We start from the raw sequence: 57,671 nt of genomic DNA, 5'->3' as shown, positions 1-57,671 counted from the left end.
GGCGAACGAATTACCGCATGCCACCAACGCCAACATGCTTTTTGACAATAGAACCCTGCAACCCACCTTTAAATTGGTAATGGGCGAGGCGGGCAGCTCATTTACCTTTGAGGTAGCACAAAAGAACGGTATTCCCTACTCGCTCATCAATAAGGCCAAGAAAAAAATTGAACGAGGTAAAGTTCGGTTTGATGCGACTATAGCCAAACTGCAGAAAGAGCGTTCAAAGATGGCCAAAACTGGCTCCAGGCTTCAAGACGAAGAAAGTAAGGCCCGTGAAGAAGCCAAAAAACTGGAAGCCTTAAATGCTAAAGTAAAATCGAAACTCGAAAACTACCAAGAGCAGTACGATCATAACCAACGTATGATCCATCTGGGAAATAAGCTCAATGATGCTGCCGAAAAATTCTTTTTAGACAATAAGAAACGCCCATTGGTTTCGGAGTTATTACGTATTGTAGAAACCGAAAATAGCAAACGCAAGAAAACTACTGCAAAACAGGCAAAAGCTAAAAAAGCTCAAAAAAAGCAGGTAGCTAACGAGTTGGAACAGAAAATCGTTGCAGTACGAAAAGAGAAGGTAGCCAAAAAGAAAAAGGCCGTCATTGAAGAAAAAACAAAGCCCAGACCCGTATTTAAAGTCGGTGACCGGGTACGTATGTTCGATGGCAAGGCCGTAGGCAGTATCGATAAACTTGAAAAAAACAAAGCTGTGGTAAATTATGGGATGTTCACCACCAGTGTTGGTGTGGAACAATTGGAATTAGTGGAAAAGAAAAAATGAAAAATAGCTATACCCTTTATGGAGACGGAAGTGTGAACAGCACCGACATTATGGTACATAGCGGAAAAGTGTGCATTCGTCAGAACAGTTCCGGAGGAGAGCATCTCACTTATGTTACTCGAACATCCGAGACGGCGCTCTTCGTTTTGCTCCAGTCCCAATCGCATCGATGGGATGAGTTTGCCAGAAATAGTGCGGGTAATAACGGTAGACGAAGTGGTATTCTCATGTTGTTGGCAGAGAAATTTACAAACATCAAAAAAGATCCCTATATTGACATCCAGCAGTTCTTTAAAGACAATGCAATTAAGTATACTTCGACCTATTGGCCCGATTCGGACCGGTTTTGATGTAACGGTGTCATTTCGAAAATGAGCGAAACGCTTGAGAAATCCAGTCTAATTCTAGGGATTTCTCACCCTTCGACTATGCTCAGGGTTCGAAATGACAAAAATGGATTTTAGAATATTCAAGAATGTTATACAAAAAAAGAGATTCCCGCTTTTGCGGGAATAAAATAACAGCCGGCATCAAGTTGTTGAACCCAACCTGAGCGGCCGACTGCATCTTTGATTACTTCTCCGTAATTTTATAATAAACAGTTATTCCGTCTTCAAAACTATGTCTATAATAATATTCTCCTGGCGATAGCTCTGTATCCGGATAAACTTCCTTATCATCACCAATTATACCAGCATCTTTAAGGTTCTTTTCGGTTAAGGCATTCTCACCAAGATTATCTAGGTAAGCCTTTTTTGATTTTGAGCCCAAATCATCGAACCCGATTAATTCATTATCGTATAGGTGACCTCTGTATTCAAAGTAGTCCGTACTTTTGTTTGGACGGTAAGGCTCAATATCATAAGTGAAAAATTCATTACCTATCTTACCTTCATCAAAATCATAAGGATCACTTTTTTTAACATTAACTCTTTCCTCACTACTATTTTCCCGACTCCACCAGGCATTATCAACACCAGGATTATCTGTGTTAGATCGCACAAAATCATTATTCGCATCAGACCACATCCTAATTTCCAGGTTACCGTATAGTTCTCTGGCAAATGTTGGGCCATCAATCCGAACTAATTTCAATTCATATTGTGGGTAAGCCAAATCACAGTTTCTAACTTGATATTCTGTTGCTAAAACTACTCTAGCTGCTGGAAAACCTTCTCTTACATAACTTAATTTATACGCTAAAGGCGCGCCTGGTGAGTCCTGGGAATAGTTTCCGCCTTCTGCAATAAAATCATATATTTTAGAAAGACTATCGCCACCTATTGTTTGTGCGGCACTCGCTCCAGAACCACCGATTATAATTGCTTTGATACTAGACTTTTCCAAAATTTCTTTTGAATCAACGTCAAGTTCAAAATCTCCTTCTCTTTTGCCAGCATCTATTGCAGCATCAAATGCAGATTTTATTTCTGATATACTAGATTCAGATTCTATAGTATACAAAACCATCCGACCATAAGTTACCGAAGAAACATATACTGGATTGGTAGCACCCAAACTTTCAACGCTCGGAAGGTTCGTAAAAAGGTCACTTGGCATTTTTCCAGGAGAATCAAGGTCTAGGGTAAAATATTTTTGAATAAATTTAAGAACATATTTCCTCTTAACGGTTGTGGAATTAAAATCAAAACTGCCAGAAATATCCTTGGTCTTATCTCGATAATTAGCACCAAGTGCTATGGCCAACTGTTGTTCCGAATATACTTCAGACTCCTCTATAACAAGTTGAGCTGGCGTGGCACCAGTAACCTCTCGGTTTAATAACTCATTAATGCCTTGTCGCACCTCACTAAGATTATTGGGGTTATCAATAGTTACACTTGGGCTTCCGTTAATATTGCTCAACGAAATAGACATAGTAATAGGCGCCCTATCTGCATTAATTCTTGAATATTCGCCGGTTGGTATGGTTTCTCCTTTTAACATGGCACCTGGATATATTACATCAGTAGTTGGATCAAGTGTAAACAGTTCATTAAACCCTGGAGCACCTTTGTATGTTTTTGTAAAACATTCCAAGGTTGTGTTTTCTGAGTCACGTTCAGGACCAGACGAGTTAGTCTCTGCTATAGGAGATTCATTAGGCTGATTAAAAGCGCTTAGATTAGCAACCGCAGCATTAAAATCTAATGCATCATTGTTAGAAAAATTAGGCTGTTCTGGTCCCGGTTCTACTTCATCTTTGCTACAGCTGCTAAATGCAACTAATAATAAACATAGAACAGACACATAAAGTGTAATTCTAAAAAATGATTGATTTGTTTTCATAATTTCTTGGTTTTTTAGATTCAACACTCCAAACCTAGACTAGAAAACAGCCCAACCCTAATTTTGAATATGGACAAAGTATGGACAGTACATGTAGATTTAGTACAAACTTGACATGGACGGCATCGCTAAAACAAAAACGCCAAAATCATTGCACCATCAATAAAACCAACTGTTTTTAACCATTTTCATTTTTAAAATCAAATAAAAAACTATGGACTTTTCATGGACAAGCTATTAAGTCGACGTTGATGACAATCGTATTCGATATTCATTATTTACTATATTCGGGCAAACCATTCAACCTCAAGAATATGAAATTCAAAATCTTATTTGTGGCATTTCTCTTTCTATCCTCCATAGATCTAAGTGCCCAAAATCAAAAGAAGGTGGATAGCTTAGCTTCTTTGCTCAAAACAGCTAACGATAAAGAAAAAGTTCTTATTTACGAATCACTTTTTCGGGAAACGCGGGGAAGGAAAATGGATGCTGCAAAGGCTTATCTAGATTCTATGGAAGTAATTTCAGAAAGAACAAAATCAAATCTTTCACGAGGAATCTATTATCGGGCAAAAGGAGTCTCTGAAGGTTATGGCAAAGATTATAAAGCATCGGAAAAATCATTTCGGAGATCCATAAGCTATTTAGAAAAAACAGATGATACACTTGAACTTAGCCATTCATTCAATAATTTAGGTATCAACCAAAGGATGCAGGGCAGATTGGACTCCGCAATGGTCTATCATATGAAATCAATTAAAATTCGGGAGAAGTTTGATGCAGACCCTAACATTTTGGGGCAGAACTATTTGTCTATCGGTACAGTACATGCTTTATTCTTCAAATATGAGAAGGCCAAAGAGTACTTTCAAAAGGCTGAGAATATTTATCTACAAAATGGCAATCAACGAATGCTAGCTTCAGCATGGAATAGAATTGCAGTTCTAGAAAATAAACAGGGGAACAGTTTGCAAGCAATATCCTTCTATAAGAAAGCGGACTCCCTTTATAAGCTAATGAAGTATACAAGGGGTCGATCTCTGCTTGTATCAAACTTGGGAAATGCCTATGCAAGTTTAGACAGTATTCAGCTTTCGAATAACTATTTCAAGGAAGCAATTGAACTCGCCAGAAAAACTGGGCAGAAACAGTCAGAGCTTTTGGCAATGTCCAGTCTCGGATACAACGCTCATAAAGTCAACCAGTACCAAAAGGCGCTAAACTACTACTATCCTGCACTAGAGATGGCTGAGCAAGGGGGTATGTACAAAAACCAATCACAACTATACCGAAAAATAGCGGAAACCTATGCTGCTATGGGTGAACACAAAAAAGCTTATGATTTTAGGGGTAGATATATGGTAGCATACGATTCAATTTTCAACAAGGATGTGCGATCTCAAATTGATGAACTAGAAAAGAAATATGAGACTGAAAAGAAAGAAGCTGCTCTTGCGCTACAGGATGAGGAAATCAAAACCCTAAATGAAAAAGCCAAAGTAGACAAACTCACCAAGGGACTTTATGGAGGAGGTATGGTCTCTGCCCTAGCCTTGTTTGGTCTTTCGGTTTTTGGTTATCGCCAACGTATTAAAAAGAATAAAATAGCTAGGGAAAAGCAAGAAGAAATCTACAAGCAGGAAATTGAACATAAAAAGAAAGAACTTACTAGCCAAACGCTACATTTAGTTCAAAAGAATACCTTTATTAAGGAACTCATGGAAAATTTGGAAAACATTAAAAAATCACCAGAAAAGTTTAAAACGGAGTTCAGGCGTATTGTAATGCTCTTAAAAAAGGAAAATGCTTCGGATAAGGACTGGGAAGTGTTTAAAACCTATTTTGCAGAGGTTCATAATGATTTTGACCAGAAATTGAAAACACTTGCAGCTGATATCTCCGAAAAGGAGATACGCTTGGCTGCTTTTCTGCGCATGAACCTTACCACCAAAGAAATTGCAGCAACTTTAAATGTACTACCTGATAGTATTCTGAAATCTAAATACCGCTTAAAAAAGAAACTCAATATAGACAAGGAAACCGATTTAACCAGTTTCTTAAATACATTATAAAGTTTAGGTCTTACCTAAGCCCTAGCGTATCTTTGTACAGCTCAACCGTCATTTCAACGTGAGATGAGATATGCCAATTGAGAAATCGAGATTTCTCGTTGCTATGCTCGCTCGAAATGACTACAAATTGCCAAAGTGGTAGAAGAAAACAAAAAAATTATTCTTTTTGATGGGGTTTGTAACCTTTGCAATGGGGTCGTACAATTTGTGATTAAACGCGACAAACAAGACACCTTTCGTTTCGCAGCACTGCAAAGTGAAATTGGTGAACAACTCACTAAGGAGCGTGGAATAGATACCAGTCAAATAGATTCCATTATATTAATTGAACCCGGTGTAGCCTATTACACAAAATCCGATGCCGCCCTAGAAATCGGTAAAGGACTTAAGGGATATCGTACCCTTTCTTCCTTACTTTATGTTTTTCCTAAGGGTATCCGCGATATAGTATATGACTTTGTCGCCCGTAATCGCTACAAATGGTATGGCAAGAAAGATGCCTGTATGATTCCTACCCCCGAGTTACAGGCCAAGTTTGTGGATTAATTCCTCAATTGATAATTCCTATCGCTTCTAGAAATGACAGGGAGTTCTTTTGTCATTCTGAGTGAAAAATTTGAGCTAAGAATCTTATTTTCCACTAGAACTCAGATTCTTCACTGCGTTCAGAATGACATTTTTAACTTGCCTAATTCAAAAAGCTACTTTACTTACAAATAAATTGGTTTTACTAATTATCGATTTTAATTAGTATGAACAAAAACTAGGTTTGGTGAAACTTTAAAGCCAATCTTATGAAAAAGCTCGTTCAAATTCTATTCCTACTCCCCTATTTTGTTTTTGCCAATGAGGTAAAAATACCATCCAAGATTAAAGAGGTAACCGTTTACCTATCTGGAGCGCAAATCACGAGAAATGCGAATTGCAAGCTAGAATCGGGTACTTCTGAGGTTATTTTTACAGGTCTTTCGCATAAGATTGAAGAAAGCAGTATTCAGGTTTCCGGTTTAGCAGTTGTTTCCATTTTGGCCATGTCTTACGACATTAATTATTTAGATAAATCTGAAAGCCATCCAAAAACTACACTATTGGAAAATGAAATTGAGCGAATAACTTCCGAAGTTACTTTTTTAAGGAATCAGATTGTTGGATTGGAGGAAGAAGAAAAAGTCATTACCACCAACCGATTGGTAAGTGCTGACAATCAAGCCTTAGACCTTCAAAAAATTAAAGAAATCAGTCAGTATTATCGTGAACGCATAACTGCAATTAAAAATGAAGTTTTTAAAATCAATTTAGAAATTAATCAACATAATAAGGACCTAAGGGATATTCAAAACCAATTGGCGGAAGCTAATAAATCCCCTGCACTACCTCAAGGAGAACTGAGGATAAAGTTTGACGCTCCCATAGCCACTACTTTAAACATTCAACTGGCCTATCAAGTACAAGATGCCGGTTGGATACCCAATTACGATATCAAATCCAAAGCACTCAATGCACCCTTGAATCTCGCTTATAAGGCCAATGTGTATCAAAACACGGGTAAAGATTGGAATAATGTCAATGTCACACTTTCGACAGGAAACCCAAGCTATAATGTGTCCAAGCCCAATTTAGATACCAAATATTTGAATTTTGTAAGCGCCTATTCAAGAAGACAAAAGCTAACCTCAAAAAAGAAGGGATATGCTTTTAACCCCACTGTAAAAAGAATAACTGGGACGGTTACCGACGAATCAGGTCAACCTTTACCAGGCGTTAACGTGCTTGTAAAAGGAACAACAAATGGTACGCAAACCGATTTTGACGGCAACTACACCTTGAATGTTACCACCGGCCAAGAACTGCAGTTTTCTTATATCGGCCAAAGAACAACGGAACTACCTATCTACTCCTCCATAATGAACATACGTATGGAAGAAGATGCTGAAGCATTGGAGGAAGTTGTGGTAACTGCTTATGGCTCCTCATCTAAAAATTATTCAGCCTCTGTTTCATCTATAGAAGCTGAACAACTAATACAAGGTAGAGCTGCTGGGGTCAATATAAACGGGGCTTCTGGTTCTACCCATAAAGCCCCGAAAATTAGGTATCAACAACCAGAGCCATTAGTCATTGTCGATGGTGTGCCAATAGAAGGTTTTTCTGAAAGCGATATAGACCAGAGTGAAATTCAACATATTGAGACACTTAAAGATGCCAATGCTACAGCAATTTATGGGAGTAGAGCTTCAAATGGAGTAATTGTTATCACTACAAAAAAGAGCAGGCTTCAAGATGATTTAACCAATGCCAAATTCATTATCAAAAAACCCTATTCCATTGCATCTGATGGTGATATTACTGCCATTGAAATCAATACGTTTCAAATGCCTGCGAGTTATGAATATTTTGCCGCTCCGATTATCAATGAAAATGTTTTCTTGACCGCTAGTTTTAAAGACTGGGAGAAATACCAGCTATTGCCTGGTGAAGCCAATATCTATTTTGAAGGTACTTATGCCGGTAAAACAGCATTAGACCCCTATACCGTTAAAAAGGAAATGGTACTGTCTTTAGGCATTGATGCAAATATTACCGTGACGAGAAAACAACAGCGCAACTTTAAAAGCAAATCGTTCACGGGGAGCAACCGTATTCTTGACCGCACCTATGACCTTGAGGTAAAAAACAATAAAAACACTGCCATTAGCCTAAAACTGATGGATAGAATACCAAAATCACAACATAAAGACATAAAAGTCGATGATGTTGAGACCTACAATGCTACTTACGATAAAAAAAATGGTCTATTAAGTTGGAATCTAGATTTAGCCCCCAAAGAAAATAAAAAGGAAAGCTTCTCTTTTCAGGTCAAATATCCAAGGGGAAAATATATATCCTTGTAACTATAAAAAGCGAAGACGAAATCAACTCGTCTTCGCTTTTAAATTTTAATCAAAAGTAATTTCTTCGGTCAACAATTTAATTACTTCCTCATCACCGCTGAACATTTCCTCAAAATTATAGGCAACTATTTTATATGGATTATAACCCAATTCAATAAGTTTCTTATTTCTAAAGGCTTCCATATAACGGTATATCTTGTACCGCCCTCTATCCGGGTTATCATCAACATAAGCTTTGAGCAAAGCACCCAAGGGTTCTCGCCAGGCCAGCGATGTAATTAGGTCTTCACGGGTTATCTCATTAAGCCCCGGTGCTTTTTTAAGTGCATTAAATCGGTCTTCGGTATAAAATCTTCTTGATTCCAGGTTTTTCCAATCAGGAACTCCGGCTTTTAATTTTTCTTCTAAAGCGCTAATGCTCTCAGCTTCTAGCGGTGCATTTATTTCGATGTATCCATTGGCTATATTGGCAGTTCGCTCCATTAATCCAAATCCTTTTCTAGACTTTTTTTCTATTACTAAAAATTTCTCATCAATTCGCTTAATAATATAAACCGTATCAAGGTTTGGTCTTTTATCATCACTGAGCTCACTGATGCTCTCAAGAACCAATTTATCTTCGTATTCAATAATATTCGTCAGCTCACCAGGGCTTATATAAGAAAACCATTTTGCAGGTGCTTTCCCCAAAGGTTTTTGTTGGGCGGTAAGTGCTATAGGTACAAAGAAAATCAGTAGAATAGTAGAAAGAAAAGATACTGGCCTTATCATGGTAATTCTATTTTAGGTTCTCTAAAATAAAATCCAAAGTGCTGTTTGTATTCAAATTTTGTGCAAATGAATGGCTTTTATGTGTTATTGGGCTCATTAAACCGATTCCACTCAAATAATTCATATGTTCTTGACTATCTAAGGTAACTTTTCCGGAAAGCAATGCATCAAGGCTTTCTTTCTTTTGGTATTTTTTATAAATCTTTCGAAGTCCGCTTAAATAAAGTCTGTCCTTCGTAAATCCGCCACCCCTGTGGGCCCTTAGGGTAATACTGTATGCTTCGTCACGGTTTAGTTTGTATTGGCCATGTATTAAATCAAAAGTATCGGCAAAACCATAGCCCTTGATCAAACTATCGGAAGCAATAACGCGATAAGCAAGTTCTTTTAGGCGTTTAAGCGTTAATGCCCCACCCATATATTCACTAAAAACCGCCAAACCTTCTTGGGTTTCGACATTTTTAGGCAAACCGTTAGAAAAAACCTTTAATGGTTGTTCTAAACCGTTGAAAGTTGTAACCAAATGAACCCCAATTTCATGGTTCGCCAAGGTTAAAAGCTGATTCTTACTAAATCTAGTATTCTTTTTGATAAAAAGCGTCTGCGAACTATTACTCACCATTGCATCTGCAGCAATGTTCGTTGAAAATTTTATGTTCAAGGGAAAGTCATATTGCTTCGCAAAATCTTCAAAATAGCTTTTGGCTTCTTGCGGAGAAAATACTTTTTCCATATCACCGCTAGCCGGTTCGTCTGCATAATGAAGAATAAATCTCGCATTCTGAACATCTTTCTCTGTTGGAGTTCCAAAAACACGTAAAGAATTGTAATAGAATCTTTTACCATGTCCTATCGTTTCAATACATTGAATCATATTGGCATAGTAATAAATCACCTCTTGATAAAAATTCCTAACCCTATCATCTTTGATTCTTTCCAATCGCTGTGAAAAAAAAAGACGGTGCAATTTGTAAGGGTTGAATTTTAATTTTGGATACTTAAATGCAGGTTCACAGGTGTATTTTGAAGCGAAAAAGCGCTGCTTCTCTTTCTCTATATTTAAAGGATTTACATAGCTCAACAGTTCGATACGCTTGACCAAACGGTCTAAATTGGCATCTATCTCAAACAAATGAGGGTATTCTTCTTGAATTTGGGTCAATGTTTCTACAGACTGAATCATAAGGCTTTTTGAAACGCTTCAGACTGCAAAGGTATCATTTCTTTTAGCTGTTCTTCAACCGATTTGACCACTTCAGGGTAAATAATACCTGAAAGCTCATCACAATAGACTTTAGCAATCTCTGTCGCAAATACCAAGGTATTGCTGAAATTTTCTGTAATGTACTTTAAAAAGTAACCGTTCCCCTGAAAGGTATCGTTTATTCGTGAAGTAGAAACAATTCCGTTCGGAAGTTGCATTCCGCCTAAGGTATTACTCCAATCCTGGGCGATAGCACCAAATCTTTCAATATCGATATTGGCTGTGCCTAAATTCCACGTAGGTACTTCCCTATCCCAACGTTTCCAATTGTAGCTATGCATATCAAAAACCAGTACTCGTTGGTATTTTTCTTCTAGCTTGGTCAATAGCGTATTCACTACCCGATAAAAATTATCATGCTTCTTAAGGCTATGTTGTTTTTCATTATCCTTTAAAGGAGATTTCCATAATTCCTTTCCCCAGGCATCTGTATATACCGCTGTTTCTGGTGCCCTGTTCAAGTCATATTCAAACCGACTATCACAACCCGCTATAACGATTGGGTGCGACTGCACCATCTGCTTCGTACAGGGGTCTTCTTCATACCAACGTTCGTATTCGGTGTGCCTACAATTATCCCATAAAGACTTTCTGAACTGATGTCCATCATGAACTGCACCGCAGACATAAGGAACGTAGGATTCAATTTTTAAAGTAAAGGAGTAATCTTCAGCAACTGCTTCAAAAATTTCCTCGGACTTAATGCTTTTAATTATGGCGTTAATAGAAAGCTTACGCATTGGCAACCTCATTTCTTAAACGTGACCTACGGTCAAAGGCTTCTAGAGTATCAATGACCTTACTTTCTACAAAATCGATAACCTTCGACTGAATTTTGGTTTTGTACACCTTGTTCATATACGTGATTCCACCTGGTGACATTACATTAACCTCAACCAATTTGCCCCCAATCACATCGATACCAACAAAGTAGAGTCCGTCTTTGACCAGTTTAGGGCCAATTTGTTTGCAAAGCGCTTTCTCTTCCTTGGTCATAGCATGCTTTGCTATAGATCCTCCGGCGGATACATTTGATCGGTGATCATCTGTTCCCGGAATACGTCTCATGGCTCCAATTGGCAGCCCGTTCAATAAAAGAATACGAACATCGCCTTGGTCCGCACCTTCAATGTATTCTTGAAGTATGACATAGTTAGATGTTCCATCTGAATTAGTTATATAAAAATCTAGTAGTGATTGAATACTACTCATCGCTGACTTTTCTATAAGAATAACACCGGAACCCCCAAAACCGTTTAAAGGCTTTAAAATCATTTTATCGGCCTTAGATTCCTTAATCTGACGGATAAGGTGACGCTTGTTTTTAGAAACATGCGTAGCAGGAATAATATTGCTATGGCTATCGCCAAATGCTGCCGTGTACAATTTATTATTGGCCTCTCTTAAACCCTGCAACGAATTCATAATAAAAACATCATCTTTTACCGAGTCCAAAAAATTGAGCATTATGGGGTCTAGAGGCGGATTTGCCCTCATGAATAACACATCAAATCCAGCTAAAGGAAGCATTTCCTCCCTAAGTGTTGCCTGCTTGTAGAAGGTTTTTAAACTACTTGAAACCTTATCCATTCTATTTATTACGGTGCAAAAAGCATTGGTAACACTATTGCGAATCGTAAGGTTCGCCGGGCTGCAAAGTGCAACGCCATGCCCTCTTTTAACGCATTCATGAATTAAGGATAAACTTGTATCGTTTTCTGGGTCTATTTCTTCCCACGGATACATCAAAAAACAAATATTCATTCTTTAAGGGTCTTGGTTGAAGTCTATAAGTTAGTCGCTATTTTTTGAACTGCAAAATAATCAGGAATCTGATTAGCTATTTTACCTCCTCTAAATGATCGTCCCAGTTTTTTACTTTGGGCTTACCGAGTTTGCCGACAGACTTGGCCACTATCATTGACACCGTTGCGTCTCCCGTCACATTCACAACAGTCCTGCACATATCCAAAGGCCTGTCTACCGCAAAAATCAGAGCCAAGCCTATGGCCAGCTTATCCGCAGGAAAGCCTATCGCTTCTAAAACGATGACCAACATCACCATTCCGGCTCCAGGCACGGCAGCACTACCAATAGAAGCCAAAAGTGCCGTGAGCACAATAGTAAGCTGATCACCAAGCGTTAAATCGAAGCCAAGGGCCTGCGCAATAAAAACTGCTGCTACGCCTTGATACAAACTGGTGCCATCCATATTAATGGTTGCCCCAACTGGAAGCACAAAACTGGAAACTTCTTTATCCACCCCAATATGTTCCTCAACGCGCTCCATAGTAACGGGTAAGGTTGCAGCACTTGAACTTGTAGAAAATGCCAATAATTGGGCAGGACTCATTTGCTTTAAAAACCAAAATGGATTCTTTTTTGTAAAACCAGAAACCACGATTAGATAAAATACAATCATGATTAACAACCCGGCAACAACAGTTGCAGCATATTTTAAAAGTGCCAATAATAGATCAGGGTCACTTGACGAAACCACAACACCGGCCAAAAGGGCAAATACTGCATAAGGTGCTGAAAGCATAATTAAATCTACCATCTTAAGCACCACTTCATTAAGAGAATCAAAGAAATCCTTCAAGGGCTTTGCTCGCTTTTCACCTATCAGCAGCATAGAAATACCTAAGAAAATGGTGAAAAATATGACTTGCAGCATCAAACTATTATCACTCATAGCCTTTAACGCATTATCGGGAACCATATCCACTAAAAACTGTAATGGACCACTGCCTTTTTGTTTCATGGCCTCATCCATCTTTTTGGTGACGCCTTCAGAATTCGCATAGGTCTCGGTGAGTTTTGCTACGGTTTCTTCAGAAATTCCATCCCCTGGTTGAACTATATTTACCAAAACCAAACCTATGGTTATTGCTACAATGGTCGTGACAATATAAATGCCAATGGTACGTAGACCGATATTTCTAAATTTTGAAATGTCTTTTAAATCAGAAATTCCCTTGACCAAAGAAGCAATAATCAGGGGTATCGCAATAAGCTTCAACAACTTGACAAAAATTGTTCCCAAAGGCTGAACCCAATTCGAAACAAAGGAAGCTCCCCAATCAACTTGGGTCATTACAAATCCAAAAACGATACCTAGAAGCATCCCAATAAGGATTTTCCAGTGCAATTCTAATTTACGCATAGTTGAAGTTTATGTCGGTAAGATACTATTTTGAAAGGAAATCAACCAAATGCCTTATACTTTGTTGACTCTTGCCAGCAAGTAGTAGTCCGCCAATATCAAAGCGGTCATTGCCTCTACGATAGGTACTGCTCTCGGCACTACACAAGGGTCATGACGACCCTTACCTTGGGTCTTTACTTTCTCCCCTTTTTTATTTATGGTTTCATAACCTTGTAATACCGTGGCTACCGGCTTAAACGCAACATTGAAGTAGATGTCCATACCATTACTAATACCCCCTTGTACGCCTCCGCTCAGGTTGGTTTTAGTGGTTCCATCTTTATTGAACTGGTCGTTGTGAGCACTACCCTTCATCAAAACTCCATCAAATCCGCTACCGTACTCAAAACCTTTTACAGCGTTTATACTAAGCATTGCTTTTCCGAGTTCGGCATGAAGTTTATCAAAAACCGGTTCCCCTAAACCAATCGGTACATTTTTTGCCACACAGGTAATCACCCCGCCAATCGTATCCCCTTCTTTTTTAATGGATTTGATATAATCTTCCATTTGCTTCGCCATTTCCGGGTCGGCACAACGGACAGGATTCTTTTCAATTTCTTTAAAGTCCAATTCTTGATACGGTCTTTGGACTTTTAATTCCCCTACTTGAGAAACAAAAGCATTGATTTCAATTCCTTTTAAAAACTGTTTCGCAATGGCACCTGCAACCACTCTACTTGCAGTTTCACGAGCCGAACTTCTACCCCCACCTCTGTAATCTCTAAATCCATACTTCTTATCATAGACGTAATCGGCATGAGAAGGTCGATATGAATCTTTTATATGTGAATAGTCTTTGGATTTCTGATTTGTATTATGAATCGCAAAACCAATAGGTGTACCTGTAGTCTTTCCTTCGAAGAGTCCAGAATATATTTCAACAGTATCTGGCTCCTTACGCTGGGTAACAATGGCGGATTGCCCTGGTTTTCTTCGGTTTAGTTCATTTTGAATTGCATTTAAATCTAAAACTATCCCTGCTGGGCAACCATCAATGACCCCACCTAAAGCACGCCCATGGGATTCGCCAAAAGTAGTTAGTCTAAAAAGAGTTCCAAACGAATTGCCTGCCATATCAGTGGTTTTGAAGATATCAAAGGTAATTTTTCCTTGTCTCTTAACAAAGTATATCGCGCAGTTAAAGATTTATAAACATTTGGGCCATACTGTAATGTTTAGTTAACAATTAGATTATAAACACTTGACTTCAAATTGATTGCCAATTTATTTCTTCACTGTTATTTTGCCTAAAATTTTGGTGTTGAAAAAAAGGAAGATAGAAGTAGTAGTTATTTCTGATGTTCACTTGGGGACACATGGTTGCCATGCTGAAGAATTGCTTGCATACCTGAATAGCATACATCCAAAGAAGCTGATTCTTAATGGTGATATTGTTGATATCTGGCAATTTAACAAACGGTATTTTCCTCCATCTCACTTGAAAGTGTTAAAGAAAATTATTGGAATGGCATCTCGAGGAACGGAAGTCCATTACATAACAGGCAACCACGATGAAATGCTGCGAAAGTTTTCGGCCACTTCTATAGGAAACTTCAGTATCGCCAATAAATTGGTTTTAAACCTTGATGGAAAAAAAGCGTGGATATTTCATGGGGATATATTTGATGTATCCATTCAAAATGCCAAATGGCTGGCAAAACTGGGTAGTTATGGATACAATCTACTTATCTTAATCAATAGGTTTATCAATTGGTGTTTGGCAAAGATGGGCAGAGAGAAGTACTCGCTATCAAAAAAAATAAAGAATAGCGTAAAAGGTGCCATAAAGCACATTAATGATTTCGAGAAAACCGCTGCCGACTTGGCCATTGAAAAAAATTATGAGTACGTGATTTGCGGACATATTCACGAACCCAAAAAAGAGCAATACGAGAACAAATATGGCAAAACCATGTATTTAAATTCTGGTGATTGGGTCGAAAATCTTACCGCTTTGGAGTATTCGTTCAAAAGATGGCGCGTTTATCACTACAATTATGATAAACTACTGCCTTTTTTTGTTGATGAGGATTTAAAGGAAATGGATATGAACGAACTCATAGCCTCAATTACCGAAGAAAGAAAAGTAAAGTCTAGTAACATTAATAAAAAATCATTAGGCAAGCAGGGCTTGACGCAAGATGGTGATGGGATGTAGCGCTTTTCTTCCCGTACCATCAAAGATTTGATGACGGCAACTGGTTCCATTTGCAGAAATAATAGTATTGACATCACTTTTACGTACGGCTGGAAATAATTTTAACTCCCCCACTGCCATGCTTGTTTCGTAATGTTCTTTTTCATAACCAAAAGAGCCGGCCATACCGCAACAGCCCGAAGCGATAATAGAAACCTTATAGTTTTTAGGAAGGTTCAAAACATCAAAAGTGACCTTTTGATTTGATAAGGCTTTTTGATGACAATGCCCATGAATTTTTACTGTTCGAGCCTCCGAGGTAAAACTATCGGCGGAAATGTTGCCAACTGCTATTTCTTGAGCTAAGAACTCTTCAATTAAAAAGCTTTGTTTAGCAAGTCTATCAACAAGAACCTTATCGTCATATAATCGCTTATACTCATCCCTAAAAGAGAGAATTGCAGACGGTTCAAGACCTACTATGGGCAAATCTTTCTCTAATATTGGTTTCAATGCTTCAATATTTTTTACCGCAAGCTTTTTGGCTTCTTTTAAAAAACCTTTCGACAAATAGGTTCGTCCGCTTTCAGCATAAAACAGCTCTACCTCATACCCTAGTTTTTGTAAAACATGAATAGCATCTTTGCCAACTTCAACATCCAAGTATTTGGTAAACTCATCTAAATATAATACTACCTTTTTACATGAATTAACCTTCTTACTATTAATGCTTTGAATGATATTATCAAAATTAAAACTATAAACTTTTGGCAAAGACCTTTCGACAGCAACACCAGAAACTTTTTTCAGAATTCCACCTAAGATTTTAGAATCATAAACCGCATTGGTCAGGCCAGAAAACTTACTGCCCAAGGCATTCGACCTTGTACTATTTGCAAATAGTTTGCTCCTAAAGGTATACCCATTTGTTTCTTGGTATTGATACAAAAACTCTGCTTTTAGAGTTGCAATATCAACATTACTGGGACACTCGCTTGCACAAGCCTTACAACTCAAACACAAATCGAAGACTTCTTTTAGTTCTTCATGGTCAAATTGATTCGGTTTATCTGAATTGGTTAAAAACTCTCGTAAGGTATTGGCCCGACCCCTAGTGGTGTCTTTTTCATTTGATGTGGCGTGATAACTGGGGCACATAGCCCCGGCCATATGTTGTGATTTTCTACAATCACCACTCCCATTACATTTCTCGGCCGCTTTTAGAATACCTTCACTATCCGAGAAGTCCATAAGGGTATTTATTTCAGGCTCTTTCCTATCAATCTCATATCGCAGGGATTCATCCATTGGATACGCATCAACAATCTTACCTGGATTAAGAATGCATGAAGGGTCAAACACTGATTTAAGACGCTTTAAAAGCTTATAGTTTGATTCCCCAATCATTAGGGGTATAAACTCTGCCCGCACAATACCGTCACCATGTTCACCACTAAAACTACCCTTGTATTTCTTTGTTAATTTTGCGACATCAGCTGTTATCGCTCTAAATATAGCCACATCGGAAGACTTTTTAAGATTGAGAATTGGTCTTAAATGCAACTCACCGGCCCCTGCATGGGCATAGTAAACAGCATTTTGCTTATAACCAGCCATGATTTCAGAAAACTCAAGAATAAAATCTTTTAAATCTTCAAGTGCCACAGCAGTATCTTCAATACAAGCTACGGCTTTTTTGTCGCCCACCATATTACCCAATAGCCCCAAACCGGCTTTTCGAAGTTCTATGGCTTTACGAATATCATCACCGTACAAAACGGGGCTCGCATAACTTAAGCCCGATTTTTGAATGGTCTTTTGCAGGTTTTCTATCTCTTGTTCCAATTTCTCCGTTGAAGTCGCTTTTACCTCCAACATCAAAATTGCAGCAGGGTCTCCTTCGACAAAAAAGCGATTCTTTAGCTGTTGCCTGTTATTTTTGGTACAATCTAAAATCACCTTATCCATCATTTCGCATAAATGCAAGCTATGGGTCATTACAGGTGCTACGTCACTCAAACAATCTTCTAAAGAAGAATAATGTGTGGCCACCATAGCAGCATATTCCGGCGGAAGTTCATCTAGCTGTAAAGTAATTTCTGTGGTAAAAGCTAGTGTACCTTCACTACCGCTCAACAACTTGCACAAATTGAAATTTGCATCATTACCATCAAAAACGCTACTGCGCAAAAGCTCATCAACCGCGTAACCCGTATTTCGACGGTGTATCGTTGGTTTAGGAAATTCGGAAAGAATTTCTTGTTGAATTTTGGGGTCAGAAAGTTCTTGATAGAGAAATTTATAGATTTTTCCTTCCAAAGAATCAACTTTCAACTTTTCTTCAAAGATTTTTTTTGTTATTTCCTCAAAAAAGGCATCGCTGCCGTCTGCTAAAATGGTCTTTAACGCAACCACTTTATCTCGAGTTACTCCGTATTGTATTGAAGTTGTTCCAGAAGAATTATTACCGACCATTCCACCTATCATACATCGGTTAGAAGTAGACGTATTCGGACCAAAAAAAAGACCATATGGTTTTAAATACCGGTTAAGCTCATCTCGCACAACACCTGGTTGTACGACAACTTGTCGCTTTTTCTCGTTAAGATGTATGATTTTAGTAAAATACCTAGAGGTATCTACAATAATACCATCCCCGACGCACTGACCGGCCAATGAAGTGCCAGCTGTTCTAGGTACCAGTCCGATGTCATGGTCAGTTGCAAATCTCAATAGCACTTTTAAGTCATTATCCGTTTTTGGAAAGGCAACGCCCAAGGGAATCTTACGATACACAGAAGCATCCGTAGCATACAGTGTTTTGGATAAATTATCGAATTTTAATTCCCCTTCAAGGTTGTCAGAAAGTTCTTTTAATACCGAAATTTGCAAGTTGGAACAATTTTTGACAACTAAAGTAAGTTTTATTACACTAAGTAGAAAAGAGACTTATTTTTTAATTTCATTAAATCGAGAAACTTATGAGAATCATCACATTTATTACAGCACTATTTGTATTTGCAACAATTTCTGTTCAGGCTCAGAGCATTTCAGACCATACTTTAGGCTTACGTTTAGGGGATAGCGACGGCTTTGGGGCAGAAATTTCATATCAAAAAGCCATCGGTCGACTAAACAGGGCCGAATTTAATCTGGGTTTTAGAGACAGTAGAGAGTTTGACGCCTTTAAACTTGCAGGTGTTTACCAATGGGTTCATCAAATTGACGGTGGATTTAATTGGTATTACGGTGTTGGTGGCGGACTTGGCAATGCTGATTTTGAACCTGTACCCAACAATAATAATGGGTTTAGCGATGATAACGACGGACTGTTTGTTTTTGCCGCCGGAAACTTAGGTCTGGAATATGATTTCGATATCCCTTTACTCATTTCTTTGGATATACGCCCAGAAATTGGAATCATAGGATTTGACGGATTCGATAATGATTTCCTTTTCGATATTGCCCTAGGCCTCCGTTATCAATTTTAAAAAGTAAAATTAAAAGGCTCCAAGTTGGAGCCTTTTTTTATGCCTGTTAATATCTTTACCTTTGGCAAAAATTAAAATCTTATGAAAAAATTCTTAGCCGTAGCAACAATAGCTATTTCTATTATAGCATGTGGAACTGGAACGGATGGATATACCATAAACGGTGAGATTACAGGAGGGATGAACGATAGCACTAAAGTTTATCTAAAAACAATGGATTCTACAAAAAAACTTGTTGATATTGATACGGCCCTCATAATCGCAGGAAAATTTAAATTTGAAGGCACCCAAGACGCACCTGCGTTACATTATATGGTATTCGAAGGTATTCGTGGTAACTGGCCTCTAATGTTGGAGAATGGTACAATCTCTTATAAAGGACAAAAGGATAGTCTAATTTTCACCAATGCCGAAGGTACGCCCCAAAATGAATTTTTCGCTAATTTCTTGAAAGAGCAACGAAAATTACGCCAAATGGCAGAATCTATTAATGGAGAAATGCGCATAGCAAATCAAACCAGAGACACTGCCACTCTTAGTTCATTACGAGAAGAGTACTTTGAACTGCAAGAGAGGTCTCAGAACTTCAATAAAGAATTTATTAAAAACAACCCTAGTGCTATTATTTCAGTTCTATTATTGGATAATCTATTAAAAACAAAAGCAATTCCGTCCAAGGAGGTAAGAGCTCTTTTTGATGGATTTACAGAAGATTTAAAAAAATCAAAACCAGGAAAAGAATTATCTGAACAACTAAACGCCATGGCGGCCACAGAAGTTGGTGCTTCGGCTCCAAAATTTTCTGGTCCGACCCCTGATGGTAAAATTTTAGCTTTAAATGATGTAAAGGGTAAATTGACCCTCGTTGATTTTTGGGCAGCTTGGTGCAGACCCTGCAGAGCTGAGAACCCTAATATAGTTTCTGTTTACCATAAGTATAAGGACAAGGGTTTTAACGTTGTCGGAGTTTCCTTAGATAGAAAATCGGAAGATTGGTTAAAGGCTATTGAAGCGGATAGCTTAGCATGGAACCATGTTTCGAATCTTCAATATTTTAATGACCCGATTGCTAAAATGTATAACATAAACGCAATACCTGCGGCATTTTTATTGGACGAAAATGGAGTTATTGTAGCCAAGGATTTACGTGGACCAGCACTTGAAGAAAAAGTAGCTGAGTTATTGCTCAACTAAATTCAAGTTATCTAAAACTAAAAAGCCCTGTGCAATTAGTTGCACAGGGCTTTTTTTATTCTTTATATCTTATTAAAAACTTCCTTCGGTGTCATCAAAATCGCCACTAATCGTAGCTGAACTGGACTGAATAACGCTACCATGCACAGTTACTGTATTCGTTCCAATAAATTCAAGTGAAGCATTATCTTCAAGAATCAAATCTCCCCAAATGGTTAAGTTACCGTCTTCTACCCTAAAGGTTGCTCCTTCGCCTACAGTAACATCTTGTCTTCTACTATTTCTAGCAACTGTCATCGAACCACTTAATTCGAACAGGGCATTAGTACCTATTTCTATACCATCTCTTACCGTCCATGAACCACATAGTAAAAGAGACCCGTTAATAGTAAGTTCTCTTAAACTTCTAGAACCACTATACGATAAATCTTCACCTATATTTACTGTTAGTCTATTTCTACCGTTATAACTTGGTGAAACAGCGCATCGTTCCTCTAACTCAGGTGATGGCTTATTCATTTTAATGACCTTGAATCCGCCAAGACCTGCCGCCGCAAATAAGTAGTCTCCTTTAGAAGCAACATAATTAATTGAACCAGCTAAGTCTATAACACCATAAGGATCAGCTGTAGAACCTGTTCCCTTAAATAATGCCAAACCAGCACCACCGTTAGCCATGAAGACCACATCTTCGTTTACGGAAACCGCATTGGTCACTTTATTTACGGCCTCGATTCCATCAGGGTCTAACAAAATAGGTAAGTGCTCTATAAATGCTCCAGTGGCAGCATTATAGACTCCTGCTCCATTCGAACCTTCGGCCACCAATACATTTTCTCCAAAATGGGTAATGGTACGCTTTTCATCCACACCGAAATCGGAAGATATTGCTATTTCATTTACCAAATTAAAATCTGGGTCCATAAACTTTACACCACTGCTAGCGTCTAAAACAGCAATGGTATTATCCTTTACAGAAAGCGAACGTATATCAGTAACAGGTGTATCGTACAATTTTGTCATTGTAGCCTTGTCATAGGCAATAAGCAAGCCGTTAGTACCACTACCGACAATGACCTTATCGTTTTGTATAGCTACATCGGGCACATTAAAACCGTCTTGTATACCATAGGTAATATTGTTAAAATCTATCGTATTTCCAGCAACCGGTATCTTTCCAATAAATGCATTGGTCAACGATTCGCCGGCGTCAAAACCACCTACTACATAAGCATGGCCTTCATTATAAACCACAGAATTTAAATCTGCATAATATAAAATACCAGAAAGTACAACGGGATTTTGCGGATCGGCTATATCGATAATATACATGGCACCTGCATAGCCAAGGCCAGCCGTATTATAGGTAACGTAGGCCACATCACCATTTATGGCGACATGCGTTGCTGCTAAATTATCAAAGCCATCAAAATTAGGCCTTGGTGCATCAAGTGTAGCTACCAAAGTTAATGGATAATCGCCTGCCAATTCATTTCCTTTGGCAGTTGAAAAGAATTTCCCGTTTGTCGATGCAGTGCTAGTTACTAAATCTACAACACCAGCTTCATCAAAATTAAGAACACTGTTCAATTCGGTTAAGTCTGTTACAGAAACTGAGTTTTGATCAATTTTTTCCTTAAAGGCTTCTTCAGCCTCTTGGTCAAAAAAAGTTGTCTCGTCCGAACATGAAATTGCGAATAAGAATACAAAAGAAAGTAGGGTGAACTTTTTAAATTGGGACATATAACACTATTTTAAAGTCCAAAATTAAGCTCAAGCCTTTTATAACGGTAATTTATGTTGTAAAAGAGGTCTAAAATGTTGACAGTCCGATGAAAGGTATTTTTTAACGTAGGAAAAAGACTACTTATTTTAATTTTCCTAGCTTTTCCAAGGCGAAGAGTGCCACAATGGGCAGTGCCAATAGAATCACCATAAGTGTATCCGTCTGAAATAGAGAAGGTTTAAAAATTAACGTGGTCACATATCCGCCTATGGCACCACCAAAGTGAGCGGAATGCCCAATATTACCGACACTGTTTTTCATTCCATAAATAGAATATAGCAAATACCCAATACCTAAAACATAAGCGGGCAAAGGAATGGGAATAAAGAAAAAGCCTAACTGCATATCTGGCTGAAGTAAGATGGCGGCATATAAAACCCCAGTAACAGCGCCACTTGCCCCAACCGCGCTATAGTATGGCTCATTTTTATGAAAGAATATACTTAGCAGGTTACCCGCCACAAGGGCTATAAAGTAGATAATTAAAAACTGAACAGGACCGAACCAACTAATGACTACATCTGCAAAAAAATACAGCGTAAACATGTTAAAGAACAAATGCGCGAGATCTACATGCAGAAAACCCGAAGTAAGTGCCCGTTCTTTCTCTCCTGCCCTAATTCCTCCAATACTAAATTTATACCTATCAAAGAATACCGTATCGTTAAAGCCCTTTAGAGATATTAGAACATTTGCTGCGATAATGGCAATTGTTGCAGGATGCAAACTATACATAAAGCGTATTTTATTGGTTTCAAATATAGCTATATTTGCTCATTATTTTACGGTATATGCAACTCCTTGTTTTCGTATTGGCCTATCCTTTTCTTTGGTTTATTTCTATATTGCCACATCGTTTATTTTATGGGTTTTCGGATTTGATATTCATTCTTATTTATCATGTAATCGGGTATCGTAGAAAGGTTGTAGAATCTAACCTAAAACTCGTTTTCCCCCAAAAACCTATTGAAGAACGAAAACGTATTGAAAAAGAATTTTACAAACACCTCTGCGATTCATTTCTAGAAATGGTTAAAACCATGAATCTCTCTAAAGAAGCAGTGGCTAAAAAGTATGATATTCAGAATGTTGAACTTATTCAAGAAATTGAGAAAGAAAAAAGTATTCTTGTAGTATGTTCTCACTACGCCAACTGGGAATGGAATGTAAGCTTAAATAACTACGTAAAATCCAAAGGTTATGCGGTCTACACTAAAATAAATAATACATATTTTGATTCTTGGAGCCGTAAAGTACGTGCTAGGTGGAATACAACTCTTATTACCCAACAAGAAACCGTAAAGACCATTGTAAAAAACAAAAGGGATGGCATTAAAGGTATTTTTGGTATGGTAAGTGATCAATCTCCTCAGGTTAGTCGTTCTCAATACTGGAAAGAATTTATGGGAATACGAGTTCCGGTCATTAATGGAGCTGAAACTTTGGCAAGAAAAATGGACCTTGCGGTCGTTTTCCTAAAAGTGTCAAAAGTAAAACGAGGTTATTATAAAGCAGAAATTTCTACCATAACCGCCAATGCACCGTCAACTGAAAAGGGCGAGATTACCGACCAGTTTATAAAATTGGCAGAGCAACAGATTTATGAAAGACCTGAACATTATTTATGGACGCATAAACGTTGGAAACATAGAGGTAAGGAAGCGCAAAGAGCCCAAGTTCTAGCTAAGAAATCAAAATAAGACACTCATGAAGTTTAAAAAACGCTATGTCGTTTATCTTGTGCTGCTTAGCTATTTATTATTTGCCCATTCTTGCATGACAATGCGTACATCTTCAAAAAAGACGAAAGCCTATTTTGAGAATAGCAAAACGGCTTATAAAGACGGAATTGTTGAAATCGACAGTAACACCTTACATTATATACAAACGGGAAATACAGATGCCCAAAGTCTAGTTTTTATCCATGGTTCACCTGGAAGTTGGGATGCTTGGAAGGCCTATTTAAAAGACTCTCTTTTGACAAAAAAATACCGTCTTATTGCACCCGACAGACCAGGCTTTGGTTTTAGTGATTTCAGAAAAAGTATAAATCTAGATAATCAGGCCATGCTACTGAATCAGTTTTTAACTCAAATTGACAATGGTAAACCCGTTACTTTGATCGGACACTCTTACGGAGGACCATTAATCGTAAAGATGGCCTTGGAGGCACCGAAATCATATCAAAACCTAATGATTTTAGCTGGAGCTCTTGACCCTAAGGCAGAAAAACCAGAAAAATGGCGCAAACCCCTTACCTGGTTTCCCCTAAAATATCTTGTGCCTGGTGCTTTAAAACCCTCTAACGATGAACTCTGGATGCTCAAAAAGGATTTGATAGCATTGCAATCCGATTTAAAATATCTTTCTGAAAATGTTACTATAATTCACGGCACTAATGACAATTTAGTACCCTATGAAAATGTTGAATTCATGAAATCCTCTTTCTCGAACGTAAATGAATTAAACATCATCACACTTGAAAATGAAAAACACTTTATTGTTTGGGACCAAGAAAAACTGATCAAAGAGACCATTACTACTTGGGTTGATTAAAAGTGGTCTGCTAAACAAATCTTCTGCTTGAATCATTTTTTGTAAGTTTTTGGTTTAACGTTTCGACTTAGATGAAAATCAAATACTACTATGAAAAAGATATTATTGATAACACTAATAAGCTTTGGATTTGCTTTTAACGTTCAATCACAAGAATTTAATAACATTCCAACAAGTCCTGATTTTGAACTTTTGGCAGACGGATGGTATAAATTTCAATTAGAAGGCACCTTGTTTGACGTGGAACTAAAAGCTGGAAAGCTCGTAAAAGGAAATATTACCTGGTTCGACGGTTCTTCATACTCAGGGAATCTTTCAGGTACGCAATTGTCCGGAAAAGGAACATACGTCTGGCCTGATAAGAGCAGATACGAAGGAGCGTTTAAAAAACACCAACGCCACGGTAAAGGTTCCCTAATAGCTGCCGATGGAACAAAATGGAGCGGTAAATGGAAGGCAAACAAAAAGAATGGAAAGGGAAAAATATTTGATGTTCATGGTCAGGTGCTAGAAGAAGGTGTTTGGGAAAGCGATCAGCTTATTGCTGATAAATAGTTGCTCGTAAAAGAAAAAGCCCCGAGAATTCTCGGGGCTTTTTCTTTTTTCCTTTTTTTCTAAATTCCTGCTATTGCTTTTATTTCATCAATAATTCTATCTGCCAATGCATCCGCCTCTTGTTGGCTTTTCGCTTCGGTATATATTCTTATAATCGGCTCCGTATTCGATTTACGGAGATGTACCCAATTCTCGGCAAAATCAATTTTTACGCCGTCAATGGTCGATACTTCTTCATTTTTATATTTATCATGCATGGCAACAAGTAAGGCATCTACATCCAACTCAGGAGTTAACTGGATTTTCTTTTTGCTCATAAAATAACTGGGGTAACTGGCCCTAAGTTCAGCTACCGTGCCCCCTTTTTCTGCCATAAGCATTAAAAATAGGGCTGTCCCCACTAATGAATCACGACCATAATGACTTTCGGGGTAGATTATACCTCCATTACCCTCACCGCCAATAATAGCATTATTAGCTTTCATTTTGGTGACAACGTTCACTTCACCAACGGCAGCGGCTTCGTAAGTGCCCCCATGCTTTTGGGTAATATCACGCAGTGCCCTTGACGAAGATAGGTTAGAAACCGTATTCCCTTTGGTTTTCTCTAAAACATAGTCAGCACAGGCTACCAATGTATATTCTTCTCCAAACATTTCGCCGTCATTACTGATGAATGCCAAACGGTCTACATCAGGATCTACGACAATACCGAAATCTGCTTTTTCTTTTACAACCAACTCACAGATGTCTTTTAAATGTTCTTTTAAAGGCTCTGGATTATGAGGAAAGTGACCTGTTGGGTCACAATACAATTCCACCACTTCAACCCCAAGTTCTTTTAACAAAGCAGGAATTGCAATACCTCCGGTAGAATTTACACCATCAACCACCACTTTAAATCCGGCTTTTCTTATGGTTTCTTTATCTACCAATGGCAGATTCAATACTTCATCTATATGTATGTCGATATAGGAGTCGTTTTTAGAAATGCTTCCTAAATCATCAACTTCTGCAAAATCAAAATCTTCCTTTTCAGCCAATTCTAAAATAATCGCCCCCTGTTTAGCATCTAAAAATTCCCCTTTTTCATTTAACAATTTAAGGGCGTTCCACTGCTTGGGGTTGTGGCTAGCTGTCAAAATGATTCCGCCATCTGCTTTCTCTAAAGGAACTGCTATTTCTACGGTAGGTGTCGTGGACAAACCTAAATCAATAACATCTATTCCAAGACCCACTAAGGTAGATACTACCAAATTCTGTATCATTTCTCCCGATAAACGGGCATCCCTTCCAATAACCACCTTAAGTTTGTCTTTGCCGGCATAGCTTTTTAGCCAAGTTCCATAGGCTGCAGCAAACTTTACCGCATCGATTGGGGTGAGGTTGTCATTTGTGGCACCTCCAATGGTTCCACGAATTCCAGAAATAGATTTGATTAGTGTCATGTGTTTAAAAGTTTTTGCAAATATAATTTGATGGTTACTAATACACGTTTCTAATTTGTAAATTTCGAAAGTGAATTTTCTCGCCCATATTTACCTGTCTTTCGATGACCCTCAAATTACTTTAGGTAATTTTTTTGCGGACCATATAAGGGCCAATAAATACAAACATCTACCAAATAAAGTACAAAAGGGAATTTTATTGCATAGAGAGATAGATACTTTTACCGATGCTCACCCTATTGCAAGACAAAGCAGTAAACGATTACATAAAAACTATGGCCATTATAGCCAGATTATTGTAGACATTTTCTATGACCATTTTCTCGCGAAAAATTGGACGACTTATTCTGATATTCCACTTGATAACTATGTAGAATCATTTTACGACCTTTTAGAGGCTAACTACGACATTCTACCCCTTGGCACACAAAGAATGATGCCTTACATGATAGCTGATAATTGGTTGCTTAACTATGCCAACTTAACAGGAATCTCGAGAGTTTTAAATGGCATGAACCGTCGTACCAAGAACAAATCAAAAATGAATTTTGCCATTCTTGATCTTGAGGCGCATTACGATGATTTTGAAAATGAGTTCACCGCTTTTTTTAAAGAATTGATTACCTTTTCCAAACAAAAATTTAATTCCCTATGCGAAGATTAGTACTCTTAATTTCCCTAAGCGTCTTGTATGTCAACTGCAAGCAACAACCTGCACAACCAACAGGTGAAGTTGCCGAAAAGGCCATGGTCGTTTCCGCACGTGAAGAAGCCAGCAAAATAGGTGTAGAAATCATGAAAAAAGGCGGCAATGCTTTCGATGCTATGGTTGGCACGGAAATGGCATTGGCGGTGGCCTACCCATTTGCCGGAAATTTAGGTGGTGGCGGTTTTATGGTATATCGCAAAGCGGATGGCGATGTTGGCGGACTGGATTATCGTGAAAAAGCACCTTTAGCGGCACATAAAGACATGTATTTGGATTCTTTAGGTAATGTAATACCTAATATGAGTACGGTCGGGGCGACGGCTGTCGGTGTCCCCGGAACGGTCGCAGGAATTATGGAAGTACACATCAAATATGGTTCGCTACCATTGCCGGAAATACTGGAACCCGTTATAGCCCTTGCCAATAGGGGTGTTGTAGTCACAGAAAAACAGGCTAAACGCCTTGAAAGCTATAAAGAACGCTTTATTCAGGTGAACAATGATAGTACGAAGTTCGCACAAAACTTTAAGGCAGGTGATACGATTAAATACCCAGAGCTAGCCAAAACCCTGACCAAAATAATGAATGAAGGTCGTGATGGTTTTTATAAAGGTGAGGTAGCGAAGAAACTGGCTGCTTTTATTCAAGAGAACGGGGGTTTTATAACCGAAGAGGATTTAGAGAAGTATGAGGCCAAATGGCGTTACCCGGTCACTTTTAATTACAAAGACCTAAAGATTATATCTATGAGTCCGCCTAGTAGCGGCGGGGTGACCATGAATCAGATTTTTAAGATGATGGAGCCATATAACCTTAAAGACTTTGGGCATAATTCCGCTAAAACCATTCAATTATTCACCGAGGCAGCACGAAGGGCCTATGCCGACCGAAACTACTTTTTAGGTGATCCAGACTTTACGGATATTCCCCTAGACATCATTTTAACGAACGACTATTTGACCGAAAGAATGGCAAATTTTTCTTTTGATAAAGCAACGCTTTCATCAGATGTAAGCCATGGAGAGGTTGAAATTGTTGAAAGTATGGAAACCACCCACTACTCTATCGTTGACGGGCAAGGCAATGCAGTTTCTGCAACAACTACCTTGAATGGTGGTTATGGTTCTAAATTATATTCCGAAGAACTTGGGTTCTTTTTGAATAATGAAATGGATGATTTTAGCGCTAAACCCGGTATACCTAATATGTTCGGACTCATAGGAGCCGAAGCCAACAGTATTGCCCCCGAAAAGCGAATGTTAAGCAGTATGACACCCACTATTGTTGAAAAAGACGGTAAACTATGGTTAGTAGTTGGCACCCCTGGTGGCTCTACCATTATTACGGCAGTAGCACAAACCATATTAAATGCCTATGAATTCAATTTGAGCATGCAAGATGCGGTAAATGCGCCTCGCTTTCACCATCAATGGCTGCCCGATATGGTTATTTTTGAACCGGACGGCTTCTCAGAAGAATTAAAGACCGATTTAAAAGATAAAGGGTACATTATCAATGAAGAGCGAACACCGATTATTGGTAAAGTTGATGCCATTCGTGTATTGCCCAATGGCAAACTAGAAGGAGGTGCCGATAAACGAGGTGATGATAAAGCTGTGGGATATTGATGAAGCCATTTGATATAGTCATTCTCACGGATAGCCGCTACTTATCCCCTGACCCTACTTCACCATATATTACCAATGTACTATTGGAAGATCAAATAGTCGCTGATGAACTTAAAAAATTAGGTATTAAGGTTACCCGCAAATCATGGGATGACCCTAGTTTTGATTGGTCGCATACAAAATGTGCCATTTTTAGGGCTACCTGGGATTATTTTGAACGTTATCAAGAATTTGCGCAATGGTATGATAAAACTGCGGAGCGAACCATATTTATAAACTCTAAATCATTAATAGACTGGAATATAGACAAGCACTATTTAAATGATTTGAATGAAAACGGAATAAATATTCCTGATACGTTTATTATTGAACCTCAAACCAAAACGACTCTTGAGGCTACCATAAATAAAGCCAAAACACTTTATAAATATACTAGCAACGATTTTGTGCTTAAACCATGTATCGCGGGCGGAGCGCGACATACCTACAAATTCAATGTATCAGAAATTGATGCCTACGAAAAAGTCTTTCAACAATTAATTGCAGATGAAGCCATGATGCTTCAAGAATTTCAGACCAACATTGTAAAAGGCGGTGAAATTTCAATGATGGTCTTTAATGGGGAATTCACCCATGCCGTTTTAAAAATTGCCAAACCTGGTGATTTTAGGGTGCAAGACGATTATGGTGGTACGGTTCATGAATATAAGCCTTCGCAAGAAGAAATCGATTTTGCTATTGCAACGGTTAAAGCTTCGCCTGAACTACCCGTATACGCGCGAGTGGACATTTTTAAAGACAACAACGAAAAATGGGCCCTAGCCGAATTGGAAATTTTTGAACCTGAGCTTTGGTTTCGTTTTAATCCCAAAGCGGCAGCAGTACTGGCCGACACTATTAAAAATGTATATTTTGATTAAAAAATTATTAAAAATAATTCTGATTGGCTTAGGCGTATTGCTTGCAGTAGGCCTACTATATGCTTTAAGTATTCATCAGTCTTTACCAAAAGGAACCCAAGGGCCGGAGGCGGAGGCCTTAGCGCACAAAATGCTGAAGGCGATTAACCATAAAGACTATAAGACTACACGTTTTTTAGAATGGTCTTTCAGAAATAATACCCATCATTATAAATGGGATAGGAAGAAAGGTATTGTTGAGGTGCGCTGGAGCGATAATCGAGTGTTTTTAAACCTGGCAAAGCCTGGTAAAAGCAAGGTTTTTCAAAACGACCAAGAATTAAAAGGTGAAAAAGTTGAGAGTTTGGCAGAAAAAGCTATTGAAAAGTTTAATAACGACTCCTTTTGGTTGGTTGCACCCTTTAAAGTCTTCGATAAAGGTACTTCTCGAAGTATAGTGCCCCTCGATGATGGTTCAAAAGGTTTATTGGTCACCTATTCTGAAGGAGGCTCTACCCCCGGTGATAGTTATTTATGGAAACTCAACCCGAACGGTTTTCCTAATGCTTTTCAAATGTGGGTCAAAATCATTCCTATTGGTGGACTAGAAGCTAGTTGGGACGATTGGATATTGACCGATACTGGCGCCTATTTGCCTAAAGCACACGAATTTGGTCCTATCACAATGGGTTTGGGCAATGTTAAGGGATACAACTAAATCTCGGTAAGTCCATATTCCGCCAGCACGACTTCCCACTCCGTCGTCTCAATGATTTCCAAAATACGTTGTGATATTCGCTTTTGCAGGTCAAGGCTATCCTTTTTTATTCCAAAGGCATAGAATTGCACGTCAAACTTTATAGGTAGAAGCTGTAGTTCATTTAAAGTGGAATCTTTTCGAATACGATATTTTAAAATAGGCTCATCATAAATAAACGCTTCGATTTTTTGATTCTTTAAGTCTTCCAAACCCGGAATAACGCTTGGGTATTGATTGATTTCCTTAAAAAAATGCACCCTTAAAAAGTCATAACTACTAGAACTTTTTACCGTACCAACACGACGCTCTTTAAACTCATCAAAATTTTCAATGTTCTCGGTCAATTGGTTTACGGTCAAGCTCGAGGCGATACTCGCTGTAAGACCGGAAACAAAAAGCAGACCACTCAACATAAGGCCCAAACCGGCAACTTTGCCCCATCTTGTTTTCGGGGCCTTATCGCCGTAGCCAACAGTGGTAAGGGTCACCACTGACCACCAAAGTCCGTCCCAAATACCTTTTTGACCGGGTCGAAAATCATCTGGGTTATGCTTTCGTTCAAATAACCAAGTTAAAAATCCGAAAAAGAGAAGAATAATAAAAAGTAATAGAAACCCACGTAAAAAGTTCATATGCAAAAAAGCTCCTAAAAACTGTCTTATCTTTTGAAAAGAACTTTTCTCGGCAACAGCAACCGTAGAATGTGACGCAAAAAAAGAACGTGTAAAGCCAATTTCTTTAATTCTGTCACTCGTAATGGTAAGCGGATTAATGCTTACATCTACCTCACCCGCCTTTAGGGCTCCGAGCATATCCGAAAAGGGCATGGTCTTAATTTTATACGGTATTTCCAAGTCCTCAGCGACCCTTCGCCAGAGCCAAATATTGATTCCTTCAAGCAATTCACCATCTTCAATAATAAATGGAGGTGCAGGTGCGTAAGCAACTGTAAGCGTATCTTTTAAATCTTGACTAGAAACTTTAATTAAGGAAAATAGGCAAACAAAAACGAGTGATAATCGTTTCATACAAAATAGCGGTTAGTTGATGGATTAAAGATAATCTAAAAAACGACTAATTCTTTACCTGACCTACCTGCTTTTTCAATTCTTCCATAGACTCTTGCAGTTGGCGCAACAAACCTTTTTCGGTAGTGGCATCCACATTAAAAGTAAGCTTGCTACTTACCTCCCAAATTTCCTGTATTTGAAAGGGTTTAATATCATATGGAGGGTAGGTCTCATTTAATGAAACCAATGTAATGTTGTTCGAATTTGGTTTTTTCTCGATTTTTTTAACCATTACGGAATCTTGCAAAACAACAACGTACATTTTATTGGCACTTACATGATCTATATGCTCTATGCCCTTCGCCAACACCCATTCACCAGGCTGCAAATTGGGCAGCATACTATCGCCTTCTACCTGAAAGCCTCGATATGTCGCATTACGGAACTCCGGAATCGGCATATCAAAAGCCGGCAATTGTTGATACCAACTGGTATCGGCAATATTCTGTGGATAACCAGCTGCGGCCTTGGCATTGACCAAAACCATATTGTCCCTGTCTTCAGAATCTACGGTAACCACTTTGGGTATAACGCTAGTTTTATTGGTGTCTAGATGCTTATCATCACTTTCACCGAACAACCAAAGCGGATTGATATTAAACTGCTTTAATAACTCGGCCACTACCCTACCCGATAATTTGGTGCGGCCACGTTCAATATCGGCCGTGGTATTAGAAATGCCCAATAACTTGGCAAATTCGGCCTGTGTATGGCCTAAATCTCGTCGAATATCGGTGAAACGCTTGAGCGTAAGTTCATTTTCCATCCTCAAATATATCAAAATATGGAATAATTCCAAAAATATTATGGATTATTTCCATAATTAGGAATAATTCCATAATTTTGGATTAAAACCAATTCAGGTGAATTTCGAGAGAATAAAAGAAAAGTTAAATATCCTTGCTGACGCCGCTAAATACGATGTCTCGTGCTCCAGTAGTGGCAGTGATAGAAAAAATAAAGGCAAAGGCCTCGGTGATGCCTCTAAAATGGGTATTTGCCATAGTTATACAGAAGATGGGCGTTGTGTTTCGCTTTTAAAGATTCTACTGACCAACCACTGCATTTTTGACTGCGCCTATTGCGTAACCCGAAAGAGCAATGATGTAAAACGTGCCGCTTTTAAAATTCAAGAAGTGGTAGACCTGACCATTAACTTTTATCGTCGTAACTATATCGAAGGGCTGTTTTTAAGCTCAGGGATATTTAAAAGCCCAGATTATACCATGGAACGCTTGATTGCCGTTGCCAAAAAACTAAGGGAAGAGGAAAATTTTAATGGCTATATCCATTTAAAATCCATTCCTGGAGCCAGTGATGAATTAATGTATGAGGCCGGATTGTATGCAGACCGTCTATCGGTCAACATAGAGGTCCCCACCGTATCTGGCCTTAAATTATTGGCGCCCGATAAAAAACATGAAGATTTCACCAAACCCATGCTTAAGGTTAAAAACGAGCTCATTCGCTACAAGAATGAGCGAAAAATCATTAAAAGCACCCCAAAATATGCTCCAGCTGGCCAAAGTACCCAAATGATTATTGGTGCGACCGGTGAAACTGATAAGGACATTATGTTCTCCGCTGCTTACTATTATAAAAAGTATCATATGAAGCGTGTCTATTATTCTGGCTATGTACCTGTCGCAGAAGATAATAGATTGCCTGCTATTGGTTCACAGGTACCTATGCTCCGCGAAAATCGACTATACCAAACCGATTGGTTATTGCGCTTTTATGGCTTTGCGGTAAATGAAATCGTTAACGACACCCACCCTAATTTAGATGTAGATGTTGACCCTAAGCTTTCATGGGCATTACGGAATATGAAACATTTTCCTGTAGATATTAATAAGGCGGACAAACGTATGCTAGCTAGGGTTCCCGGATTAGGAATGCGCTCGGTACATAAGATTATAAATGCAAGAAAGTTTAGAAAATTGAACTGGGACCACCTCAAGAAAATTGGAGTGGCCCTCAACCGCGCCAAATACTTTATGGTATGCGACTCCCACAATTGGGAACGTAAAGATTTGGATGCGGAGAAAATAAAAGGATTGATTTTACAAAACTCTTCCGGGAAGTTTCGAAATCAATACAGCACACAATTAGCATTGTTTAACTAAGACCTTGTCATACTGAGCTTGTCGAAGTATAGACAAAAGGCTTCGACAAGCTCAGCCTGACAATACGAAAATTAAAACTATGAACACATTACACACGCAAAAGTACCCAGACCTTTTAGAACGTAGCCGAAATGCTGTTCTAAACTTGGGCTACGAATACATTGTTTTTAAAACCAAGTTTAAAAAGACCTTGATTCGTCTAAAAAGAAGAATACTCAGATAACGCTAGTCTTTTTGAAGAAGCTAGCGACTGAGAAATCTAGATTTCTCACATTCGTTCGAAATGACTTTTCAAAAAATAGAATACTATGAAAAATTCAACAACTTTAATTTATGACGGAAGCTTTAACGGCTTTCTAACGGCAGTTTTTATCGCTTTTGAAGAAAAGCTGCAAGTGGCCGACATACAACGCAATACCCAACGCCAAAACGGGCTGTTTTCTGAGACCGAAACCATTTTTACCAATGTCGAAAAAGCAAAACGGGTATGGAACGGGGTTCGTGCAAAAAGCAATAACGCCATTACCACGATTTACTTTGCCTTTTTGAGTGAAACGGAAGGTGTGGAAATGATGTGCTATAGTTACATTCAAAAACTAATGGCCACTAAGGATAAAAAACAAGCGGACTTCTCGGACAGTACTGTTTTATATATTTCACAATTGGCACGTAAAGTAGGCCGTGAAAAACACCGCATGGAAGCCTTTGTTCGTTTTCAATTGACAAAAGACAATATCTATTTTGCGAATATTGAGCCCGATTTTGATGTCTTGCCCCTTATCTCTAAACACTTTCGTAACCGCTATGCAGACCAGCAATGGTTGATTTATGATGTAAAAAGAGGCTATGGTATATTCTACAACTTGGAGCGTGTAGAAATTGTATCATTGGATTTGGCCGAAATACATTTTAATAGAACCCGCAAAAGCAAAGCTTTTACGAGTAACGAATACGATTACCAAGAATTATGGAACAACTACTTTCAAAGCACCAATATAAAATCACGCATCAATAGAAAACTACATACACAACATGTACCAAAGCGCTATTGGAAGTATCTTTCTGAGAAAAAAGTAAGTTAGATGGTGTGAGGCATTGATGTTTGGACAAATTTGCATTTACGGACCATGCGTAAATCCTGAGCGTAGTCGAAGGGTGAGTGAGAAGAAAGAGGCGGTTTAGTTGTTAATAATTAATAGATAATGGTTTTTTGTGGTACTTGAAACTTATAAACGAATCAACGACCTTCGTTAGCAACCGCTAAATGGAACTTGTACTGAGCTTGTCGAAGTGTTAAAACTCCACTTAGCTTATTGTTACCTGCAATGCGAATAAACTACTCACTACCAATAAACTGACACATTGACTGAATAAAATTTCGGCATACTAATTGAACATTTTTTTAAGAAAAATTTAAGAAATGCCAACAGTATTACAAGCAATAAAAAAACTGATAGACAATGTTTCAGTAACAGATAGACAAGAGGAGAGTATTAAAACTTCAACAGACTACTTAAACGGTCACTTGACGAAAGATGAAAATGATTTAGACATAGATAGTACCTTCATTAATGGTTCATATGAACGAGATACAATTATAAGGCCATTAGATGATGTTGACATATTTGCTGTTTTAAATGAGTCTGAATGGTCAGATGAATATGGAAATTTACCTAAACCACAAGCTGTTCTTACTAAAGTAAAGAACAAATTAAATTCAATATCACACTACAAGGATAAGGTTACGCAAGATAGACCTTGCGTTACTGTAACCTTAAACTCGATAAATTTTGATGTTTTACCAAGTTTTGAACGAAACAATGGAGGTTATTTAATTCCAAATTACGATTTGCAATCTTGGACATACAGTTATCCAAAACAATTAACAGAAAATTTAAATGATTGCAATAGAAACAATGGATACAAGATAAAAGATGTTGTGAAAGCAATAAAATATTGGAACAGAGAAAACAAGAAGCTTATTCCGTCTTTTCAGATTGAGGAAACCTTAATAACGTATTACAACGTTCACAGTTTTAGTAACTATGAAGAAGCAATAAGGCTTTGGTTCAATGACGCTGAATATTACCTTGACCAATCAAAATTTAAAACAACTAATCAGTTTGACGATGCTATAAAAAAGATTAAAAAAGCAAAAGATAAACTCAATACCGCAAAAGAACACATTGATAATAAAGAAAATGCAGAAGCTCTTCAAATCTGGAAAGATGTGTTTGGTAAAGAATTTATTATCTCTGATGCGAACGAAGCTAAATCGTTTTCTCAAAAATTATCAGATGGACTTTTAAAATCATCTTCGACTGGAATTGTATCGGAATCTGTGGGTAGAAATATTCCAGCATCAAAAGGTTTCTATGGCGATTTATAGAAACAAATCTACCAAAGTTGATGTTCAGATTGGAGCAATGAAATCGATTTATCCGCAATTTAAGGTAATTAAAAAAAAAAGTGCAGAAGTTGAATTTGTAGGTGTACTTCAACCAAAACCAGAATTTAGAAAATTTAAAATATCAGTAAAATATCGTGGTAACCTAAAACCTCAAGTAAAAGTTATTGAACCTAAACTAGTGGAAAATCCACCACATTTTTATAAAAGTTCTGGAACTCTTTGTTTATATCATCCAAAAGATTTTAGATGGACAAAGGATAAATTAATTGCAAAATATATTTTACCAATTACTTCAGCTTGGTTGTATTTCTATGAAGTATGGTTAGAAACAGGTGTTTGGTATGGTCCAGAAGCCAGCCACGAAAACAGTAAAAATCCAAAAGATGACTAAAAAAGTACCTCACTCTAAACTTTACAAAATCGTTAGTAAGCTATCAAATACTTTAAACTGGCTATTAATAATATCTACAATCATTTCTCTTGTAATTATAGCCTTAAATAATTTTAGTATTACATCTAATCCAATTATCTCTTTGTGGCTTTCAAGATTACTTGCATTATTAGGTATTGTCTTTTTTGTTTTAGAAATAATTCAAAGCCAAACCTATCACCGAGCCGAACTTCAAAGAAAAAATGATTTTATGGATAATAGCCTTAAAACAAAGTTGGCTGACACCAACTCTAATGAATATTACACAAACGATGACATTAGCAACGGTGTCTACAAAATGGGTGTTAATTGTTTTGAAAATTCATTTTTCACTAAAAACATAACTTCTAAAATGTTGACAAAACAAATTATATACACTATTGTAATTTGGATTGTTTTATGGTCTGTAATTTTAACTGCGCCAAACAATGTGTTCGTTGAAGTTATTCTTTTAGCTCTGCCATTTTCAGTCGCTAATGATTTAAGAAAATTATGTCGTTTAAATAAGGATGTTGAAACAGTATTTACAAATTTCAAGAATATTTTTAGCGCTACTAAAAAGTCCAAGATAGAACCATTAATTATTGACAACGTAATTAGTTATGAAAAATCAATATCTTACAATTCTATACCATTAAATAGTAAGATATTCGATGAATTGAATGATGAGCTATCAATGGAATGGAATAACATAAAAAAGGAATATAAAATTAAATAAGAACAGCAGGTAAACATAGCTATAAGTAATTGCTTGTTCTCGCCTACTTCTGAAAATTCTCTTGGATTTTCAGTTTGGTGTGTACTTATAAACTTCAGTACTAAACCAAGCAACTAATCATTGCCGAGACAGATGTCGAAACCTGCTTGTTTAATCTTACTTTCTGGTCTAATAGAAATCATTTTTCATAGTTTAAAAAAAATCACCATGACAAACAAACTACCTAAATGAAAAAACAGTTCCTTATTTATGGCCTTTTAATTATAGGCGCACTACTCCTCTCCTATTATATTTTAACAGGCATGAATACTGCTAAAGTAAATGAAACAGCTACTGACCTTACCACCTTGGTTTGGGCAGATGAATTTGACGTAGATGGCCCAATAAATCCTGAAAAATGGTTTCTACAGACACAATTACCCCCAGGCGGGAGTTGGTGGGGCGGGCTTATTCAGCATTATACCGATAGGGAAGAAAACACTTTTGTAAAAGATGGCTATTTAAACCTTGTTGCCAAAAAGGAAACCTATACGGATCAAGGGGAAACCAAAGAGTATACCGGGGCTAGACTAAACTCAAAATTTGCTTTTACTCGTGGTAAGGTAGAAGTAAGGGCAAAAATGCCCAAAGGTACGGGCACATGGCCAGCCATTTGGATGCTTAACACCAATATAGACGAAGATGGCGCCTATTGGGATAACAAGGGTTATGGAAAAGTAAAATGGCCCGCATGTGGCGAAATCGATATTCTTGAGCATTGGGGCAAAAATCAAGATTATGTTTCAAGCGCCGTGCATACGGCTTCAAGTCATGGAGATACCGTTGAAAATCTCGGAGGAAGAACCGTTGATAACGTATCAGACGATTTTCATACCTACTCCCTAGAATGGACCAAAGAAAAAATGATTTTTGAAATAGACGGTGTTACGCATTATGAATACAACCCTACCATAAAAAACAAGGATACCTGGCCTTTTAACAACAACTACTACATCATTTTAAACATTGCTATTGAACCCGATATTGACCCGAGTTTTACAGAAAGCGCTATGTTGGTAGACTATATTAGAGTTTATCAATAACACTATTAGCCCTTACTTCGCTCCCCTACAAAATGATCGTTTTTCGTTTTAAAAAGCACATTAAAACTTGTAAGTGATCCATAAATACGGGTGATATATTGTTGTAGGTCTATCTTCTCTTGATCATCCAAATTCTTACTGCTGTTTATCTTTTGTTCCATCACCCGAATACGGTCTCGCACCATCACAATTTTATGAAAAAAGGTGTCGATAGGCATTTCTTTGTTCGCTGTAGCATCCCCTGGGTCTAGAATCAATTTTCCGCCGCGCCATTTGTCCGCTATTGCTACTTTTTCATGGGTGTCGCTCCATTTTTCCAATATCTTTACCAGTGAGCTTTCCACATCAAAAAAACTGACACTATCAACATCATCTTCTAAAGCCTCTATCACCTCAAAATCTGAGTCAATATCTATCGTTTCCAATCCGTTTTCTAAAAAGGTCACCCAATAATGTTTAGACGACACATTGGTGACCACCCCTTTTCCATATTCCGCATGGTCAATTCTTGAACCAATACCCAGTAGTTTCATTTGTTATTGTTTTATGTAGACAACCGTCAGTTCGAGTAATTTGCTAGTAGTGAATTGTCTCGAGAATAGATTGTGCAATTCAAAATACTTGTTTTCGATACAAAATCTTACAGATTTTACTCAAATCGACACATTTTAAAATTTTTTATTCAATTCCAAAAATACAATAGCAATTAACAAAAATGCAAGAGAACCTCGCTTCATTTTTACGGCTCAATTGATTACTTTAGCATCTTGTGCTATGATCAACTACGAAGAAAATATTGAAGTACGCGGAGCGCGTGTTCATAATCTCAAAAATATAGATGTTACCATACCCAGAGAAAAGCTTGTCGTAATTACCGGCCTTTCTGGTAGTGGTAAATCTTCATTAGCTTTTGATACTATTTATGCCGAAGGGCAACGTCGTTATATTGAAACTTTTTCAGCATACGCCCGGCAATTTTTAGGTGGTTTGGAGCGCCCAGATGTCGATAAAATTGACGGACTTTCACCTGTAATCGCTATTGAACAAAAAACAACTTCAAAATCGCCTCGCTCTACAGTAGGAACCATAACTGAAGTGTATGATTTTCTACGACTTTTGTTTGCCCGGGCCGGTGATGCCTATAGTTACAATACAGGCGAGAAAATGGTAAGCTATAGTGACGAGCAGATAAAAAAGCTCATTATTGAATCATACCAGGGCAAGAAAATTAATGTGCTCGCGCCGGTAATCAAATCAAGAAAAGGACATTATCGCGAGCTTTTTGAACAGATAGGAAAGCAAGGTTTTGTAAAAGTTCGTGTAGATGGTGTTGTTGTGGATATTACCAAAGGCATGAAAGTGGACCGTTATAAAGTCCACGATATTGAAATTGTTATTGACCGCTTAAAAGTTGCAGGGGGTGAAGAGTTCGATAAACGCCTGACCGAAACTATCAATACAGCTATGTACAGCGGTAATAATGTATTAATGGTTTTAGAAGAGGGTGAAAAAATACCTCGTTATTTTAGTCGCGATTTAATGTGCCCATCTTCGGGAATCTCCTACCCTACACCAGAACCGAACACGTTTTCCTTTAATTCCCCAAAAGGCATGTGTTCACATTGCAATGGTCTAGGGCATGTGTACGAGGTGAACGAAGAAAAAATATTTCCGAATAAAAAACTGTCCATAAAAGCAGGCGGTATCGCACCTTTGGGTGAATACAAAAAATCTTGGGCTTTTAAACAGTTGGAGACTATTGGGGAGCGCTATAAGTTTGATATGGAAACGCCTTTGGATAAGATCCCTAATGAAGCTATGGATGTAATCCTTAACGGAGGAAAAGATAGTTTTGCCGTAGATTCTAAAACCCTTGGTGTAAAACGGGAATATAAGATTGATTATGAAGGCATTTCTAACTTTATAAAGTCTCAATTTGATGAAGCCAACTCTACTTCAATAAAGCGATGGGCCAAAGATTATATGGATAAAATCCAATGCCCTACCTGCGATGGTTCCCGTTTGCGGGAAGAATCGCTTTATTTTAAAATTGATGAAAAGAATATTGCAGAATTGGCAAATTTAGATATTGCCGAACTTGCACAGTTCTTTGAAGAACTGGAACAAAAATTAGAGGGTAATCAAAAAAAGATTGCTGAAGAAATCGTAAAAGAGATACGCACCCGTATTCGTTTTCTTCTAGACGTGGGCTTAGACTACCTTTCTCTGAATAGAAGCTCAAAATCGCTTTCTGGTGGTGAGGCGCAACGTATTCGATTGGCGACACAAATAGGCTCACAACTTGTCGGGGTATTATATATTTTAGATGAACCAAGTATAGGATTACATCAACGTGACAATGAACGATTGATAAATTCATTGGCTTCACTGCGAGATATTGGAAATTCGGTGATTGTTGTGGAACATGACCGCGATATGATCGAAGCTGCCGACCATGTTATTGATATTGGCCCAAAAGCCGGTAAGCATGGCGGCACCATTATTTCTGAAGGAAAGCCTGAAGATTTAAAGAATCACGATACCCTTACAGCGGATTATATCACTGGGGATAAAGAAATTGAAGTTCCTGAAAAGCGTAGAAAAGGAACAGGCAAAAAATTGGTTTTATCCGATTGTACGGGCAATAACCTCAAAAATGTAACCGCGGAGTTTCCGCTTGGTAAAATGATTGGGGTTACAGGCGTTTCAGGAAGTGGCAAATCCACATTAATTAATGAGACCCTCTACCCTATTATGAACGCCCATTACTTTAATGGGGTCAAAAAACCAATGCCCTATAAAAAGATTAAGGGGCTAGAACATATCGATAAGGTGATTGATATCAACCAATCCCCTATCGGGCGAACGCCCAGGTCAAATCCGGCGACATATACAGGTACTTTTAGTGAAATACGTGCTTTGTTTGCCAAAACCACTGAAGCTACTATCCGTGGATACAAACCGGGGCGATTTAGTTTTAATGTGCAAGGTGGTCGTTGCGAAACCTGCCAAGGTGGTGGTTTAAAAGTGATTGAGATGAACTTTTTACCAGATGTTTATGTAGAATGTGAAACTTGTAATGGCAAACGTTTCAACAGAGAAACCCTGGAGATTCGCTATAAAGGAAAGTCAATTGCGGATGTCTTAGAAATGACAATGAACGAAGCTGTCGATTTCTTTGAGAATATCCCTAAAATCCATAGAAAACTTAAAACCATTGTAGATGTAGGTCTTGGTTATATCTCTTTGGGGCAACAATCCACTACTCTTTCAGGGGGCGAAGCGCAAAGGGTTAAACTGGCAACAGAACTATCCAAAAGAGATACAGGAAATACATTTTATATCTTAGATGAACCTACAACTGGGCTTCATTTTGAAGATATTCGAGTTTTAATGGAAGTATTGAATAAATTGGTAGACAAAGGAAACACGGTCTTGGTTATTGAACACAATATGGATGTGATAAAAATGGTGGACCATATTATCGATATTGGTTATGAAGGTGGTCGTGGCGGCGGAATGATCGTGGCCAAAGGCACCCCTGAAGAAGTGGCCAAGGACAAAAAAAGTTACACAGCGAAGTTCCTTAAAAAAGAACTTGAAAATTCTAAGAAGAATCTCGCGAAAGCGATTTAACATAAAAATATGCGATCAGAAGTACACCCAAAAGGTTGGAATGAAATAAAAACGAACGATTCTTGGGCCATTTTTAAGATAATGGGCGAATTCGTAAACGGTTTCGAAAAAATGAGCCAAATAGGGCCCTGCGTATCAATTTTTGGTTCGGCCAGAACCAAACCTGGAGCAAAATATTATGAATTGGCAGTAGATGTAGCTCAAAAACTGGCTTCTTCTGGCTATGGCGTTATTACAGGTGGTGGGCCCGGAATAATGGAAGCCGGTAACCGAGGGGCAAACCAAGCAGGCGGAACTTCCGTAGGTTTAAATATAGATTTACCCTTTGAACAACACGATAACCCCTATATTGATTCTGACAAGAGTTTAGACTTTGACTACTTTTTTGTGCGTAAGGTCATGTTTGTCAAATATTCACAAGGATTTGTCGTTATGCCAGGAGGGTTTGGCACGCTTGATGAGCTATTTGAAGCAATTACACTTATACAGACCAAAAAAATCGGAACATTTCCGATAATTCTGGTGGGTACAAGTTTTTGGAGCGGTCTTATGGATTGGATCAAGACAACTATGCTAGAAGAAAAAAATATAAGTCCAGAAGACCTTGATTTGATTAAACTAGTTGATTCACCAGATGAAGTAGTAGCCATTATAGATGCCTTTTATAAGGGTCATACGATGAGTCCAAACTTTTAATAAGTTTTTTTTGAGAAAAAATTATTTTCGATTTAAGTTTCACATCTCAGCAATACTGTTATTCTGCAGTTTGCATGCTGTTGCCCAGCATGAAAATAATTTAACGGCAACTATTGATGATGAGACGAAAGAGATTTCGATCAAGCAAAAATTTACCTATGTAAACAATTCGGACACGAGCCATAAAGAACTCTATTTCAATGATTGGAATCATTCGTATTCATCAAAAAAAACACCTTTGGCCAAGCGTTTTGGAGAACAATTCAAAAAAAGCTTGCATCTCGCCAAGGATGACGAAAGAGGTCGCACCGATATTGTTAGTGTTGTCGATAGCGAATACAGTGGGCTTAAATGGGAAAGGACCAAAAACTTAGATATTATTCGAGTAGAGTTGCACGAAGCACTTGCCCCCGGTGAATCGATTACTATTTTCTTCACCTACAACTTAAAATTGCCGCAAAATAGATTTACGCCTTACGGTTACAATTCTGATGGAGGTTATTATTTGAAGGATTGGTATCTGAATCCTGCTGTTTTTGATGGGGATTGGAAATTATATTCCAATAAGAACCTTGAAGACAATTACACAGGGCTTACCAACACAACCGTGAGTCTTATTTTTCCTAAAAAACTGTTTCTTACTTCAAATTTTAAAGAATCAAGAGTAACCGATATTTCTTTTGCACAACAAATTTCGCTCAAGGCAACGAACGGTAAAAATTGCGAAATCATTCTTACAAATACAAAAGAATTTACTAAGCACGTTACTTCGTACTTAACGGTTAAAACCGATTTAGAATCTAAAAAATACGATGGCATTTCACAGGCCTTATCCATAGAAAAAGTATCCAAATTTATTTATGATCATTTAGGAGAGCATCCTCAAAAGGAAGTTCTGGTCAGTGAAATGGATTATAATAAGAGTCCACTTTACGGCTTAAATCAATTGCCTTCGTTCGTTAGGCCCTATCAAGAGCAATTTCAGTTTGAAATGATGTTCTTAAAAACTGCCTTGAATAGTTTTTTAAAAGAATCCTTATATCTAGACCCCCGACAAGAACGCTGGGTTTCTGATGCTATAAGTAATTATCTGATGATCAAGTACGTGGAGGAGAATTATCCAAAGCAAAAACTGATCGGCAAACTTTCTCGAATTTGGGGTGTTCGTGGTTTTCATTTGGCCAAAATGGATTTTAACGAACAGTACTACTTGCTTCAAATGCTTTCGACAAGAAAAAACATTGATCAAGCGCTTACTACCCCAAACGATTCACTCATCAAATTCAATCAAAAGATAGCAAACCGTTATAAAGCCGGGCTGGGCTTGGCCTATTTGGCCGAATATATCGGGGAAGAAAAAATAGATAGTAGTATTTCATCTTTTTTTAAGAAAAGAGCATTACAACCCAAAACAAAGGCCAGGGATTTTAGGGACATTCTTGAGGCCAATACCGACAAAGATATTTCTTGGTTTTTTGAGGAGTATGTAGGTACTAGAAAGCGTATCGACTTTAAGATCAAAAACGTAATAAAAAGCGAAGATTCCATCACATTGACCATAAAAAACAAAAGAGGCACTAACGTGCCTATTTCACTTTTCGGTCTTCAAAAAGACTCTGTAGTATCTAAATACTGGTTCAGTGATATCGATACTTCACGAACATTTACCATACCAAGAACTACGGAAGATCGTTTGGTCTTGAACTATGACCAAAAAATACCCGAGTTTAATCAAAGGGACAACTGGAAAACCTTGAACGGCTTTTTCTCTAGCAACAAAAAATTGCAGTTCCGCTTTTTCAAGGATACAGAAGACCCTTATTACACGCAAGTTTTTTACGTACCAATAGCAAACTTCAATTTGTATGATGGCATAACCCCGGGCTTAAGAATTTATAATAAAACCTTTTTAGAAAGACAATTTGTTTATGATCTATCACCCACCTACTCTTTTTTAGAGCGTACTTTGGTGGGTAAAACCAGTCTTAGATATCGTAAATATCATGGTAAAGGCGGGCATTACGTGTCCAATTTCAGTATTGGTGCCAGTACCTCGCATTTTCAAGAAAATTCCAGATTTACAACAATTACACCTGCAATGAGCTTTGGGTGGCGGCCAGATGATCTAATTTCAAATAAAAGACAAGGTCTACTTTTCAGGCACCGAAGTGTTTTTAGAAATATAGACCCTAACGTTTTGGCAAATAACGAGGCCGATTTAGATTTAGAGAACAATCCCGACTACAGTGTATTTAACGTAAGGTATTTCAATGTTGACAATGATATTATCAATTTTAAGTCTTCTTTAATAGATTTTCAGCATTCCAGTGAGTTCACCAAAGCTTCCGTAGAATTAGAATACCGTAAACTCTATGAAAGCAATAGACAACTAAATCTCAGGTTCTATGCCGGTAAGTTTATAAGAAATAAAACCAACTCAGATTTCTTCAGTTATGCCCTAGACAGGCCTACAGATTACCTATTCGACTTAGGGTATCTAGGTCGCTCTGAGGGAAGTGGTATCTACAGCCAACAAATTATTATTGCGGAAGGTGGTTTTAAATCTCGATTTGAAGACCAATTTGGCAGTGATTGGATAGCAACGACAAATGCTAGTTTTAATATTTGGAGGTGGATAGAATTGTACGGTGATATCGGAATGATTGCTGATAGAGGTGAAAGTGCCCGTTTTGTATATGACTCTGGTATTCGTTTAAATCTGGTAACAGATTATTTTGAATTATACTTTCCGTTATACTCCAACAAAGGTTGGGAAATAGCCCAACCTGACTATGGTCAAAGCATCAGGTTTATAGTCACCATAAGCCCAAAAACGCTTACCGGTCTTTTCACCAGAAAATGGTTTTAATTTTAAAAGATTGATAAAATAAAGTTAAATAGATGGCGTTATTTTTTCATATTCGCTGTATTACTAACATTTTTTTGTGATTTTGTAAATTCTGAAATTCCATTTTGTTAGTAAAATAGATGAGTATTTTGTACTTTTGCAAAAAATCAATCCGTATCTATGAAAACAAATCCTAAGACTGATAGCGAAATTTCATTTGTAGATTTTCAAGCTCAGATTTTGAGCGATTATGAAATTGCCGTTACCAGTAGGGAGTGTAGTCTTTTAGGAAGACGAGAAGTACTTACGGGAAAAGCGAAATTCGGAATTTTTGGTGATGGAAAAGAATTGCCTCAACTGGCAATGGCTAGAGCTTTTCAAAATGGTGATTTTAGAAGTGGATACTATAGGGATCAAACTTTTATGATGGCGTTAGGCCATTTGAACCCAGAGGCCTTTTTTCATGGTCTTTATGCAACTACAGATATCACCAAAGACCCCATGAGTGCAGGGCGTCAAATGGGTGGTCATTTTATGACACATAGCATCAATGAAGATGGTAGTTGGAAAAATCTGTCCGAACAAAAAAACAGTAGTGCAGATATCTCTTGTACCGCGGGTCAAATGCCAAGGCTACTTGGTCTTGCCCAAGCTTCAAAAATTTATCGGAATGTTTCTGGAATTGATACCTCTAATTTTTCAAAAAACGGTAATGAGGTCGCTTGGGGTACTATTGGTAATGCCAGTACAAGTGAAGGGCATTTCTTTGAAGCTTTGAATGCAGCTGGGGTTATGCAGGTGCCCATGGTAATCAGCGTTTGGGACGATGCCTACGGTATTTCAGTTCCTGCAGCATACCATACCACAAAAAGTGATATCTCAGAAATCTTGAAGGGTTTTCAGCGTGATGAGAATGCAAAGGGCTACGAAATCTTAAAAGTACAAGGTTGGGACTATACAGCGTTGATACATGCTTACGAAAATGCATCTGATATTGCCCGTGAAGAGCATGTTCCTGTCCTTATTCATGTTACGGAACTTACGCAACCTCAAGGGCACTCAACATCTGGATCGCATGAGCGTTACAAATCTCAAGACCGTCTGGAATGGGAACGCGAAAACGATTGTAATAAACGTTTTAGGGAGTGGATTCTTGAAAATAATATTGCTGATGAAGATGAACTTAAAACGATAGAAAAAAGGATAAAGCAAGAAGTAAGAAATGCTAAAAAAAACGCTTGGACAGCTTTTCTACAACCCCATATTTCAGAGAAGAAAAACTTGGTTCAATTAATTGGTCAAGTTGCAGATAGCAGTCCAAATAGAGCCTTTATCACGAAGATAAAGAACGATCTAATTGCCATTGAAGAGCCCATCAAGAAAGATTTGGCCTCTCACGCGAGAAAAGTACTTCGTTATATCATTGGTGAAGAATCCCATGAGAAAAAAGCACTCCAAAATTGGATAGCTAATTTTATGGATACCACGCAACCGGCATTTAGCTCACATTTATATTCTGAACTCGAAGAGAATGCAACAACTGTAAAAGCAATTGTACCCAATTATGGAGATAATGCGGAGCAAGTTGATGGTAGGGTAATTCTTAGGGATAATTTTGATAAGCTTTTTGAAAAATATCCAACTGCGCTGGTATTTGGTGAAGATACGGGTAATATCGGCGATGTTAATCAAGGTCTTGAGGGCCTACAAGAAAAATATGGGAAATATAGGATAGCAGATACCGGTATTCGTGAATCTACCATAATAGGCCAAGGCATCGGTCTTGCAATGCGAGGCTTACGCCCAATTGCAGAAATACAATATCTTGACTACATCATGTATGGACTGCAAACCTTAAGTGATGATTTGGCCACATTATTGTACCGAACGGCAGGTAAGCAAAAAGCACCTTTAATCGTGCGAACTAGAGGTCATCGTCTTGAAGGTATATGGCATTCCGGTTCACAAATGGGTGGTTTAGTTCACTTATTGCGAGGAATGTACATTCTTACACCAAGAAACATGACACAAGCTGCAGGTTTTTATAATATGCTTATGAAAACTGATGAACCAGCTTTGGTTATCGAAAGCCTTAATGGTTATCGCCTGAAAGAACAGAAGCCAAACAACCTTGGTGAGTTCTGTACGCCTATCGGCGTAGTTGAAACGGTAAAAGAAGGAACAGATATCACCTTGCTTTCCTATGGTTCTACATTAAGAATCGTTCAGAATGTAGCAGAAGAGCTTAAAGAAGTTGGTATTGATGTAGAAGTTATTGATGCACAGTCCCTACTGCCATTTGATATCAATCACGATGTAGTAAAAAGCCTAAAGAAAACAAATAGACTGCTTATTATCGATGAAGATGTACCTGGCGGATGTTCTGCGTATCTCTTACAAGAAATTCTTGAAAAGCAAGAAGGTTATAAATATTTGGACAGTGCTCCTCACACCTTAACGGCAAAGGCGCATCGACCTGCATATGCAACTGATGGAGATTATTTCTCTAAACCAAATGCCGAAGATATTTTTGAAAAAATTTATGGCATAATGCATGAGGTCAATCCAACAGATTATCCCGCATTGAGATAAATAAAAAAAGCCTCGCGATTTGCGAGGCTTTTTTTATTTATTAATTTTTAATTTCCTTTTCTTCTTGTTTCATTGCCGGTACTAATGGATTTCCATCGGCATCTATTTCAATAATTTGGTCAAAACCAAGTTCATCTAGTTTACTTGCAATTTTAGCGCGGTCACCTACCATAAACCAATTCACATTCTCTGGCTTTACTACCTCTTTACTAACCTGTTGTACTTCGTTTAAGGAAAGATTACGAACGCTTTGGTCATACTTTTTATAATAATCATCGGATAAACCATATTTAACAAGGTTTGCTACAGAATTGTTCACAGCGCTATTCGTTTCCCACTGACCAGGAAGTTTCAACACTTGATTCGTCTTTACCTTATCCAATTCAGCTTGGGTAGCGGGTCTAGTAGTTAAAAACTCCGTAATCTCTTTTCTGAGTTCGGTAACGGACTCCGCCGTCTTATCTGTTTGTACTGGTGCATACATGATAAAAGGCCTTTCTTGTTGAGCTCCTAAAACAAAACCCCCAGCACCATACGACCAGTGTTTATCCTCTCTAAGATTCATATTGATCCGAGAAGTGAAATCACCACCTAAAATGCTTACCATCTGCTCTAAGGCTACCTCAGAAACATCTCCGTACTTCTCCGTTAAATGACCAGCAATAATTACGGACTGCTGTGACTCTGGCCTATTCATTAAATAGAGTGTGTTTTTAGAATTGGTATTCGGTTTGTTGAACGTTAATGTAGGAACATCGGCTTTTTTCCATTTCCCCAATGTTTTTTCAAGTTTAGACTTTAAATCCTTCATCTCTACATCACCGGTTACGACAATAGTAGCATTATTGGGTTTGATCCATGTATCGTAAAATTTGACAATATCTTCTTTGGACAATTTTGCTACTGTTTCTTCATAACCAGTTCCAGTAAAAGGATTGCTATAAGGATGGTTTTCACCGTACATGTACTTGTTCATTACACGTAGAGCCATTGAAATTGGTTGAGACTTTTCTCGCTTTATATTATTAATCTGTTCATTCTTTAAGCGATCAAATTCTTTCTCTGGGAAGATTGGATTAAGAACTACATCTGAAAAAAGATCTAGACTTTCATTGAAACTCTGTTTTAACGTGGTCATATACACGTTTGAAATGTCTTGATCTGAGAACGTACTTAAACTGGCACCGATAAGCTGTAATTTTTCATTGATCTCTAATGAGTTCATATTTTTTGTACCCTCATCCATGAGATTCATTGCCAATTGTGCCGTGCCGGGTGTAGCTAAATAATCTGTTTTATAGCCCGCATTGACCATTAGGTTTACCACAATAGTAGGCACTCCTGAACGCTTGGCCAATACAACATTTAGCCCGTTGGATAACTTGGTTCTTTCTAAATCTGGAAATTGTGAGCTTTTCTGAGGACCTAATTCTGGTAATTTCGACCTATCCACAACTGCTTTGTCAGATGTATATTCTGGAAATGGCAGACAAATCAAAGTATGCTTTCCTTTGGTCAACCATTTTTTAGCGGTATTCTGCAAATCTTGAACTGTGGCTGTTTCGGCATAGTTTAAAACAGTCTTATAATATCCCGCATCCCCAAAATAAGTCTGATTAGATGCAAGAATGTCGGATACTCCTCCAAATCCCCCAATACGTTCTAATCCTTTTATAAATCCAGAAAAATAAGCTGCTTTCACCCGCTTAAGCTCCGCTTCGGTGGGTCCGTTTTCAATAAACTTATTGATTTCAGCAAGAAGTTCTTTCTCGATTTTTTTATAGTCTTGACCTGGTTTTACATTTGCCCAAGTAACAAAGGTACTGGCAATCTCACTTGACCCTTGAAAGGAGACCACTGAACTCGCAGTTTGATCTTCGTAAATAAATTTCTTGTATAATCTTGAATTTTTCCCCTGTGTTAAGATTGCGGAAATCAAATCAAAGTGAATGTCTTCTTTAGCGCCAAATTGTGGGGTATTCCAAGAAAACAGAACGCGTGTTTCCGGAACCCTGTCTTCATACACTTGATACGTGTCTCCGTTATGTTCCGGTATATTCACTTCTTGTCTTTCAATTGTTGGCCCAGAAGGAATATCTCCGAAATACTTCACCACTTTTTGATATACTTCTTGTGGATTTACATCTCCAGCAACTGCAACAACAGCATTAGCAGTACCATAGTATGATTTGAACCATTCTTGTACATCTTCTAAAGAAGCTGCATTTAGATCTGCCATCTCGCCAATAACCGTCCAAGAATACGGATGCCCTTTCGGATACATAGCTTTGGTAAGGTAATCCCATTGCTTTCCATACGGTTGATTTTCGCCTTGACGTTTTTCGTTTTGAACTACACCTCGTTGCTCATCAAGTCTTTCTTGGTCAATAGCGCCTAATAGATGCCCCATTCGGTCTGACTCTAAGAAAAGTACCTGGTCCAAAGCAGAAATTGGCACATTTTGAAAATAATTGGTTCTATCATTATTCGTAGTACCGTTCAAATCCGTACCCCCAATACTCTCCAACGCCTGAAAATAATCCTTGTTATAGTTTTCACTGCCGTTGAACATTAAATGTTCAAAAAGGTGGGCAAATCCGCTCTTACCCGGCTTTTCGTTCTTTGAGCCTACGTGATACCAGACATTTACAGCCGCAATTGGTGCTTTGTGATCTTCATGAACTAAAAGTGTTAGCCCGTTTGGTAATTTAAATTTTTCATATTTAATCTCAATATCACTAGCCTTAAATTGAAAATCTTGGGCAACGAGATTAACTACACTAAAAAAAAGGGTCAATAGCCCTAAAACTGTTTTTTTCATGGTGTTCTTTTTAAATTGATTGATAATTATTTAAGAATTACAATTTACTAATTATGTTCTTATTGCCAATGCCTGAAATTCCTTTTAGACGTGCCTATAATTTCATATTCAAGAAAAATTTATATTTGTAGTAACTCACATTCCCCCATTAATGAAAAATGCTGCACTAACACCCATCGGATTAGTTCTCTTAAGAATTGTTCCTTCCGCTTTTATGCTATTTGCCCATGGCCTACCAAAGTTTCAAAAACTGATTGCAGGTGATTTTGAATTCCCTGACCCATTAGGCATTGGGGCCTCTCCTTCCCTATTTTTAACGGTAATAGGAGAGTTTATAGCCCCTATCTTGATTATCGTTGGGTATAAAACAAGAATTGCGACCCTGCCTGCCGCGGCAACAATGTTTGTAGCAGCTTTTGTAGTTCATGGCGCAGACCCCTTTGGCAAAAAAGAACTCGCACTGCTCTATCTCACCTTCTTTATAGTGATAGCTATGCTGGGCCCTGGAAAGTATAGTTTGGATAAAAAGTAACTAGATTATTTTTACCAAAAGCTCTTTTAGTAAATCTGAGTGACTGATATTTTGCGCATTTACACCTTTACCCTTTAAATCTAATTCTCTCAAGTTAGAAATTACGCTGCTCACTTTTTTCATTGGATAGTTCTTTGCAGCTACCTCATATTCGTTCACAAAATATGGGCTTACACCTAAAGCGGACGCTACATTCTTAGGAGAGTGGTCATTTAGACCATGAAATTGGAGGAGTTGGGTAAAAAAACTGTTCAATAAAGTTACCGTTAGCACAAAGGGATTGTCTTTAGGATTCTGGGCAAAGTAATTGATGATTTTACTTGCCTTGGTAATATTCCGCTCTCCTATTGCTTTCTTTAACTCAAAATTATTATAGTCTTTGCTAATTCCGATATGTGTTTCGATATGTGCTGGTGTAATTTCAGAACCTTGGGGAACGACCAAAAATAGTTTTTCCAACTCATTATTTATTCTACTAAGGTCAGTACCTAAAAACTCTACTAAAAGAGCAGAAGCTTTGGGTGAAATCTGGTACTTCTTGCCATTTAATACTTTTCTTATCCAATCCGCTACTTGATTTTCATAAAGTTTTTTACTCTCGAACAATACCCCATTTTTTTGAACGGCTTTGTAAAGCTTTTTACGCTTATCGAGTTTTTTATATTTAAAACAAATCACCAAAACTGTTGTAGGCTGAGGATTCTCAACATAAGAAACCAAATTTTCTATTGTTCTAGAAAGCTCTTGGGCTTCTTTTACGACTATAACCTGATGCTCAGCCATCATTGGAAAACGCTTTGCATTAGAAACGATATCATCTACCGAAGTTTCCTTTCCATAAAGGACCATTTGATTGAAACCACGCTCTTCTTCTGTTAAAACTGTAGCAGCAATAAAATCAGAAATCTTATCAATATAATAGGACTCCTCCCCCATCAAAAAATAGACAGGCTTCAGATTTTTCTGTTTAATATTACTTACTATCTCTTTTACAGCTTCCATTTAAAAAAAATCATCAAATTTGCGCCATGCGCCCATTGAATTTTAAAGAGTATTCGTTTCGGCTCAAAAGTAGCGAAAATAGCATCCATATTTTTGACATTGTGCGCAAAAAATTTGTGGTGCTCCAACCTGAGGAATGGGTAAGGCAGCACACCGTTCACTTTTTGATTAAAGAAAAAAAATACCCAAAAAGCATCATCAATGTTGAAAAACAGATTACCGTTAATTCACTGAAAAAACGTTTTGATGTAGTTGTTTTCAACTCAGATGGGTCCATTAAAATTTTGGTGGAATGTAAATCTCCGGATGTTACGATTACACAAGCTACATTTGACCAAATTGCCCGATACAACATTAAACTCAATGCAGAATATTTAATGGTCACTAATGGATTGAACCACTTTTACTGCCAAATCGACGCAGTAGAAGAAAAATATACTTTTTTAAGAGAAATTCCTGATTTTAGCCGTTAATTTGCCACCGTTTTGAGACTAGCCATTGTAATACTAAATTGGAACGGAGCGGATTTGCTCAAAAAGTACCTGCCCTCAGTGGTAGCGTATTCTGGTGGGGCCGAGATCTATGTGATAGATAATGCTTCAACCGACAATTCGCTTTCTGTTTTAAAAGAAGAGTTTCCGAATGTTGGCATTGTATTAAACGATTCCAATTACGGATTTGCCGGTGGTTACAATACAGGCTTAAAAAGTATAGAAGCAGATTGTTACTGTCTTCTTAATTCGGATGTTGCGGTGACCGAAAATTGGCTTGAGCCAATTTTAAAGGGCTTTGCGTCTATGCCAGAAGCCACGATTCTTCAACCCAAAATTTTAGACCTTAAAAACAAAGCTTATTTTGAATATGCCGGAGCGGCAGGAGGTTTTATAGATAAATTAGGGTATCCTTTTTGTCGTGGGCGTATTTTTCAGGCCTTAGAAGAAGATATGGGCCAATACGATGACATTCATGAAATATTCTGGGCAACAGGTGCCTGTATGTTTATTAAGAGTGCTGTTTTTTGGAGTTTAAATGGTTTCGACACAGATTATTTTGCACATCAAGAAGAAGTAGATTTATGCTGGCGCGCCAAGAATAATGGGCACAAGGTTTTTTATATCGGAAAAAGCAAGGTATATCACTTAGGTGGTTCTACCTTAAGCAATATGAACCCAAAAAAGACTTTCTTAAATTTTAGAAATTCGCTTTATTCCATTACAAAAAACCTACCTCGCAGAAAAGCCTTTTTAATTATCTTCTTAAGATTGATACTTGACGGAATTGCGGCAACTCGGTTTCTTTTACAGCTAAAACCAAGACACTTTTGGGCCGTATTTAGAGCTCACCTTAGCTTTTATGCCAACTTTTCTAAGATTTACAGGAAACGGGAAAAAGCTAATTTTATATTAAAATACTATCTTGTAACATCTATCGTATGGGCACATTTCGTACATCAAGTAAAGAATTTTAACATTTTAGTAAAAGATTAACTAGAATACGGTATCATAGCTTTTCATTTTATATAATTTTGAATCCGAATTAACAGTTAATCGCAAATAATTAATCATGAAAAAAATAATACTAGGAACACTTTCACTTGTAGTCTTGTTATCTTCTTGTGTATCTCAAAAGAAATACGCTGAACTTGAAGCAAAACAAAAAGAGACACAAGATTTATTAAACTCGGCCACTGTTAAGCTTAACGACTGCTTAGAGGAAAAAGCTACCGCTTCTTCCAGATTAAATGCCTTAGAGGAGCAAAACGCTTTCTTAAAAGCTAATAATCAAGAGTTGATAAATAACATGGGAGACTTGACTACCTTAACCGCTAAAGGTGCTGAAAACCTTGAAAAATCGCTTGAAAGTTTACAAGAAAAAGATTTGACTATCAGAAGATTGCAAGATGCGGTGACCAGAAGAGATTCGGTAAACCTTTCTTTGGTACAAAGTTTAAAAGGTGTTCTCGGAAACTTGGATGATGAGGATATTGAAGTTAGCGTAGAAAAAGGTGTTGTTTTTGTTTCTATCTCTGATAAACTATTATTTAGAAGCGGAAGCTACAATGTAACAAGTGCTGCAAAAGAAGTGCTGGGTAAAGTTGCAAAAGTGGTAAACAACAAGCCTGATTTTGAGTTTATGGTTGAAGGTCATACCGATAATGTACCCTATAGAAGTGGTGTTCTTTTAGACAACTGGGATTTAAGTGCCAAGCGTGCAACTTCAATTGTTAGGGTTTTACAGAACGATTTTAACGTAGACCCAAAAAGAATGACCGCAGCAGGTAGAAGTTTCTATGTGCCTTTGGTAAGTAACGATAATGCTGCCGAAAGAGCTAAGAACAGAAGAACTAGAATTGTTGTTCTTCCAAAAATTGACCAGTTCTACAGCATGATAGAAGAAGGAATGAAAGACCCTGCCATTAACGGTGGAGGAAATTAAATATTCCTTTTCAATAAAGAAATTAAAAGGCAGCCAATTGGCTGCCTTTTTTTATAAAATATCTAAACTACCCTTACCTTCACGAACTACTTCCGGCGGATGTAACGATAAATCTATAACAGTAGATGCCACATTATCGCCATAGCCTCCGTCAATGACCACATCTACCAAATTTTGCCATTTTTCAAATATAAGTTCTGGGTCCGTAGTATACTCCAAAACATCGTCATCATCTCTGATAGATGTAGAAACTATAGGATTACCTAACTCGTTTACCAAAGCCTGGGCAATGCTATTGTCAGGTACTCGAATACCAACTGTACTGCGCTTTTTAAAGTCTTTTGGCAGATTGTTATTACCCGGCAATATAAAAGTATATGGACCAGGTAAAGCGCGTTTAAGAATTTTAAACGTTGCAGTATCTATTTGTTTTACGTAATCTGACAGGTTACTCAAATCGGCGCATATGAAAGACCAATTGGCCTTCGCCAATTTTATCCCTTTTATTCTCGCTATCTTTTCAAGGGCACGTGATTTGGTGATATCACAACCTAAACCATACACCGTATCGGTAGGATAAATTACCAAACCACCATCACGAAGCACTCTAACCACTTTCGCGATTTCCTTTGGGTTCGGATTCTCACTGTATATTTTTATGAATTGCGCCATTACTTTAGCCTTACACTAAAGTTAATATAAAATGCGAGCTAAGCGTAATTTGCTTTGATTTTTAATATGTGTCAATGAGTGCAATTAGTTACGTTCAATATCTTTAATATCGCCTCTTTGGTGCATATTTAAGATGTCATTGTTTGTAAGTACATAAATTTGATCACTATAGTTTTTCTGTAAATCTATTTTATCAACACCAGAAGATCTATCCGTTTCGTAATTGTTATAATTAACATACATACTGTCTTTAAAGACTTCTACGACCTTAAAGGTGGAATAATATCCTGCTTCTGTTTTAAAAGTATATGTATCGAACATCACAGGGTTTTGAACCAATTCTGACACTCTATCTTCTTTTTGCTTTGAGGCATAGACGCCCCAACAAATTAAAAGTGCAATAATGGCCAGTCCAGAATACTTCCATAACGGATGCTTTACAGTACCCTTAAAATTTTTATAGGCTAGCTTGCCATCTTCTCCCAAGCCATTTTTCTTGAAGCCTTTATGGCAATGCTGACATTCAAATACGCCTATTTTACCTGCTGGAAAAACAGGAATCCAAAAAACATGTACATGACGACCATAAACGCTAGCAGTCATTTGGTCTTGTGTTTCACAGTTTGGGCATTTTACATTTCGTAGTTGTGCCGATTTAAGATGGGTAGAGCGATGTCCGAATACAATCATGTGGTTGGTTTTTTATAAAACGAAATTACTGTTCAACTATTTTAACTATTACAGAACAAATTTCTCCCAAAAAACAAAACCTAAACTCCCTGAAAACAGGTATTTTATAAAACGGTGATTTTTTATTTAGAACTAAAAAGATCGTAACCAACTAGCTATTAGCGCATTAAATGATTTGAAATTCAATTTTAATTTGTATTTTAGAAATATGGATATTCCTAGTGAAGCACTTTATATGATGGTGACTGTCATTGCTCTTAGTTTGGCTTTAGGTCTAATTGGTTATTTGACCAAAGACAGTAGAAATTTTAGAAGCCGTAGAAATAGAAAAGCAATAAAGCAGTTTTAGTTGGTTTATTGATACAAAACGTATCTAGGCGGCACCAAACCGTTTAAACGTAAATGCACCAGCATTTGCCCTCTATGATGGGTAATATGGTCTGCAAGGAGCATAAAAATCTGGCGCTTACTCCTATCCAGTCCAAAATAATCAAGCTTATCGTCTAGTCGTTTAGTATCAAAAGCTTTTAGCAATGCAATAGCTTTTTCAAAAGTGTTATTGATTACCACAAGCATCTCTTTCTTATTTTTATTATGCGTTTTATAAATGGTATCTGTTTGCCATGTTCTAGCCTCTAGCCCACCTAATAAAGATTGGCTATGCCAATCCAAAGCATAACCGATATGCATTAAGTTTTCAGCAAAGCTCAACGACTCTGGGGTAACCTTATAATTGTACTTCTCTTCTGGCATCATCTCCGCCACAAGGTTTAGGTATTTCTGAGAGTTCTCTAATCGCTCTATAAAATCGTCTACAAACTTTTCTTCTTGGGCAAAAAGTGAATATATATTTAGAACTAACAACGTAATGCTGGCGACTATGATAATTTTGGTTTTAATCATATTTATCTGTTTAATGGTCTCGGCTCGTATGTTTACGAAGTATTAGTTATTATTCATAAATATAGTAGTTTCCCTAGTATTAATAAAAGCTAAAAATAGGAGGGACATCGAGGTCTCGGCTAGATACATTGAATGATATCGTTTCATAGGTTTTCGGCCCTTCTATAATCTTCTTGGAATCTGAACAGTACCTAGATCCNCCAGATGTACCCAATGATATATTGGGTTATAAAGAGCTTTTGAACTGGCTAAAGGGTTCGGTTGACCCTAGCGTGGAACTATTGGTCGTCATGGAAGCTACTGGGGTCTATCACCAAGGTATAGCCCATTATCTGTATGATAATGGTTATAATGTTTGTGTGATGCAGTCCGGTCGTGTAAAGCGTTATGCTCAGAGTTTGGATCAACGCTCTAAGACCGATGCCCTGGATAGTAGGATGCTCAGTATGCTTGGTCTGGAAAGGTCTATTCGTCTTTGGAACCCACCAAGTAAGGCACTTCAAGCATTAAAGGCATTGAGCAGGGAACGTAGCTCTTTGTTAAAGGACAGGACGATAGAGAA

Annotated in this window: 51 protein-coding genes (1 of these 51 running past the window's edge); 32 read left to right on the top strand and 19 right to left on the bottom strand. The window is 37.8% G+C overall.

The annotated features are described in order from the left end of the window. On the top strand, positions 1-784 hold the end of the coding sequence (locus ACFSQJ_RS01235; RefSeq protein ID WP_377764928.1) for an endonuclease MutS2. It extends 1,388 nt beyond the left edge of the window; the window shows 784 of its 2,172 coding nt (coding positions 1,389-2,172); its start codon lies beyond the left edge, outside the window; it ends in the stop codon at positions 782-784. Further along, positions 781-1,134 carry a hypothetical protein gene (locus tag ACFSQJ_RS01230; RefSeq protein WP_377764927.1) on the top strand — a complete coding sequence of 118 codons (354 nt, stop codon included), beginning with the start codon at positions 781-783 and terminating at the stop codon, positions 1,132-1,134. The genes ACFSQJ_RS01235 and ACFSQJ_RS01230 overlap by 4 nt, the downstream gene beginning before the upstream one ends. Positions 1,135-1,357: 223 nt before the next feature. On the opposite strand, the gene ACFSQJ_RS01225 is transcribed toward ACFSQJ_RS01230, so the two are convergent. Then, complete coding sequence (locus ACFSQJ_RS01225) at positions 1,358-3,073, bottom strand: thiol-activated cytolysin family protein (RefSeq protein ID WP_377764926.1); 1,716 nt, start codon at positions 3,071-3,073, stop codon at positions 1,358-1,360. 314 nt (positions 3,074-3,387) lie between these two features. Here ACFSQJ_RS01225 and ACFSQJ_RS01220 point away from each other — a divergent pair, with 314 nt between their 5' ends. The 3 genes from ACFSQJ_RS01220 to ACFSQJ_RS01210 all read left to right on the top strand — a co-directional run bounded on the left by ACFSQJ_RS01220 (position 3,388) and on the right by ACFSQJ_RS01210 (position 8,036). Further along, the gene (locus ACFSQJ_RS01220; RefSeq protein ID WP_377764925.1) at positions 3,388-5,145 is read left to right on the top strand and encodes a tetratricopeptide repeat protein; all 1,758 of its coding nucleotides are present in this window, start codon (positions 3,388-3,390) and stop codon (positions 5,143-5,145) included. Positions 5,146-5,280: 135 nt separating this feature from the next. After that, the gene (locus ACFSQJ_RS01215; RefSeq protein WP_377764924.1) at positions 5,281-5,691 is read left to right on the top strand and encodes a thiol-disulfide oxidoreductase DCC family protein; all 411 of its coding nucleotides are present in this window, start codon (positions 5,281-5,283) and stop codon (positions 5,689-5,691) included. A 248-nt stretch (positions 5,692-5,939) separates the two neighbouring features. Continuing rightward, positions 5,940-8,036 carry a DUF4139 domain-containing protein gene (locus ACFSQJ_RS01210; RefSeq protein ID WP_377764923.1) on the top strand — a complete coding sequence of 699 codons (2,097 nt, stop codon included), beginning with the start codon at positions 5,940-5,942 and terminating at the stop codon, positions 8,034-8,036. 45 nt (positions 8,037-8,081) lie between these two features. Here ACFSQJ_RS01210 and ACFSQJ_RS01205 read toward each other — a convergent pair whose 3' ends face one another. From ACFSQJ_RS01205 to aroC, 6 genes are all read right to left on the bottom strand, one after another. Further along, positions 8,082-8,807 carry a hypothetical protein gene (locus tag ACFSQJ_RS01205; RefSeq protein WP_377764922.1) on the bottom strand — a complete coding sequence of 242 codons (726 nt, stop codon included), beginning with the start codon at positions 8,805-8,807 and terminating at the stop codon, positions 8,082-8,084. A gap of 7 nt (positions 8,808-8,814) precedes the next feature. Beyond that, a complete protein-coding gene (locus tag ACFSQJ_RS01200; RefSeq protein WP_377764921.1) occupies positions 8,815-9,990 on the bottom strand; it encodes a flavohemoglobin expression-modulating QEGLA motif protein in 1,176 nt (391 codons plus the stop codon). Then, positions 9,987-10,811 (bottom strand): N-formylglutamate amidohydrolase, encoded by an 825-nt coding sequence (locus ACFSQJ_RS01195; RefSeq protein WP_377764920.1) that lies wholly within the window; start codon positions 10,809-10,811, stop codon positions 9,987-9,989. The genes ACFSQJ_RS01200 and ACFSQJ_RS01195 overlap by 4 nt, the downstream gene beginning before the upstream one ends. Beyond that, the gene (gene gshB, locus ACFSQJ_RS01190; RefSeq protein WP_377764919.1) at positions 10,804-11,835 is read right to left on the bottom strand and encodes a glutathione synthase; all 1,032 of its coding nucleotides are present in this window, start codon (positions 11,833-11,835) and stop codon (positions 10,804-10,806) included. The genes ACFSQJ_RS01195 and gshB overlap by 8 nt, the downstream gene beginning before the upstream one ends. A gap of 76 nt (positions 11,836-11,911) precedes the next feature. Further along, the gene (locus tag ACFSQJ_RS01185; RefSeq protein ID WP_377764918.1) at positions 11,912-13,237 is read right to left on the bottom strand and encodes a dicarboxylate/amino acid:cation symporter; all 1,326 of its coding nucleotides are present in this window, start codon (positions 13,235-13,237) and stop codon (positions 11,912-11,914) included. A 54-nt stretch (positions 13,238-13,291) separates the two neighbouring features. Next, positions 13,292-14,356 (bottom strand): chorismate synthase, encoded by a 1,065-nt coding sequence (gene aroC / locus ACFSQJ_RS01180; RefSeq protein ID WP_377764917.1) that lies wholly within the window; start codon positions 14,354-14,356, stop codon positions 13,292-13,294. Between the two features lie 187 nt (positions 14,357-14,543). Between aroC and ACFSQJ_RS01175 the strand changes: the two genes are divergently transcribed. Further along, positions 14,544-15,440: a UDP-2,3-diacylglucosamine diphosphatase gene (locus ACFSQJ_RS01175; protein ID WP_377764916.1), complete on the top strand. Its 897-nt coding sequence runs from the start codon at positions 14,544-14,546 to the stop codon at positions 15,438-15,440. On the opposite strand, the gene ACFSQJ_RS01170 is transcribed toward ACFSQJ_RS01175, so the two are convergent. Continuing rightward, on the bottom strand, positions 15,399-18,311 hold the full coding sequence (locus tag ACFSQJ_RS01170; RefSeq protein ID WP_377764915.1) for an FAD-binding and (Fe-S)-binding domain-containing protein: 2,913 nt from the start codon (positions 18,309-18,311) through the stop codon (positions 15,399-15,401). The genes ACFSQJ_RS01175 and ACFSQJ_RS01170 overlap by 42 nt on opposite strands. 89 nt (positions 18,312-18,400) lie before the next feature. On the opposite strand from ACFSQJ_RS01170, the gene ACFSQJ_RS01165 reads away from it, so the two are divergent. Then, positions 18,401-18,910: a hypothetical protein gene (locus tag ACFSQJ_RS01165; protein WP_377764914.1), complete on the top strand. Its 510-nt coding sequence runs from the start codon at positions 18,401-18,403 to the stop codon at positions 18,908-18,910. An 81-nt stretch (positions 18,911-18,991) separates the two neighbouring features. Continuing rightward, positions 18,992-20,104, top strand: coding sequence for a redoxin domain-containing protein (locus ACFSQJ_RS01160; protein ID WP_377764913.1), 1,113 nt, complete (start codon positions 18,992-18,994; stop codon positions 20,102-20,104). A gap of 72 nt (positions 20,105-20,176) precedes the next feature. On the opposite strand, the gene ACFSQJ_RS01155 is transcribed toward ACFSQJ_RS01160, so the two are convergent. Both ACFSQJ_RS01155 and ACFSQJ_RS01150 read right to left on the bottom strand, forming a co-directional pair. Next, on the bottom strand, positions 20,177-21,847 hold the full coding sequence (locus ACFSQJ_RS01155; RefSeq protein WP_377764912.1) for a hypothetical protein: 1,671 nt from the start codon (positions 21,845-21,847) through the stop codon (positions 20,177-20,179). 124 nt (positions 21,848-21,971) lie between these two features. Then, positions 21,972-22,625 carry a rhomboid family intramembrane serine protease gene (locus ACFSQJ_RS01150; protein ID WP_377764911.1) on the bottom strand — a complete coding sequence of 218 codons (654 nt, stop codon included), beginning with the start codon at positions 22,623-22,625 and terminating at the stop codon, positions 21,972-21,974. A gap of 56 nt (positions 22,626-22,681) precedes the next feature. Here ACFSQJ_RS01150 and ACFSQJ_RS01145 point away from each other — a divergent pair, with 56 nt between their 5' ends. The 3 genes from ACFSQJ_RS01145 to ACFSQJ_RS01135 all read left to right on the top strand — a co-directional run bounded on the left by ACFSQJ_RS01145 (position 22,682) and on the right by ACFSQJ_RS01135 (position 25,001). Continuing rightward, a complete protein-coding gene (locus ACFSQJ_RS01145) occupies positions 22,682-23,590 on the top strand; it encodes a lysophospholipid acyltransferase family protein (RefSeq protein WP_377764910.1) in 909 nt (302 codons plus the stop codon). A gap of 7 nt (positions 23,591-23,597) precedes the next feature. Then, positions 23,598-24,446, top strand: a complete 849-nt coding sequence (locus ACFSQJ_RS01140; RefSeq protein WP_377764909.1) for an alpha/beta fold hydrolase — start codon at positions 23,598-23,600, stop codon at positions 24,444-24,446. A 90-nt stretch (positions 24,447-24,536) separates the two neighbouring features. Beyond that, positions 24,537-25,001: a hypothetical protein gene (locus tag ACFSQJ_RS01135; RefSeq protein ID WP_377764908.1), complete on the top strand. Its 465-nt coding sequence runs from the start codon at positions 24,537-24,539 to the stop codon at positions 24,999-25,001. 59 nt (positions 25,002-25,060) lie between these two features. On the opposite strand, the gene glmM is transcribed toward ACFSQJ_RS01135, so the two are convergent. Then, entirely contained in the window at positions 25,061-26,449 is a 1,389-nt protein-coding gene (glmM, locus tag ACFSQJ_RS01130) for a phosphoglucosamine mutase (RefSeq protein WP_377764907.1), read from the bottom strand. A 70-nt stretch (positions 26,450-26,519) separates the two neighbouring features. Here glmM and ACFSQJ_RS01125 point away from each other — a divergent pair, with 70 nt between their 5' ends. From ACFSQJ_RS01125 to ACFSQJ_RS01110, 4 genes are read left to right on the top strand one after another with little or no spacing between them, the layout of a single operon-like run. Next, entirely contained in the window at positions 26,520-27,113 is a 594-nt protein-coding gene (locus tag ACFSQJ_RS01125) for an acyl carrier protein phosphodiesterase (protein ID WP_377764906.1), read from the top strand. Then, positions 27,101-28,786: a gamma-glutamyltransferase gene (gene ggt, locus ACFSQJ_RS01120; protein WP_377764905.1), complete on the top strand. Its 1,686-nt coding sequence runs from the start codon at positions 27,101-27,103 to the stop codon at positions 28,784-28,786. Before ACFSQJ_RS01125 ends, ggt begins: the two co-directional genes overlap by 13 nt. Beyond that, positions 28,786-29,706, top strand: coding sequence for an ATP-grasp domain-containing protein (locus ACFSQJ_RS01115; RefSeq protein ID WP_377765157.1), 921 nt, complete (start codon positions 28,786-28,788; stop codon positions 29,704-29,706). Before ggt ends, ACFSQJ_RS01115 begins: the two co-directional genes overlap by 1 nt. Beyond that, positions 29,690-30,403: a hypothetical protein gene (locus ACFSQJ_RS01110; protein ID WP_377764904.1), complete on the top strand. Its 714-nt coding sequence runs from the start codon at positions 29,690-29,692 to the stop codon at positions 30,401-30,403. The genes ACFSQJ_RS01115 and ACFSQJ_RS01110 overlap by 17 nt, the downstream gene beginning before the upstream one ends. On the opposite strand, the gene ACFSQJ_RS01105 is transcribed toward ACFSQJ_RS01110, so the two are convergent. Together ACFSQJ_RS01105 and ACFSQJ_RS01100 are read right to left on the bottom strand one after the other, a co-directional pair. Beyond that, entirely contained in the window at positions 30,400-31,473 is a 1,074-nt protein-coding gene (locus ACFSQJ_RS01105; protein ID WP_377764903.1) for a transporter substrate-binding domain-containing protein, read from the bottom strand. The genes ACFSQJ_RS01110 and ACFSQJ_RS01105 overlap by 4 nt on opposite strands. A gap of 46 nt (positions 31,474-31,519) precedes the next feature. After that, positions 31,520-32,281, bottom strand: a complete 762-nt coding sequence (locus ACFSQJ_RS01100) for an XRE family transcriptional regulator (RefSeq protein ID WP_377764902.1) — start codon at positions 32,279-32,281, stop codon at positions 31,520-31,522. Between the two features lie 97 nt (positions 32,282-32,378). On the opposite strand from ACFSQJ_RS01100, the gene ACFSQJ_RS01095 reads away from it, so the two are divergent. From ACFSQJ_RS01095 to ACFSQJ_RS01065, 7 genes are all read left to right on the top strand, one after another. Then, entirely contained in the window at positions 32,379-33,641 is a 1,263-nt protein-coding gene (locus tag ACFSQJ_RS01095; protein ID WP_377764901.1) for a putative DNA modification/repair radical SAM protein, read from the top strand. Positions 33,642-33,720: 79 nt separating this feature from the next. Next, complete coding sequence (locus ACFSQJ_RS01090) at positions 33,721-33,864, top strand: hypothetical protein (protein ID WP_377764900.1); 144 nt, start codon at positions 33,721-33,723, stop codon at positions 33,862-33,864. An 85-nt stretch (positions 33,865-33,949) separates the two neighbouring features. After that, a complete protein-coding gene (locus ACFSQJ_RS01085; protein WP_377764899.1) occupies positions 33,950-34,723 on the top strand; it encodes a TIGR03915 family putative DNA repair protein in 774 nt (257 codons plus the stop codon). Between the two features lie 338 nt (positions 34,724-35,061). Beyond that, positions 35,062-36,030 carry an SMODS domain-containing nucleotidyltransferase gene (locus ACFSQJ_RS01080; RefSeq protein WP_377764898.1) on the top strand — a complete coding sequence of 323 codons (969 nt, stop codon included), beginning with the start codon at positions 35,062-35,064 and terminating at the stop codon, positions 36,028-36,030. Then, positions 36,017-36,442: a hypothetical protein gene (locus tag ACFSQJ_RS01075; protein WP_377764897.1), complete on the top strand. Its 426-nt coding sequence runs from the start codon at positions 36,017-36,019 to the stop codon at positions 36,440-36,442. The genes ACFSQJ_RS01080 and ACFSQJ_RS01075 overlap by 14 nt, the downstream gene beginning before the upstream one ends. Beyond that, positions 36,435-37,199 carry a hypothetical protein gene (locus ACFSQJ_RS01070; protein WP_377764896.1) on the top strand — a complete coding sequence of 255 codons (765 nt, stop codon included), beginning with the start codon at positions 36,435-36,437 and terminating at the stop codon, positions 37,197-37,199. The genes ACFSQJ_RS01075 and ACFSQJ_RS01070 overlap by 8 nt, the downstream gene beginning before the upstream one ends. A 227-nt stretch (positions 37,200-37,426) precedes the next feature. After that, entirely contained in the window at positions 37,427-38,281 is an 855-nt protein-coding gene (locus ACFSQJ_RS01065) for a glycoside hydrolase family 16 protein (protein WP_377764895.1), read from the top strand. A gap of 5 nt (positions 38,282-38,286) precedes the next feature. On the opposite strand, the gene ACFSQJ_RS01060 is transcribed toward ACFSQJ_RS01065, so the two are convergent. Next, positions 38,287-38,814, bottom strand: coding sequence for a hypothetical protein (locus ACFSQJ_RS01060; protein ID WP_377764894.1), 528 nt, complete (start codon positions 38,812-38,814; stop codon positions 38,287-38,289). Between the two features lie 241 nt (positions 38,815-39,055). Here ACFSQJ_RS01060 and uvrA point away from each other — a divergent pair, with 241 nt between their 5' ends. The 4 genes from uvrA to ACFSQJ_RS01040 all read left to right on the top strand — a co-directional run bounded on the left by uvrA (position 39,056) and on the right by ACFSQJ_RS01040 (position 48,053). Beyond that, positions 39,056-41,917 (top strand): excinuclease ABC subunit UvrA, encoded by a 2,862-nt coding sequence (gene uvrA, locus ACFSQJ_RS01055; protein ID WP_377764893.1) that lies wholly within the window; start codon positions 39,056-39,058, stop codon positions 41,915-41,917. Between the two features lie 9 nt (positions 41,918-41,926). Then, the gene (locus ACFSQJ_RS01050; protein WP_377764892.1) at positions 41,927-42,613 is read left to right on the top strand and encodes an LOG family protein; all 687 of its coding nucleotides are present in this window, start codon (positions 41,927-41,929) and stop codon (positions 42,611-42,613) included. Between the two features lie 10 nt (positions 42,614-42,623). After that, a complete protein-coding gene (locus ACFSQJ_RS01045) occupies positions 42,624-45,482 on the top strand; it encodes a metalloprotease (protein ID WP_377764891.1) in 2,859 nt (952 codons plus the stop codon). Between the two features lie 159 nt (positions 45,483-45,641). Then, positions 45,642-48,053, top strand: a complete 2,412-nt coding sequence (locus tag ACFSQJ_RS01040; RefSeq protein ID WP_377764890.1) for an alpha-ketoacid dehydrogenase subunit alpha/beta — start codon at positions 45,642-45,644, stop codon at positions 48,051-48,053. Between the two features lie 40 nt (positions 48,054-48,093). Here the strand turns inward: ACFSQJ_RS01040 and ACFSQJ_RS01035 are convergent, their stop codons facing one another. After that, the gene (locus tag ACFSQJ_RS01035) at positions 48,094-50,874 is read right to left on the bottom strand and encodes a M16 family metallopeptidase (protein WP_377764889.1); all 2,781 of its coding nucleotides are present in this window, start codon (positions 50,872-50,874) and stop codon (positions 48,094-48,096) included. A 151-nt stretch (positions 50,875-51,025) separates the two neighbouring features. On the opposite strand from ACFSQJ_RS01035, the gene ACFSQJ_RS01030 reads away from it, so the two are divergent. Then, a complete protein-coding gene (locus ACFSQJ_RS01030; protein ID WP_377764888.1) occupies positions 51,026-51,406 on the top strand; it encodes a DoxX family protein in 381 nt (126 codons plus the stop codon). Here ACFSQJ_RS01030 and holA read toward each other — a convergent pair whose 3' ends face one another. Beyond that, complete coding sequence (gene holA, locus ACFSQJ_RS01025; protein ID WP_377764887.1) at positions 51,407-52,408, bottom strand: DNA polymerase III subunit delta; 1,002 nt, start codon at positions 52,406-52,408, stop codon at positions 51,407-51,409. A 26-nt stretch (positions 52,409-52,434) separates the two neighbouring features. Between holA and ACFSQJ_RS01020 the strand changes: the two genes are divergently transcribed. The 3 genes from ACFSQJ_RS01020 to ACFSQJ_RS01010 all read left to right on the top strand — a co-directional run bounded on the left by ACFSQJ_RS01020 (position 52,435) and on the right by ACFSQJ_RS01010 (position 54,844). Then, the gene (locus ACFSQJ_RS01020) at positions 52,435-52,881 is read left to right on the top strand and encodes a type I restriction enzyme HsdR N-terminal domain-containing protein (protein WP_377764886.1); all 447 of its coding nucleotides are present in this window, start codon (positions 52,435-52,437) and stop codon (positions 52,879-52,881) included. A 12-nt stretch (positions 52,882-52,893) separates the two neighbouring features. Further along, entirely contained in the window at positions 52,894-53,895 is a 1,002-nt protein-coding gene (locus ACFSQJ_RS01015) for a glycosyltransferase family 2 protein (protein WP_377764885.1), read from the top strand. A gap of 76 nt (positions 53,896-53,971) precedes the next feature. Continuing rightward, positions 53,972-54,844: an OmpA/MotB family protein gene (locus ACFSQJ_RS01010; RefSeq protein ID WP_377764884.1), complete on the top strand. Its 873-nt coding sequence runs from the start codon at positions 53,972-53,974 to the stop codon at positions 54,842-54,844. Between the two features lie 51 nt (positions 54,845-54,895). On the opposite strand, the gene ACFSQJ_RS01005 is transcribed toward ACFSQJ_RS01010, so the two are convergent. Beyond that, a complete protein-coding gene (locus ACFSQJ_RS01005; protein WP_377764883.1) occupies positions 54,896-55,516 on the bottom strand; it encodes an L-threonylcarbamoyladenylate synthase in 621 nt (206 codons plus the stop codon). A gap of 84 nt (positions 55,517-55,600) precedes the next feature. Further along, a complete protein-coding gene (locus tag ACFSQJ_RS01000; protein ID WP_377764882.1) occupies positions 55,601-56,206 on the bottom strand; it encodes a hypothetical protein in 606 nt (201 codons plus the stop codon). A 208-nt stretch (positions 56,207-56,414) separates the two neighbouring features. Between ACFSQJ_RS01000 and ACFSQJ_RS00995 the strand changes: the two genes are divergently transcribed. Continuing rightward, positions 56,415-56,555, top strand: a complete 141-nt coding sequence (locus tag ACFSQJ_RS00995; protein WP_377764881.1) for a hypothetical protein — start codon at positions 56,415-56,417, stop codon at positions 56,553-56,555. 5 nt (positions 56,556-56,560) lie between these two features. On the opposite strand, the gene ACFSQJ_RS00990 is transcribed toward ACFSQJ_RS00995, so the two are convergent. Beyond that, the gene (locus ACFSQJ_RS00990) at positions 56,561-57,109 is read right to left on the bottom strand and encodes a DinB family protein (protein ID WP_377764880.1); all 549 of its coding nucleotides are present in this window, start codon (positions 57,107-57,109) and stop codon (positions 56,561-56,563) included. A gap of 239 nt (positions 57,110-57,348) precedes the next feature. Between ACFSQJ_RS00990 and ACFSQJ_RS00985 the strand changes: the two genes are divergently transcribed. Beyond that, positions 57,349-57,671, top strand: a 323-nt coding sequence (locus ACFSQJ_RS00985; protein WP_377764879.1) for an IS110 family transposase, incomplete at its 3' end; no start/stop codon positions are given.

This window comes from Croceitalea marina (assembly GCF_042684265.1).
GTDB lineage: Bacteria > Bacteroidota > Bacteroidia > Flavobacteriales > Flavobacteriaceae > Croceitalea > Croceitalea marina.
This window is presented reverse-complemented; position numbering and strand designations above follow the sequence as displayed.

Excerpts from the sequence above, each read along its gene's own strand:
- ACFSQJ_RS01040 (WP_377764890.1), top strand. The coding sequence starts at position 45,642 with ATGAAAACAAATCCTAAGACTGATAGCGAAATTTCATTTGTAGATTTT.
- ACFSQJ_RS01010 (WP_377764884.1), top strand. The coding sequence starts at position 53,972 with ATGAAAAAAATAATACTAGGAACACTTTCACTTGTAGTCTTGTTATCT.
- aroC (WP_377764917.1), bottom strand. The coding sequence starts at position 14,356 with ATGGCAGGCAATTCGTTTGGAACTCTTTTTAGACTAACTACTTTTGGC.
- ACFSQJ_RS01205 (WP_377764922.1), bottom strand. The coding sequence starts at position 8,807 with ATGATAAGGCCAGTATCTTTTCTTTCTACTATTCTACTGATTTTCTTT.
- holA (WP_377764887.1), bottom strand. The coding sequence starts at position 52,408 with ATGGAAGCTGTAAAAGAGATAGTAAGTAATATTAAACAGAAAAATCTG.
- ACFSQJ_RS01020 (WP_377764886.1), top strand. The coding sequence starts at position 52,435 with ATGCGCCCATTGAATTTTAAAGAGTATTCGTTTCGGCTCAAAAGTAGC.
- ACFSQJ_RS01140 (WP_377764909.1), top strand. The coding sequence starts at position 23,598 with ATGAAGTTTAAAAAACGCTATGTCGTTTATCTTGTGCTGCTTAGCTAT.
- ACFSQJ_RS01155 (WP_377764912.1), bottom strand. The coding sequence starts at position 21,847 with ATGTCCCAATTTAAAAAGTTCACCCTACTTTCTTTTGTATTCTTATTC.
- ACFSQJ_RS01070 (WP_377764896.1), top strand. The coding sequence starts at position 36,435 with ATGACTAAAAAAGTACCTCACTCTAAACTTTACAAAATCGTTAGTAAG.
- ACFSQJ_RS01165 (WP_377764914.1), top strand. The coding sequence starts at position 18,401 with ATGAGAATCATCACATTTATTACAGCACTATTTGTATTTGCAACAATT.
- ACFSQJ_RS01060 (WP_377764894.1), bottom strand. The coding sequence starts at position 38,814 with ATGAAACTACTGGGTATTGGTTCAAGAATTGACCATGCGGAATATGGA.
- ACFSQJ_RS01080 (WP_377764898.1), top strand. The coding sequence starts at position 35,062 with ATGCCAACAGTATTACAAGCAATAAAAAAACTGATAGACAATGTTTCA.
- ACFSQJ_RS01220 (WP_377764925.1), top strand. The coding sequence starts at position 3,388 with ATGAAATTCAAAATCTTATTTGTGGCATTTCTCTTTCTATCCTCCATA.
- ACFSQJ_RS01150 (WP_377764911.1), bottom strand. The coding sequence starts at position 22,625 with ATGTATAGTTTGCATCCTGCAACAATTGCCATTATCGCAGCAAATGTT.
- ACFSQJ_RS00995 (WP_377764881.1), top strand. The coding sequence starts at position 56,415 with ATGGATATTCCTAGTGAAGCACTTTATATGATGGTGACTGTCATTGCT.
- ACFSQJ_RS01185 (WP_377764918.1), bottom strand. The coding sequence starts at position 13,237 with ATGCGTAAATTAGAATTGCACTGGAAAATCCTTATTGGGATGCTTCTA.
- ACFSQJ_RS01230 (WP_377764927.1), top strand. The coding sequence starts at position 781 with ATGAAAAATAGCTATACCCTTTATGGAGACGGAAGTGTGAACAGCACC.
- ACFSQJ_RS01135 (WP_377764908.1), top strand. The coding sequence starts at position 24,537 with ATGAAAAAGATATTATTGATAACACTAATAAGCTTTGGATTTGCTTTT.
- ACFSQJ_RS01110 (WP_377764904.1), top strand. The coding sequence starts at position 29,690 with ATGTATATTTTGATTAAAAAATTATTAAAAATAATTCTGATTGGCTTA.
- glmM (WP_377764907.1), bottom strand. The coding sequence starts at position 26,449 with ATGACACTAATCAAATCTATTTCTGGAATTCGTGGAACCATTGGAGGT.
- ACFSQJ_RS01200 (WP_377764921.1), bottom strand. The coding sequence starts at position 9,990 with ATGATTCAGTCTGTAGAAACATTGACCCAAATTCAAGAAGAATACCCT.
- ACFSQJ_RS01160 (WP_377764913.1), top strand. The coding sequence starts at position 18,992 with ATGAAAAAATTCTTAGCCGTAGCAACAATAGCTATTTCTATTATAGCA.
- ACFSQJ_RS01050 (WP_377764892.1), top strand. The coding sequence starts at position 41,927 with ATGCGATCAGAAGTACACCCAAAAGGTTGGAATGAAATAAAAACGAAC.
- ggt (WP_377764905.1), top strand. The coding sequence starts at position 27,101 with ATGCGAAGATTAGTACTCTTAATTTCCCTAAGCGTCTTGTATGTCAAC.
- ACFSQJ_RS01000 (WP_377764882.1), bottom strand. The coding sequence starts at position 56,206 with ATGATTGTATTCGGACATCGCTCTACCCATCTTAAATCGGCACAACTA.
- ACFSQJ_RS01065 (WP_377764895.1), top strand. The coding sequence starts at position 37,427 with ATGAAAAAACAGTTCCTTATTTATGGCCTTTTAATTATAGGCGCACTA.
- ACFSQJ_RS01145 (WP_377764910.1), top strand. The coding sequence starts at position 22,682 with ATGCAACTCCTTGTTTTCGTATTGGCCTATCCTTTTCTTTGGTTTATT.
- ACFSQJ_RS01225 (WP_377764926.1), bottom strand. The coding sequence starts at position 3,073 with ATGAAAACAAATCAATCATTTTTTAGAATTACACTTTATGTGTCTGTT.
- ACFSQJ_RS00990 (WP_377764880.1), bottom strand. The coding sequence starts at position 57,109 with ATGATTAAAACCAAAATTATCATAGTCGCCAGCATTACGTTGTTAGTT.
- ACFSQJ_RS01210 (WP_377764923.1), top strand. The coding sequence starts at position 5,940 with ATGAAAAAGCTCGTTCAAATTCTATTCCTACTCCCCTATTTTGTTTTT.
- ACFSQJ_RS01075 (WP_377764897.1), top strand. The coding sequence starts at position 36,017 with ATGGCGATTTATAGAAACAAATCTACCAAAGTTGATGTTCAGATTGGA.
- ACFSQJ_RS01100 (WP_377764902.1), bottom strand. The coding sequence starts at position 32,281 with ATGGAAAATGAACTTACGCTCAAGCGTTTCACCGATATTCGACGAGAT.
- ACFSQJ_RS01195 (WP_377764920.1), bottom strand. The coding sequence starts at position 10,811 with ATGCGTAAGCTTTCTATTAACGCCATAATTAAAAGCATTAAGTCCGAG.
- ACFSQJ_RS01090 (WP_377764900.1), top strand. The coding sequence starts at position 33,721 with ATGAACACATTACACACGCAAAAGTACCCAGACCTTTTAGAACGTAGC.
- gshB (WP_377764919.1), bottom strand. The coding sequence starts at position 11,835 with ATGAATATTTGTTTTTTGATGTATCCGTGGGAAGAAATAGACCCAGAA.
- ACFSQJ_RS01030 (WP_377764888.1), top strand. The coding sequence starts at position 51,026 with ATGAAAAATGCTGCACTAACACCCATCGGATTAGTTCTCTTAAGAATT.
- ACFSQJ_RS01115 (WP_377765157.1), top strand. The coding sequence starts at position 28,786 with ATGAAGCCATTTGATATAGTCATTCTCACGGATAGCCGCTACTTATCC.
- ACFSQJ_RS01005 (WP_377764883.1), bottom strand. The coding sequence starts at position 55,516 with ATGGCGCAATTCATAAAAATATACAGTGAGAATCCGAACCCAAAGGAA.
- uvrA (WP_377764893.1), top strand. The coding sequence starts at position 39,056 with ATGATCAACTACGAAGAAAATATTGAAGTACGCGGAGCGCGTGTTCAT.
- ACFSQJ_RS01085 (WP_377764899.1), top strand. The coding sequence starts at position 33,950 with ATGAAAAATTCAACAACTTTAATTTATGACGGAAGCTTTAACGGCTTT.
- ACFSQJ_RS01105 (WP_377764903.1), bottom strand. The coding sequence starts at position 31,473 with ATGAAACGATTATCACTCGTTTTTGTTTGCCTATTTTCCTTAATTAAA.
- ACFSQJ_RS01035 (WP_377764889.1), bottom strand. The coding sequence starts at position 50,874 with ATGAAAAAAACAGTTTTAGGGCTATTGACCCTTTTTTTTAGTGTAGTT.